Origin of the sequence: Enterobacter mori LMG 25706 (genome assembly GCF_000211415.1) — a bacterium.
GTDB lineage: Bacteria > Pseudomonadota > Gammaproteobacteria > Enterobacterales > Enterobacteriaceae > Enterobacter > Enterobacter mori.
Genome location: NZ_GL890777.1, coordinates 195,893 through 252,799 on the forward strand (window position 1 = coordinate 195,893; position 56,907 = coordinate 252,799).

Genomic DNA, 56,907 nt, shown 5'->3' on the forward strand with positions numbered 1-56,907 from the left:
TTTCTGCGCCAGCTCGCCGTCGAACTCGCGCACCGCGGTGATGACCGCTTCTTCCTGCTGCGTTTTCATCAGGTTGATGATCTCGGCCGCCGTTCTCACGCCGCCCATTTTGCTGCGCTTGAGGTTCTGGCCGTCGAGCAGGTTGTTCAACACTTCGGTCAGCTCCGCCAGCGCGGCTGGCTGGACACCGCCAAACGTGGCGATACGCAGCATAACATCGTGACGCAGACGCTCTTCGAACAGCGCCAGAATATCGGCTGCCTGGCCCCGTTTGAGGTGAACCAGAATGGTCGCGATAATCTGCGGGTGCTCGTCGCGAATAAGATCGGCGGCGCTCTGCGGCTCCATAAAGTTGAGCGTTTCGATACCGCTGGCGGCATCGCGGGTTTCCAGAATATCTTCCAGCAGGCTGGCGGCACGCTCTTCGCCCAGCGCCTTGACCAGCACGGAGCGCAGGTATTCGTTGGCGTTGACGTTGAGCGCGGCAAACTGTTCGGCTTCCTGCTCAAATTCCGCCAGCACTTCGGTCAGCTGCTTGTTGGAGATTTGCCGCACGTTGGCCATGGCCGCAGAGAGGATTTGCACCTCTCTTTGCGAGAGGTGTTTGAACACCTCTGCCGCACGGTCTTCGCCAATGGTCATCAGCAGGATGACGCTTTTATCGGTACCTGTAAGCGTATTACTCATGTTCGTTACCCATCCAGCTGCGGATGACCAGCGCGACGACGCGCGGATCGTTGTCTGACATTTCGCGAATGCGCTGGCTCATGACCTCAGCGCCCATGCGCTGGTTAGCGCGGCGCTGCTGCACCTGCTCGTCTTTGCTGAGGCGCACTTCAACTGCTTCTTCCACTTCCTGGCGATTATTCATCTGTTCCAGCGCGGCTTTCTCGGCTTCAGCACGGCGCTGGAGCTGAGGACGCACGCCCTTACGCCACAGCAGCCAGGCAACAATCAGCACCAGTAACCAGCGGCCTGCGGACATCAGCTGATCGATAAACGACTGCTGTTGCCAGAACGGCAGTTCGCCACCGCTTTCATCAACCGAGTTGAACGGTGAGTTCACCACGTTCAGCGTATCGCCACGTTTTTCGGAGTAGCCCATCGCTTCACGGGTCAGATCTTCAATCTGCTTCATCTGCTCGGCCGTCAGCGGCAGAGGCTTGCCGTCCGGTAGGGTTTTGTAGTTCACCACCACGGCAACAGACAGACGCTGAATATCCCCCACGTTCAGTTTGGTGTGGCGGATAGTACGGTCCACTTCGTAGTTCGTGGTTTCGTTACGGCTGCTGGTACGCGGTCCTGCGTTAGTTGCCGTTGAGGTTGTCTGCTGGGCATTCTGCTGGTTGGCCGGAGGCGTTGAAATCGGTGCCGCGTTAGCCGGAGCTGGCTGGTTAGACAGCGCGCCCGGCACGCCGCCAGGGTAGGGGCCGCCCACCTGCTCGTTCGAGTTAATCTGACGAGAACGCATCACCGCCTGAGACGGATCGCCGTTCGGGCTGTATTGCTCTTCCGTTTGTTCTTTATTCGCAAAATCGATCTGCGCGGTAACCTGAGCATGCACGTTGCTGTTACCGACGACCGGGCCCAGGATCGCTTCGATACGGCGCTGAAGACGACCTTCCACATCGGCCGCGTATTTCAGCTGCGCGTCGTTCAGATCGCGACCGGCGCTGTTGTTTTGCGTCAGCAGATGGCCGCCCTGATCCACCAGCGTCACGTTGCCCGGCGGTAAGCCTGCAACCGCGCTGGAGACCAGATGCGTGACCGCGCTGATTTGCCCTTCGTCCAGCGCGCGGCCAGGCTCAAGGTTGACGGTTACGGAGGCAGAAGGGGATTTCTGTTCACGAACAAATAAAGAGGGCTTAGGCATGGCAAGGTGCACACGCGCACTCTTCACCGGGCCTAAGGTTTCAATGGTACGGGCCAGTTCACCTTCCAGCGCGCGCTGGTAGTTCACCTGCTCGCTGAACTGGCTGATACCGAATTTTTCCTGATCCAGCAGTTCGAAACCGACCGCGCCGCCTTTCGGCAGACCCTGCTGCGCCAGGCGCAGGCGAAGCTCGTGCACCTTGTCCGCTGGCACTTCAAGCGCGCCGCCGTTATCGGCAAAGCGATAAGGGATGTTCATCTGGGTAAGCTGGGTGACGATGGCACCGCCATCCTGATCGGAGAGGTTACTGTAAAGCGTGCGGTAATCAGGGCTTTTCGCCCACAGGACCATCGCAACAAGGATCGCAATGGCGGCAGCGCCTGCCACGATCAACGGGATTTTAGGGTTCGCGCGAAGGCGGTTCATCCACTCGAGTGATTTATTCTGTGGCGCTGTCGATGCTGTTGCACTCATTGCGCACCTCTTAAATCCTGGTGGTTTACGTTATTCGTGTAGAGAAACAAAACTGACTCCCGGGTCGGCAAACACGACAAAAGTTCCATATTGATGGCCCTGCCATTATTTGATGATTCGTGATTTTCTATGCGTCAAATAACCTGGTTTTTTAACGCTATTTACCGCCATTATCTGATTGACAAGCTGTTAGTCTTGACCCCGTAAAAATCCATCCAGGGGAAAGTCATGGCTATACAGGGCATTGAAGGGGTAATCAGTCAGCTGCAGGCAACGGCAATGACGGCACGTAATCAGAACGTGATGGACGAACCTTCAACCATCAGCTTTGCGGGGCAACTGCACGCTGCGCTTGACCGTATCAGCGACAAGCAGAACGCCGCCCGGACGCAGGCGGAAAAATTTACGCTCGGTGAGCCGGGCGTGGCGCTTAATGATGTGATGGCCGATCTGCAAAAAGCGTCGGTGTCTCTGCAGATGGGCCTCCAGGTGCGAAATAAGCTGGTATCGGCCTATCAGGACGTCATGTCGATGCAGGTATAAAACCTGCCGATCTTACGCTGGCACCCATACCGCTTTAATGCCACAATATTTTTTTCTTCCCACGCAGGAAAGATGATGAAAAAAATAGCAATTGTGGGTGCGCTTCTGGCGTTAACCGGCTGTGTTCAGGTTGATAATTATCAGGAAGTCATCAAGCACCCTGTGCCGTCGCATCTGGCAGGGTACTGGCAGTCAAAAGGGCCGCAAAGCAAGATGGTGAGCCCGGAGGCGATTGCCACGCTGGTGGTGACGGAAGAGGGCGATACGCTGGATTGCCGTCAATGGCAGCGCGTGGTGGCGGTGCCGGGCAAGATTATGCTGCGTTCGGATGATTACTATAACGTGACCCGCAAGCTGGATATCTATCCGCTGGAGCGTGATGGCGCAACGCTTGAGTATGATGGTATGGAGCTGCAAAAAGTGGATCGTCCAACGGTTGAGTGTGCGAATTACCTGAGCAAAAATCCGCTGGAGAGTAAACTACCGTAACGGTAAAAACAAAACGGCAAACTTGTTGCCGTTTTTAGTGCTTGCGCCCTCTCCCCGTGGGAGAGGGTCGGGGTGAGGGCATCAGGCCGCACGCTTCCCGTTTCTACAGCACATCCTCTATGACCCACACGCTGACGCTTCCCCCGTTACAGAAGAACGTCCCTTCACCATCCGCAGCTGTGGTCACGGTTTCCTCGCGATTGCCCAGAAAATCACGCCAGGTTTTATTGCCGTAATTCTCGCCCAGACAAATCACTTTTTCCCCGTCATCACCATTGGAAAGGACCACCACGCAACCCGGCGCGTCGTCGGTCCCGCTGCGGCTGAACGCGATACAGTTAGGATGATCAAAAAACAGCGTCTGAATGCCGTGGGCAAAACGCTGGCGGGCGAGGATCAGCTCATGCAGTTGTTCAATCACGGGCATATCAATATGGTACGTGTTACCGTCTCCGCCCGTATCGTCGTAGCTGGCACCGAAGAGGTCCGGATAGAACACGCTCGGCACGCCGTTTTCGCGCAGCAGAATTAACGCATAGGCGAGCGGTTTAAACCAGGCTTCCACCGGGGCTTCCAGCGCCTGCAGGGGTTGGGTGTCGTGGTTGGCAACCAGCGTGACCGCATGGAACGGATCGGCTTCCACCAGCGTGCCGGTGAAGATCTGGCTCATGTCGTAGTCGCGCCCCTGACGCGACGCCTCGTGGAACTTCATCTGCAGCGGCGCATCGAACAGCATGGTTTTGCCCTCGACCTGATTAATGTAGTTCTGCAGTTTATCCACCTCGTGCGACCAGTATTCCGCGACAACAAACAGCGGCTGCGGCGCCACCTCCTGCACGTGCTCAATCCACTCCTTATAAAACCAGGCCGGAATATGTTTTACGGCATCCAGACGAAAACCGTCACACTGCGTTTGCTCCATTACCCAGCGCGCCCAGTATTTGATCTCCTCGGTCACGGCATGATTGCGAAAATCGATGTTCTCGCCCATCAGGTAGTCGAAATTGCCCATCTCGTCGTCGACCTGATCGTTCCAGCCTTCGCCGGTGTAGTCGTTGACGATTTTGAAGATATTGTCTTCATCGGGGTTTTCAATGTGGTCGATGCCGCTGAAGCATTTGTAATCCCAGATAAACTGCGAATATTTCCCCGCGCGGGCAGGGAAGGTGTAGCGCGTCCAGGCTTCACACTCGATGATTTCATCGTCGATTTGCGTACGGTCTTGTTCATTGACGCGCTGCACGCGGATCGGCTCTTTCTCGTCCGCCCCCATTTTGTGGTTGACCACCACATCCAGCAGCACGGCGATCTGGTTGCTTTTGAGCGCGTCGATGGCCTCCAGCAGCTGTGCTTTATCGCCGTATTTGGTGGCGACGCCGCCTTTTTGATCGAATTCGCCGAGGTCAAACAGATCGTAAGAGTCGTAGCCCACCGAGTATCCCCCCGATGCGCCTTTGTACGCCGGAGGTAGCCACACCATGTTAATGCCGATTTCGTTGAGGTTGGGGGCTAAAGCCGTAACTTCTCGCCACAATTCACCGCCAGCGGGGTAATACCAGTGAAAGCATTGCAGTAAGGTTGGATTGCGCATGCACCGTCTCCATGAGGTCGCGAAACTCAAGTATGGAGTACGTTTTGCAGAAATGCCTGGCGAACGAAGCGGGAAACGTTCGTTCGCCAGCTACATGGCTAATTGAGATCGCTACTACTTTGCGGGACCAGGACATGACCGCCCTGGTTGCTGTAGGTGGAAAGAACGGTTTTCTGAATGGAGGATTGCCCCACCATTTTCGCCAGTTCATTCATTCTGGACTGCAGCAATGTTTTCACCTGGCTTTCATTGTCGAGGATCACGCGCAGAGTCGGTCGAAGTTGCTCCTGCATTTGTGCAGAGGGTTCCGCTTCCTGCGTAAGACGAGCCAGCGAGTGCACCGCATTGACATAATCGGTTTCACAAGTAATGAGATCATCCCATAAACCCTGGCGAGCCAGTCGCAACATCAACTGGCTCTGCTCAAGGAGTTGCTGATAAAGGGTATAGAGTTGCGGTGCATTACTCATTAGACGGCGTCCTGCATCAGTTGTGGCGTACCCGCAACCTCCTTCCACCCGTCAGCGATATTGCGCAGCAATGTTTCCACCTCTTCGATGGCGCTGGCGTCGTTATTCACGTTGGCGTGCAGGAGGCGACGTACCATATAGGCATAAAGGGCAATCAGGTTTTGCGTAAGCTCATCACCGTTATTGTCCACCAGGCCAACCTTCAGCCCGTTTTCAATAATGTTGATGGCTTTCGAGAGTGCTAACCCCTTTGCCGGAATATTACCGTCTTGCAGGAACAGACGCGCGCGAACCAGCGCGCTGAGGGCTCCATCAAATAGCATGATAACCAGCTGCTGCTGGCTGGCGCTCATCACCGCGCTTTCAACCTCTATTTTTGCGTAGGCTTGCGTGCCTTTTGCGCCGTACATGTTATCCCCCTCGGGTTCGTTTAGCGTTTACTACTTGCTGCTGGACGTATTTTCAAACTGCTGCGTCAGGTAGCTGCTGGTGTTGTTCAGCGAAGTCATCAGTACGTCCAGCTGGGTAAACTGGGCTTTGTACTGTGCCACGCGCGCGTCAATACGCTCGCTCACGGCGTTGTACTGATCGGTAAGCTTGTTCAGCGTTTTGCTGACGCCATCTTTTGCCGCCTGGATAATCCCTTTGCTGGAGAGCCAGTCAGTCAGTTGGGTGGCCATCGTGGTGGTGATGCCGGTGGTTTTACCGTCACCCACAACCAGATCTTTAACGGCAGTCGGGTTGTCCGTCAGCGCTTTTTTCATCTTATCGCTATCCAGCTCCAGTTTTCCTGAGCTTGGGTCAGTGGTAATGCCCAGTGACGACAGCGTTTTATACGTGGTACCGCCCACGGTATTGCTCAGCATGGTTTTCAGCTGGGTCTGGATCGTACGCAGCGTGCTGTCACCCAGCAGGGCGCCGTTGCTGGAATCCTGTGCATCTGTGCCTGCATCCACCGCCGTATATTTGGTTAAGGTTGCAAAGCTGTCCTGCAGGGTGTTGTAAGCATCCACCCAGGCTTTCATTGCCGTTTCGGCTTTCGACGTATCTTTGGTGATCGTCAGCGTCTGGTTACCGGTGGTGACGTCATTCAGGTTCAGGGTGATATCTTCCAGCGCATCGCTGATGGTGTTGCTGCTGTTTTCGATATCAACGTTGTTGACCTTCAGCTTGGCGTTCTGCGCGGTAACGCTTTCCGTCATGCCGTTGCTGGCGTCGGTGCTGGTGCCGTTGTAACCCATAAAGGATTGCAGGGCGCTGTCGCCGCTCACGCTGATGCTGACCGCGTTATCTGCACCGGTTTCGGTAGAGGTAATAGACAGACGATACTGGCCATTCCCGACGTTAATAATACTGGCGGTCACGCCCGCATCCGCTTTGTTGATGGCATCACGAATGCCGGTCAGCGAGGAGTTTGCCGCGCTGATATCAACCGTCACCGGATCTTTACCGTTGCCCGCGGTAAAGGTAATTTTGCTGTCCGCGGTGGCAATGGCAGTTTTGGTATCCGCCTGGGTATTTTTAGTGGTCAGCGTCTGCGCCTGCGCCAGCTGAGAGACGCTAATGGTGTATTTACCCGCAATGGCGCTGCCCGTCGTGGTCGCGCTGAATGCCGTGGTACTGCTCGCCGTGCTGGTGGCCGTAAACAGGTCAGCTTTATTCAGCGCGGTGTTGGCGGTCTGAAACGCTTCCAGCGAACTCTTCAACGTGCCGTAAGCGCTAAGCTTGGCGGTATAGGATGTCTGCTGTTTGGAAATCGGCGTCAGCTGCGCTTTTTCGGCCGTGGTGAGACTATCCAGAATGTCTGCTAACTTAAGACCCGAACCAATCCCCAATGATGAAATACTTGCCATATTTATTCCTTAATCTATCGACACGTAGAACGAATAGTGGGGTTATCGGCCTTTATGCGTGAAAGTTTACGGTTAATTTCTTTTTTTTAATGGCGGGCATAACGGTAATAGAGAAGAGTATTTCCGTGGCTAAAAAAATTATCGAGATCCTGAAAAAAAATCTAAAGGTTGTTTTGGACCAGACGATAACACCTTTGACGGCGATGAAGCCGAAGGGTGGAAACCCAAATCTAACCAAACAGATTTGATGAACAACAGGAATCGAAATCATGGCACAAGTCATTAATACCAACAGCCTCTCGCTGATCACTCAGAACAACATCAACAAGAACCAGTCTGCTCTGTCTTCTTCTATTGAGCGTCTGTCTTCCGGTCTGCGTATCAACAGCGCTAAAGATGATGCTGCGGGCCAGGCTATCGCTAACCGCTTCACGTCTAACATCAAAGGTCTGACTCAGGCTGCACGTAACGCTAACGACGGTATCTCTCTGGCACAGACCACTGAAGGCGCGCTGTCTGAAATCAACAACAACCTGCAGCGTGTTCGTGAACTGACCGTTCAGGCAACGACCGGTACTAACTCTGATTCTGACCTGACGTCAATCCAGGACGAAATCAAATCCCGTCTGTCTGAAATCGACCGCGTATCCGGTCAGACTCAGTTCAACGGCGTGAACGTACTGGCTAAAAACGGTTCTATGGCGATTCAGGTTGGTGCAAACGACGGCCAGACCATCTCCATCGACCTGCAGCAGATCGACTCTTCTACTCTGGGTCTGAACGGCTTCTCCGTTTCTAACAACGCACTGAAACTGAGCGATTCTATCACTCAGGTTGGCGCGAGCGGTGCTCTGAAAGATGTTGACCTGAGCGCGGTTGCTACTACTCTGGGCGTGGACGCGAAGAGCCTGACTCTGCACAACGTGCAGACTCCAGCTGGTGCATCTACTGCGACCTACGTGGTTTCTTCTGGTTCTGACAACTACGCTGTGTCTGTTGACGATGCAACTGGCAGCGTGAAAGTGAACACCGCTGACATCACCTATACCGATGCTAACGGTGGTACCGGTACTCTGACTGGTGTTGCAGTTAAAGTTGGCGCAGACGCTGCTGGCGCTGCTGCAGGTTACGCTGAAGTTCAGGGTAAAAACTACTCCCTGACTGCTGCTGCTATCGCTGATGGCGGCGCGGGCGGTACCCTGAACAACGCACAGACTGTTACCCTGAACGCTGCGGGCGAGTTCAAAGGCGTGTCTACTGCAGATCCACTGGCTCTGCTGGACAAAGCTATCGCGTCTGTTGATAAATTCCGTTCTTCACTGGGTGCGGTGCAGAACCGTCTGAGTTCTGCTGTAACCAACCTGAACAACACCACCACCAACCTGTCTGAAGCGCAGTCCCGTATTCAGGACGCTGACTATGCGACCGAAGTGTCAAATATGTCTAAAGCGCAGATCATCCAGCAGGCCGGTAACTCCGTGCTGTCCAAAGCTAACCAGGTTCCTCAGCAGGTTCTGTCTCTGCTGCAGGGCTAATCGCCTGATAATGCGTAAACCCCGCTTCGGCGGGGTTTTTATTTAGCGCTATTTGCATAACCCCCCAAATAACCCCTCATTTCACCCACTATTCACCCAATTGAAACCCCTGCAGAATCGGATAATCATGCCGATAACTCAATTAACGCAGGGCTGTTTATCGTGAATTCACTCTATACCGCTGATGGTGTACTGGATAAACACTCGCTGTGGCAGCGTTATGTTCCGCTGGTGCGTCACGAAGCATTGCGCCTCCAGGTGCGTTTGCCGGCGAGCGTGGAACTGGACGATCTGCTACAGGCGGGCGGTATCGGGTTATTGAATGCAGTTGACCGATACGACGCTCTGCAAGGAACGGCATTTACGACTTACGCAGTTCAGCGTATTCGTGGGGCGATGCTGGACGAGCTGCGCAGCCGAGACTGGGCGCCGCGCAGTGTTCGCCGCAACGCGCGCGAAGTGGCGCATGCGATGGGGCAGCTGGAACAGGAACTGGGACGCAACGCGACGGAAACCGAAGTGGCTGAGCGTCTTGGGATCGCTGTTGAAGAGTCCCGTCAGATGTTGCTCGATACCAATAATAGCCAACTCTTCTCTTACGATGAGTGGCGCGAAGAGCATGGCGATAGCATCGAGCTGGTGACGGATGAGCATCAGCAAGAAAACCCGTTACACCATTTAATGGAAGGGAATTTACGCCAGCGCGTGATGGAAGCGATTGAAGCTTTACCAGAGCGCGAACAGCTGGTGTTGACCCTCTATTACCAGGAAGAGCTCAATCTCAAGGAGATTGGCGCGGTACTGGAGGTGGGGGAGTCTCGGGTTAGCCAGCTGCACAGCCAGGCCATCAAGCGCTTACGCACGAAACTGGGTAAGTTATAGGTGATTGATTCACCTCGGAAATGCCGCACAACGTATTGACAACCAGGAGTTATCATGACGGTGCAGCAATCTAAAAGACGGCCTTTAAGCCGCTACCTGAAAGACTTTAAACACAGCCAGACGCATTGCGCCCACTGTAATAAATTACTCGACCGTATCACGCTGGTTCGTCGTGGCGAAATCGTGAACAAAATCGCGATATCCCGCCTCGACACGTTAATGGATGAGGCCGCCTGGCTCGAAGAGCAAAAAGAGTGGGTGGCGCTTTGCCGTTTCTGTGGCGATCTCCACTGCAAAGAGCAAAGCGACTTCTTCGATATTATCGGCTTTAAGCAATTCCTGTTTGAGCAAACGGAGATGAGCCACGGCACCGTTCGCGAATATGTGGTTCGCCTGCGTCGCCTTGGGCAACATCTGACCGTCAACAATATTTCTCGCGACCTGCTGAAAACCGGTTATCTGGATGAAAATCTGGAGCCGTGGCTGCCTGCGACCAGCACCAACAACTACCGGATTGCGCTGCGCAAGTATGCTCAATACAAGGTACAGATGCCGGGTGTCGTAAAGCAGAAAGCCCACGCCGGAACAACTTCTGATATATATTAAAAAAGAATAAGATGTAGCGCAGTCGCCTTTGACGTTGCAGGTGATTTCTCTACACTACGTAAAAATTCCACTATATCGGGGTATTTATGAAATTTGCACTTCTGGGTCGTCAGGCGCTGATGGGTGTTATGGCCGTTGCGCTGGTTGCGGGCATGAGCGTGAAAACGTTCGCCGCGGAAAACCTGCTGAATAAAGTAAAAGAGCGTGGCACGCTGCTGGTGGGGCTGGAAGGAACCTATCCTCCGTTCAGCTACCAGGGCGACGACGGTAAACTGACCGGTTTCGAAGTGGAATTTGCGGAAGAACTGGCGAAACACCTTGGCGTGAAAGCGTCCCTGAAACCGACCAAATGGGACGGTATGCTGGCGTCGCTGGATTCAAAACGTATTGATGTGGTGATCAACCAGGTGACCATTTCTGACGAGCGTAAGAAGAAGTATGACTTCTCCACGCCGTACACCGTGTCCGGTATTCAGGCGCTGGTGAAGAAAGGTAACGAAGGCGGGATTAAAACGGCAGCGGACCTGAAAGGGAAGAAAGTCGGCGTCGGTCTGGGTACCAACTACGAAGAGTGGCTGCGCCAGAATGTGCAGGGTGTGGATATTCGCACCTATGATGATGACCCGACCAAATACCAGGATCTGCGCGTGGGCCGTATCGACGCCATTCTGGTTGACCGCCTGGCCGCGCTGGATCTGGTGAAGAAAACCAACAATACCCTGGCCGTTGCGGGTGATGCGTTCTCTCGTCAGGAAGCCGGTATCGCCATCCGTAAAGGTAACGAAGACCTGGTGAAAGCGATCGATTCCGCGATTGCTGACATGCAGAAAGACGGCAGCCTGAAAGCGCTTTCTGAGAAATGGTTCGGCGCTGACGTCACCAAATAAGTCTTTGACCCATAAAAAAAGGCGCTTTTAAAAGCGCCTTTTTTATTTCTTACGCGTCTGCGTGCATAATGAAAAATATCATATGAATTAGCGTTACCGGAGGAACCATGTCACTGCAGAATTTAACGCGCTTTCCCCGCCTGGAGTTTATCGGCGCACCCACGCCGCTGGAGTATTTACCCCGATTTTCTGATTATTTAGGGCGCGACATTTTTATCAAGCGCGATGACGTGACCCCGATGGCGATGGGCGGCAATAAGCTGCGCAAGCTGGAGTTTCTGGCGGCAGACGCGCTGCGCGAAGGGGCGGACACGCTGATCACCGCAGGGGCGATTCAGTCTAATCACGTGCGCCAGACGGCGGCGGTGGCGGCAAAACTTGGCCTGCACTGCGTTGCGCTGCTGGAAAACCCGATCGGAACGCACGCAGAAAACTATCTCACGAACGGTAACCGTCTCCTGCTGGATCTGTTTAACGTGCAGGTCGAGATGGTTGACGCCCTGACCGACCCGACCGCGCAGCTCGACGAACTGGCCACGCGTCTGGAAGCGCAGGGTTTTCGTCCGTATGTTATTCCTGTTGGCGGGTCGAACGCGCTGGGCGCATTGGGCTATGTAGAAAGCGCGCTGGAAATTGCTCAGCAATGCGAGGGGGCGGTGAATCTCTCTTCTGTCGTTGTCGCCTCCGGTAGCGCCGGAACCCATGCCGGGCTGGCGGTGGGGCTGGAGCAACTGCTGCCGGATGTCGAGCTGATTGGCGTGACGGTCTCCCGCAGCGTTGCGGATCAGAAGCCGAAAGTGGTTACTTTACAGCAGGCGGTGGCAGAACAACTGGAGCTGAAAGCCAGGGCTGACATTCTGCTCTGGGATGACTATTTTGCGCCGGGCTACGGCACGCCAAATGAAGAGGGGATGGAAGCGGTGAAATTGCTGGCACGCCTCGAAGGCATTCTGCTCGATCCGGTCTATACCGGTAAGGCGATGGCGGGGCTGATAGACGGCATTGCACAGAAGCGCTTTAAGGATGAAGGACCGATTTTGTTTGTTCATACTGGCGGGGCGCCTGCGCTGTTTGCCTATCATCCTCATGTCTAAAAATCAGGTCGAAAAATAATAATGCACGAAAGTATTCAACTGGTTATTGATTCACTGCCGTTCCTGCTTAAGGGGGCGGTGTTTACGCTTCAGCTCAGTATCGGGGGGATGTTCTTCGGTCTGGTGCTTGGGTTTGTGCTGGCGTTAATGCGCATGTCGCCCGTCTTGCCGGTACGCTGGCTGGCGCGTTTTTACATCTCTGTATTCCGCGGCACGCCCCTTATCGCCCAGCTCTTTATGATTTACTACGGTTTGCCGCAGTTCGGTATTGAGCTTGATCCCATCCCGGCGGCGATGATCGGTCTGTCGTTAAATACCGCTGCCTACACCTCCGAAACCCTGCGAGCGGCCATCTCCTCCATTGATAAGGGGCAGTGGGAAGCGGCAGCCAGTATCGGGATGACGCCGTGGCAAACCCTGCGTCGGGCGATATTGCCCCAGGCCGCGCGCGTAGCGTTACCGCCGTTGAGCAACAGCTTTATCAGCCTGGTAAAAGATACGTCGCTGGCGGCCACCATTCAGGTGCCGGAGCTGTTCCGTCAGGCGCAGCTGATCACCTCGCGGACGCTGGAAGTGTTCACGATGTATCTGGCGGCCTCGCTGATTTACTGGGTGATGGCGACGGTGCTTTCCGCCCTGCAGAACTATTTTGAAAACCAGCTTAACCGCCAGGAGCGTGATCCGAAATGAGTGCAATCGACGTTAAAAACCTGGTGAAAAAATTCCACGGACAAACGGTGCTCCACGGTATCGATCTGGAAGTGGAGCAGGGCGAAGTGGTGGCGATCATCGGACCGAGTGGCTCGGGGAAAACCACGCTGCTGCGCAGTATTAATCTCCTTGAACAGCCTGAAGGCGGAACGATCCGCGTAGGGGATATTACGATTGATACCGGGAAATCCATTAGCCAGCAGAAAGGCTTAATTCGCCGTCTACGTCAGCATGTCGGTTTTGTTTTCCAGAACTTCAACCTTTTCCCGCACCGTACGGTGCTGGAAAATATTATTGAAGGGCCGGTCATCGTGAAGGGGGAGCCAAAAGAAGAGGCCACCACCCGCGCACGGGAGCTGCTGGCGAAGGTTGGGCTGGCAGGTAAGGAAACCAGCTACCCGCGCCGTCTTTCGGGTGGACAGCAGCAGCGTGTGGCCATTGCGCGCGCGCTGGCGATGCGTCCGGATGTGATCCTGTTCGATGAGCCCACCTCCGCGCTCGATCCCGAGCTGGTAGGGGAGGTGCTTAACACCATTCGCCAACTGGCGCAGGAAAAACGGACAATGGTGATTGTGACTCACGAAATGAGCTTTGCGCGTGATGTTGCAGACCGGGCTATTTTTATGGATCAGGGCCGCATTGTTGAGCAAGGGCCAGCGAAAAGCTTGTTTGCGAACCCGCAACAGCCCCGCACCCGCCAGTTCCTCGAAAAATTCCTCATGCAGTAGCATTTTTGCCGTAATTTGCTCCAGATTTTTCTTCTGGGGCAAATTATTCGCCTCCAAACGCGTGTTCGTAGTTCTTTTATTCCACCTGTGTTCAGATTAACCGTATTAAATCTAAAGATTCAGGTGCGTTGGACGATATTTTGTATAAATAAATAAGATTTATGTGTTAGGTTATATTCACCATAATAATGATTATCTTTATCAGAGGCTTCATTCGGTAAGTATGAGGGATTCAGACTTTTTCAACTGGCGACGGGATTGCTTCCTCCGGTTTCAGGAAATGTCCTGTGCCGACGAGGTATATCAAGAACTTCAGCGACAAACGCAGGCACTCGAATTTGATTATTTCTCACTTTGCGTTCGTCATCCTGTCCCCTTTACGCGCCCCCGGATTTCGGTCCAAACCAGTTATCCGCAGGAATGGATGGCGCAATATAAGTCAGAGAATTTTTTCGCCATCGATCCGGTGCTGAAACCAGAGAATTTCATTCAGGGGCATTTACCCTGGACGGATGAATTATTCGCTGATGCTCAGGCACTGTGGGACGGCGCGCGGGATCACGGTTTGCGTACGGGAATTACACAGTGTTTGATGCTGCCTAATCACGCGCTCGGTTTCCTGTCTGTATCACGTACTAGCGCACAGGCGGATAAGTTAAGCGGCGAAGAAATAGAGTTGCGCCTGCAAATGCTGGTTCAAATGGCCTTAACGTCTCTGTTGCGTTTTGAACATGAGATGGTCATGCCGCCTGAAATGAAATTCAGCAAGCGTGAGCGGGAAATTCTGAAGTGGACTGCGGAAGGAAAGACGTCCGCAGAAATAGCGATTATTCTTTCGATATCTGAGAATACGGTTAATTTCCATCAAAAGAATATGCAGAAGAAATTTAACGCGCCAAACAAGACGCAGATTGCCTGTTATGCGGCGGCGACAGGACTGATCTGAAGAGACAACACGTTCTGCGTGACAGACGAGATAACGGCTGAATGCACCGCATCCAGCCGTTTTTTTTACTGACGGTAAGCTTGTTTAATCTGCTTAACGGTGTTGGCGAATACGGCTGATTCAGCCTGGTCTTCCATCTGCGCGATTTGTTTTTCCATCTTCAGGATCACACGGCCCGCATCAGCCTGACCCATTGCCTGTAACATGAGCGTCAGCAGCGCTTTCAGACAGTTTACTTCCTGTGCCAGTTCTTGGTTATTTTCCGCAGTGGCGAAATCAGGTGAGCTCATTTATTTTCCTCAATATAAAACAGCGCGCGAGCGCGACGATGAAAGTCAAGGCCGCGGAGTATACCACAAGCCGTGACAAAAAAAGCAGTGGTTGTTTTTCGTACTTTTCCGCATTTTGTTTATTTACGTAAACAATACCCACATGTAATGTCTCCTCTGCGATATTCACAATTTATTGTCATCGCCGGTTCGTTTGTCGTTAATTGTTGTTACAAAAAGTTTAGAACTGTTTTTAAGCCGATGTAGCGTGCCTGTTTTTTGTAACTTTTTGAATACAGATGCTTAAAAATAGACGCAAAAGCCCATGCCGCATGGGTTTTCTTTCCACTTGCTGTACAGGCTAATTTCCAAAAACGAGAGCGTAATCGTATAGCACGTTTTTTAACGTTTTAATCTTGCGAGGAAAACCGTTAATATAAACGCAATAAGTAGTCAGTAGCGTTATCCCTATTCTGGAGACATTTCCTTTGATCAACGTCCTTCTTGTTGATGACCACGAACTGGTGCGCGCAGGGATACGACGCATTCTTGAAGATATAAAGGGTATTAAAGTTGCCGGTGAGGCCTGCTGTGGTGAAGATGCCGTGAAATGGTGTCGCTCAAACTCGGCCGACGTGGTGTTGATGGATATGAACATGCCCGGCATTGGTGGGCTTGAAGCAACACGTAAAATCGCCCGTACCTTTGTTGATACCAAAGCCATCACGCTGACCGTACACACCGAAAACCCGCTGCCCGCGAAAGTTATGCAGGCGGGGGCCGCCGGGTATCTGAGTAAAGGCGCCGCACCACAGGAAGTTGTGAATGCGATTCGCTCCGTGTTTGCCGGGCAGCGCTACATTGCCTCAGACATTGCACAACAGATGGCATTGAGCCAGATTGAACCTGAAAAAACGGAATCGCCGTTTGCCAGTTTGTCTGAGCGAGAGTTGCAGATTATGCTGATGATCACCAAAGGTCAGAAAGTGAATGAGATCTCTGAACAACTGAATCTCAGCCCGAAAACGGTGAACAGCTACCGCTATCGGATGTTCAGTAAACTGAACATTCACGGTGATGTCGAGCTGACTCACCTGGCCATTCGTCATGGTCTGTGTAATGCGGAGTCGTTAATAAGTCAGTGAATGAAGCGTTCGATTCAAAAGCATTTCTAAAAACCGTCACCAGCCAGCCAGGCGTGTATCGCATGTATGACGCTGGCGGTACGGTTATCTATGTGGGTAAGGCGAAAGATCTCAAAAAACGCCTTTCCAGCTATTTCCGCAGCAATCTTGCCTCCCGCAAAACCGAAGCGCTGGTCGCACTCATTCAGAATATTGATGTCACCGTCACCCACACCGAGACGGAAGCGCTGCTGCTTGAACATAACTACATCAAACTGTATCAGCCCCGCTACAACGTGTTGCTGCGTGATGATAAATCCTATCCCTTTATTTTCCTGAGCGGGGATACCCATCCGCGTCTGGCGATGCACAGGGGCGCGAAGCATGCGAAGGGTGAATATTTCGGCCCGTTCCCGAACGGTTATGCCGTGCGAGAAACGCTGGCGCTGCTGCAAAAAATCTTCCCGATCCGCCAGTGTGAAAACAGCGTTTACCGTAACCGCTCGCGTCCGTGCCTGCAGTACCAGATTGGTCGCTGTCTGGGGCCGTGCGTAGCGGGTTTGGTCAGCGAAGAAGAGTATGCCCAGCAGGTGGACTATGTTCGCCTGTTCCTCGCGGGGAAAGACGATCAGGTTCTCACCCAGCTTATCGCGCGAATGGAGAAAGCCAGCGCGGCGCTGGAGTTTGAAGAGGCTGCGCGCATTCGTGACCAAATTCAGGCCGTACGCCGCGTTACCGAAAAGCAGTTTGTCTCCAATACCGGTGACGATCTGGACGTGATAGGCGTGGCATTTGACAACGGGCTGGCCTGCGTTCACGTTCTGTTCATTCGCCAGGGTAAAGTGCTCGGCAGCCGCAGCTACTTCCCGAAAGTACCGGGCGGCACGGAGCTGGGTGAAGTGGTCGAGACATTTGTTGGACAGTTCTATCTTCAGGGTAGCCAGATGCGCACGTTACCCTCCGAGATCCTGCTTGATTTCAATCTCGACGATAAAACCCTGCTGGCGGATTCCCTCTCTGAACTGGCCGGGCGTCGGGTGAATGTCCAGACGAAACCGCGCGGTGACCGCGCACGCTATTTGAAGCTGGCACGCACCAACGCGGCGACGGCGCTGACGACGAAACTGTCCCAGCAGTCGACGGTTAGCCAGCGTTTAACCGCGCTTGCTACGCTTCTGAAGCTGCCGGAAGTGAAACGTATGGAGTGTTTTGACATCAGCCATACGATGGGGGAGCAGACCGTAGCCTCCTGCGTAGTGTTTGATGCCAACGGTCCGCTGCGGGCGGAGTATCGCCGCTATAACATTACCGGGATCACGCCGGGGGATGATTACGCCGCGATGAACCAGGTGCTGCGTCGACGCTATGGTAAAGCCATCGAAGAGAGCAAGATCCCTGACGTGATCCTTATCGATGGCGGAAAAGGGCAGCTCGGGCAGGCGAAGGCGGTGTTTGAATCACTCGACGTCGAGTGGGATAAAAACCATCCGCTGCTGTTGGGCGTGGCGAAAGGGGCGGATCGTAAAGCGGGTCTGGAAACGCTTTTCTTTGAGCCGGAAGGTGAGGGCTTTAGCCTGCCGCCGGATTCGCCCGCGCTGCATGTGATCCAGCATATCCGCGATGAATCGCACGATCACGCGATCAGTGGCCACCGTAAAAAACGGGCGAAGGTCAAAAACACCAGCACGCTGGAGACCATCGAAGGCGTTGGACCAAAACGTCGTCAAATGCTGCTGAAGTATATGGGCGGATTGCAAGGATTACTCAATGCCAGCATGGAGGAAATTGCAAAAGTGCCGGGTATTTCGCAAGGGCTGGCAGAAAAGATCTACTACTCGTTGAAACATTGAGGGCTCTGTAGCAACATAGAGCTAAATTTTACTGACAACAGACAGTTACCGTCATTATGCGATTTAATATCCCTACGTTGCTCACTCTTTTTCGCGTCGTGCTTATCCCGTTCTTTGTACTGGCGTTTTACCTGCCGGTCGTCTGGGCGCCTTTTGCCTGCGCACTGATTTTCCTGGTCGCTGCGGTAACCGACTGGTTCGACGGTTATCTGGCGCGCCGCTGGAATCAAAGCACTCGCTTTGGCGCGTTCCTCGACCCAGTGGCCGATAAAGTCATGGTGGCGATCGCGATGGTGCTGGTGGCTGAACATTACCACACCTGGTGGGTCACGCTGCCCGCGGCAACGATGATTGGCCGCGAAATTATCATCTCTGCGCTGCGGGAGTGGATGGCGGAGTTGGGTAAACGCAGCAGCGTGGCGGTATCCTGGATTGGTAAGGTCAAAACAACGGCGCAGATGGCGGCGCTGGTCTGGATGCTGTGGCGTCCGAACGCCTGGGTTGAGTGGGCGGGGATTGGTCTGCTGTGGGTTGCCGCGGTACTGACGCTGTGGTCAATGCTGCAGTATTTGAACGCGGCGCGCGGAGATTTGCTTGAACAGTGATCGTTTCGACGTAATTTTCAGCAAACGATCCGGGGATGCAAAAAATAACGTTGACTCAAAACGACATATCAGTAGAATGCAACGCATCGAACGGCGGCACAGCTAGCCGGACGATAATGAAATCAAGTGGTTAGAAACAACTTGATGACATGCGGGAATAGCTCAGTTGGTAGAGCACGACCTTGCCAAGGTCGGGGTCGCGAGTTCGAGTCTCGTTTCCCGCTCCAGATTAAAGACATGCGCAACAGCGGGTGTCGGTTTGAAAAGGTTTTACGGCGCGTTAGCAAAGCGGTTATGTAGCGGATTGCAAATCCGTCTAGTCCGGTTCGACTCCGGAACGCGCCTCCACTTTCTTCCCTGGCCGGATGGTGGAATCGGTAGACACAAGGGATTTAAAATCCCTCGGCGTTCGCGCTGTGTGGGTTCAAGTCCCACTCCGGCTACCATGGGAAAAAGCAGAATAATCAAAGCAATAAGCAGTGTCGTGAAACCACCGAAAGGTGGTTTTTTTGTGCCTGCAATTTACGCTGAAACCCCACCCAGATACGCCTTCCTCACCTCCGGATCCCCCAGCAGCTCCTCGCCGCTGCCGCTCAGCCGGATCTGTCCGTTAACCATCACATACCCGCGATCAGACAGCTTCCACGCGTGGTGCGCATTCTGCTCAACCAGAAAAATGGTCATGCCGTTGCGTGCCAGCTCGCGCAGCGTCTGGAAAATCTGTTTCACCACGATAGGGGCCAATCCCAGGCTGGGTTCATCCAGCAGCAGCAGCTTAGGGCGGCTCATTAAGGCCCGCGCAATCGCCAGCATCTGCTGTTCTCCGCCGGACATGGTCATCGCACGCTGTTTACGCCGCTCCTTGAGGCGGGGGAAAAGGTCGAACATGCTTTGCATATCTTCAGATGCAAACTGGTTTCCAATCGGGATGGTGCCCATCAGCAGGTTCTCTTCCACCGTCATATCCGGGAAGATACGCCGTCCTTCGGGCGCCTGGGCGATACCGCCGGACGCGACGTAGTGGGTGGATTTATGGCTGATATCCTCTCCGCAAAACAGGATCTGTCCACTACGGACCCGGGGTTGACCAAAGATAGACATCAATAATGTCGACTTTCCTGCACCGTTAGCGCCAATCAACGCCACGGTTTCGCCTTTGTTAACCTCAAGGGAAACCTGTTTCAGCGCCTGGATCACGCCGTAGAAAACGTCCACCTCCCGAAATTCCAGCATCGTCTCGTTCACAGGTTAACCTCGCTTTCGTCGGTGCCCAGGTAGGCGGCGATCACTTTTTCATCGTGCTGGATCTGCTCGGGTTTCCCCCGCGCAATGACATCTCCGTGGTCAAGCACAATAATGTCGTCCGAAATCTCCATGACCATCCCCATATCATGCTCAATCAGTAATACCGTGATGTCGTGGTGGTCGCGCAGAAAACGGATAATGCTACTTAACTTGTGCGTTTCCACCGGGTTCAGGCCTGCGGCAGGTTCATCAAGGCAGATCATCTCCGGACCCGTACACATTGCCCGGGCGATTTCGAGGCGTCGCTGTTGACCGTAAGACATTTCCCCCGCGAGGCGATTGGCGCAGTCCACCAGGTCCACCACTTCCAGCCAGTAAAATGCACGATCGAGGGCATCACTTCCCCCCCGACGCCAGGCGGGGGTGTTGAGCACACCGGCAAGGAGATTGCGATTTACACGCATATGCTGTGCAACCAGCAGGTTTTCGACGACCGACATCTCGCGAAACAGGCGGATATTCTGGAATGTGCGCGCAAGGCCCGCACGGTTTACCAGGTGTGTTCCACCGAACATTTTGTAGAAAAGACGCGACCCTAACCGGGCTGGGTTAATCCAGTCACCGGGCTGGAATTTTTGACCGAGAACCTGAATCACATTGGTGGTTTTACTGCGGGTGTTGAATAAGATATTTCCGCCGGACGCCCTGTAGAAGCCCGTCAGGCAGTTAAACACGGTTGTTTTCCCCGCGCCGTTAGGCCCGATGAGGGCGGTAATCGACCCGCGTTGTACATCAAGGTTGACGTCATTTAACGCTTTAATCCCGCCAAAGTGCATCATCAGGTGCTCAACGTGTAATATGGTTCCGTTCATGGCGCGACCCCCTTACGCACGGCATAGCCGCTGCGGTTAATGCGGATCAAACCGCGCGGACGCCAGATCATCATGACCACCATCAACACGCCAAACAGCAGGACGCGATACTCCGCAAAACTGCGCAGCAGTTCCGGCGTGACGGTCAGGACAAAGGCGGCCAGCACAACGCCCAGCGTTGAACCCATCCCGCCCAGCACCACGATGGCCAGAATCAGTGCGGATTCAAAAAAGGTAAAGGAGGTGGGATTAACGAACCCCTGATAGGTGGCGAAGAAAACCCCCGCAATCCCGGCCGTTGATGCGCCCAGCGTAAACGCAGAAAGCTTCACCAGCACGTGGTTAAGACCCATTGAGCGGCAGGCAATTTCATCTTCTCGTAATGCCTCCCACGCCCGACCAATCGGCATTCGCGTCAGGCGGTGCTTGATGTAGAGCACTATCAGCACCACCAAAAACAGCACGGCGTAAATAAAGATAAACTTCATGTTTGGGTTATAGGTCAGTTGGAAAAACTCGTGGAAGGGGACGCCGCCTTCTTTGGCGCGTCGGCCAAACTCCAGACCAAAAAAGGTAGGGGCAGGGGCTGAAACGCCATTTGGGCCGCCAGTGAAGGTCAGCCAGTTATTGAGCACCAGGCGGATAATCTCGCCAAACCCGAGGGTCACGATTGCCAGATAATCCCCATGCATGCGAAGCACCGGGAAGCCAAGCAGCGCACCGGCGGCGGCGGCCATCAGCGCTGCCAGCGGCAGCATGCTCCAGAACCCTAACCCCAGATACTGATACCCCAGCGCGAGGCCATACGCGCCAATCGCGTAAAAGGCGACATACCCCAGATCCAACAGCCCCGCAAGGCCGACCACAATATTCAGCCCGAGGCCGAGCAGAACATAGATCAGCCCCAGAATGGCAACGGTTAGCACGTATTTGGTCGCCACAAACGGAAAGCAGATCGCAAGCGTAATAACCAGCGGAATAATCCAACGCATGCGGCTCTTGTATCCGGGAGGGCGGACATACACCCCTGCGCTGTCCGCTTCAAACCTCGCCTGGAAACGCGCACCGGGGGCGGTCTGCAGGAAGATGCTCAGCAAAAAACGGCCCAGCATGACGATGGCAATCATCCACGCCAGCCGTTGTCCGGCAAAGTTAAAGCTGTAACCGTCGAGAACTACGCCAGCGATAGGGCCAAAGATAATCAAGGCAACTAGCCCGGAAAATACGGAATCCAGAATGCAGCGTTTAAGGGAGAAACCGGCAGATGTCATCGTCTTCACCCTCACACCTTCGCCACGACAGGGCGGCCCAGCAGACCCTGAGGACGGAAAATCAGGATCAATACCAGCAGCCCAAACGAGAACACGTCTTTATAATCCGAGTTCACCATCCCGGAGAATTGCGCTTCCGCCACTCCCAGAATCAACCCGCCGAGCATGGCGCCCGGCAGAGAGCCGATGCCGCCCAGCACCGCCGCCGTAAAGGCTTTTATACCGATGACAAAGCCCACGTAGAAATCAAAGGTGCCATAGTTCATGGTAATCAATACCCCCGCCAGCCCGGCCATCGCCGCGCCGATCACAAAGACCAGCGAAATGATCCTGTCGGTATTGATCCCCAGAATGGAGGCCATTTTGCGATCCTGCTGCACCGCACGACACATCCGCCCCAGCCGGGTATGGCTGATTATCCACGTGAGCAGCAGCATGCCCGCGAACGAGGCGATCAGAATAAAGATTTTGGTGTAGGTGATTTGGACGAAACCTTCTCCCAGATGTACACGAAGTACGCCGTCCAGCATGGTTGGCACGCCTTGCTGGCGGGGGCCCCGGCTCAGCTGGGCGTAGTTTTGCAAAATCAGCGACATCCCGATGGCAGAGATCAGCGGTGCCAGTCGGGTGGAGTTTCGCAGGGGTTTATAGGCGATGCGTTCAATAGTCCAGCCATACACGCCCGTCACCACGATGGTGAACGCCAGTGTGCCCAGAATCAGCAGGGGAAACGACTCAAGACCGAAGAATGACAGCAGGGCCAGCCCGATGGCGCAGAGATAGGCCGAGATCATATACACTTCGCCATGGGCGAAGTTGATCATGCCAATGATGCCGTACACCATGGTGTAGCCGATGGCGATTAAGCCGTAGACGGAGCCCAGCGTTAATCCGTTGATTAACTGTTGCAGGAAGAATGTACTCATCATCGCGCGCTCTTTTTATAGGCCGCACGACGCGTGCAGCCCGATGTGTATTCCGCCTCGGCAGGCGAACCTGCCGACGTTGAGCGTGACTCCGTCCCGTTACTGCACTTCCTTATATTTTCCCTTGTCGTCCCACTGATAAACCACGTAGTCAGACACTTTCAGATCGCCTTTGCTGTCCCAGGCTTTTTTGCCCATCACCGTGTCGACGGCGTTCGCTTTCAGCCACTCGCTGGCTTTGGCGGAGTCTTTGCCTCCGGTGGACTTGAAAGCGGCGGCAATGGCCTGGATGGAGGCATAGGAGTAAAGGGTATAGCCTTCTGGTTCGAATTTACTGGCGCGGAATTTCTCAATCACCGCTTTACCGTCCGGGATCAGTCGCGGATCTTTACCAAAGGTCATGTAGATACCGTTGGTGTACTGCGGGCCACCCGCGGCGGTGACCATCTCTTCATTGACGATACAGTCCCCTGAGAAGAATTTCGCCTGTACGCCCTGTTCACGCATCTGGCGCACCAGCGGGCCCGCTTCAGGGTGGCAGCCCCCGAAGAACACCACGTCCGGTTTTTGCGCGCCAATTTTCGTTACCAGCGCGTTAAAGTCTTTTTCCCCACGTGATAAGCCTTCATACATCACATCCTTCACGCCGCGTTTGGCAAGCGCCGCTTTGGTGGCGTCTGCTAACCCCTGACCGTAGGTGTCTTTATCGTGAATGATCACTACGCGTTTGGCCTTCAGCTTATCGATGATGAAGTCGCTGGCGACTTGCCCCTGCTGATCGTCCCGGCCGCACATGCGGAACATATCGCTCATGCCGCGCTCGGTAATGAGGGGGTTAGTCGAACCGGGGGTGATGGCAATAATGCCCGCATCGCTATACACCTCGGAGGCGGGCATGGTGGAAGAGGAGCAGAAATGGCCGACAACCGCATTGACTTTGTCCTGGTCGACTAAACGGTTAGCGACGGCAACAGCCTGTTTAGGCTCGCAGGCATCATCTCCCTGAACCAGCTTAATTTTCTCACCGTTGATCCCTCCCGCGGCGTTAATGTCTTCTGCGGCCTGCGTTGCGCCATGCCAGTACTGATCGCCATAGGTGGCATTTGGGCCTGTAAACGGCCCGGCCACGCCAATCACAATATCGGCCTGGGCGGAAAATGCCGTCACCAGACAACCGGCTAACACAAGAGAAAGGGGACTTCTGATAAATTTCAGCGACATTATTGTGTTCCTTAGCAAAGAGGTTTTTGCACCACGGCGTCAACCCAAACGCCCTACGGCGCAGCCAATCTATATATAAGATCGAGAACAACATGCACTAAACGAACAAAATCCAGGCCACATCCTGCTTAATACGGCGAGGTTTCCATGCGCAGTTTGCGCGCAGAACATTAAGCAAAATCGTTGCCAGAATGGTTAACCCATTGACCGGGTTGCGACATAGTTGAGTATAGAGCGCCGATTTACGCTGCCTTGCGGGACGCATTGAAATTACAGCGGAGATCACATCTCGTTAACAACAAAGCCCATAAGTTGTGCAAGGGTCACGATTTGCACGTTTTTGCAGCAATAAAGACCTCAACTTCAGCCAGGAAAGGCGTACGATATGTGTTAGGATCTTTTCCTTTTTTTATCAGGAGTGTCAGCAATGACTGAAGGCCCATTAAATGAAAGCGAAATGGAGTGGCTGGAAGAGACGTTAATGTCTTACGGTCATGACGATGCGTCCGTGATTGACGTATCCGAACTGGACGGCATGCTTACCGCAGTGCTTTCCGGCCCAAGGGTGGTTGAACCCGATGCCTGGCTGGTAGCGGTCTGGGGCGGCGAGAAGTACATTCCGCGCTGGAAAAACGATCGTGAAATGAACCGTTTTATCGATCTCTGCTTTAAGCATATGAACGACATTGCTGAGCGCCTGAGCGAGTATCCTGATCAGTTCGAGCCCATGTTTGGTTTTAACGACGTTGATGGACAAAGCTACACCGTGGTTGAAGAGTGGTGCTATGGCTACATGCGCGGCGTGGCGCTGACCGACTGGTCGTCACTGCCTGACGAACTGAAAGCCGATCTGGATGTGATTGCTCTGCACGGGACGGAAGAGGGCAGCGAAAAGCTGGATGAACTGACCGAAGAGGAGTATACCGCCAGCATCGAGAGCATCCAGCCCGCGGCGCTGCGTTTATACAACTACTGGGTTGCTAACCCGCAACAGCAGGAAACCCAAAAACCGATTATTAACGGCACGAAGGTCGGGCGTAACGATCCTTGTCCGTGCGGCAGCGGGAAGAAGTTCAAGAGTTGTTGTTTGCATTAATAAAGAAAGGGGCTAATCGTAGCCCCTTTTTTATTACCCCACTTCCGGCAGCATTCCCGCTGCTATGAGGAATTGCACCAGAATAATCACCACGCCACAGGCAAACACGATGCACAGCAGCGGTTTACCTCCCGCCACGCGATAACCTTGCTGAGGATGCTGCTGACGGCTCTTCCATGCCAGCAGGGAAGGCAACAGCAGCGCGAGGACGGATAACGCCACACCCGCATAGCCCAGCGCCATTACAAAGCCACGCGGGTAAAACAGCGCAAAGGCCAGTGGCGGCAGGAAGGTAATTGCACCCGTTTGCAAGCGTCCGGCAACGGTATTGCGGCGCTGGAACAGATCGGCCAGATAATCAAACAGGCCGAGCGCCACGCCCAAAAACGACGTCGCCAGCGCCAGGTCAGCGAACAAATGTACCGCCAGCTCGACGTGTGGAGAGGTCACCACCTCACGCAGCGCCATCAGGAAACCATTCAGGCCGGAATGCGCAGCCATTAAACCGATAAAGGTTGAGGAGTCAATGCTGCCCAGCGTGACCAGCTGCCAGAAGATGTAGGCGACCAGCGGAATCGCGCTGCCGATGATAAAGATGCGGCGCAGCTTGCGGGTATCGCCATTCATATAGCTGACGATACTCGGCACGCTGCCGTGAACACCCAACGAGGTGAAAATCACCGGGATCGCGGAAAGCGCCAGCCCTTTTTCCAGCGGCAGCGTCAGCAGGTTAATCTTGTGAACGTGCGGCGCAAGCAGAACCAGCATCACAACCAGGAAAATAATCTTGGCGCTGAACAGAAAGCGGTTAAACAGATCGACAAGCGATGTGCCAATACATACCACGCCGCCGCCGATGCGCGCGAAGAAGACCGCGCCTGTGCCGGGCGTAATGTGTGTACCAAACCCATCATTGACGCTGGACGCGATCAGCTCTCCGGCTCCGCTAATGTAGGCAGCCGTCAGGGCGTACATCAGGAACATCATGCTAAAGCCTGTAACCCACTGGCCATAACGTCCCAGGTAGCGTGCAGCCAGCGAACCTAAACCCGTGTCGGCAGGGACGTGCTGATAAACCTCCAGCAACAGCAGAGCGGTGTAACACATCAACGCCCAGAGTGTGGCGAGAAGCAATAACGTTACGCCAAATCCGACGCCTGCGGCCGCCAACGGCATGGCCAGCATTCCTGCGCCAATCGTCGTTCCTGCGACGATGAAAATACTTCCCAGAGCTCTGTTTTTCACGCTTTCCTCTACAACGATTCTTAATCGCGACCTAATCTGCGGCGCAGAGTAAGGGAAAAGCGTGAACTCGTCAAATCACCGTTACAACCCGTGTAATTTTAAGTTTACGCTTTGGCGAGGGGCAAACATCTGTTGAACGGTGAGGCGAAGGGGAGAGGTAATAAGTAGAGGGGGCATTAAAACGGTGCTGAGGGTTCAGCACCGTGTGGGAATTAATTTTGCGTATCGAGTGTCGCCAGTTCTTTATCAATAAAGTAAAGACCTTCACCTGATTTACCGGCCAGAGACAATTTATCCAGCACGGATTTAAACAGTTTTTCTTCTTCGTGTTGCTCAGCAACGTACCATTGCAGGAAATTAAAGGTCGGATAATCCTGGCTGGTCATTGCAGCATGAACCAGTTCATTAATTTTCTGGGTGATCAGCTGTTCGTGCTCGTAAGTGGCGCGGAACAGTTCATCAAGAGAACCGTATTCAGCAACCGGAGAGGCGACCGTATCAATGCGCGGCAGGCTGCCCGTATCCGTCAGATAATCAAAGAGACGCTGCATGTGCGTCATCTCTTCCTGTGCGTGACGACGCAGAAACGCGGCGGCACCTTCAAAGCTGTGATAGCTGCACCAGGCGCTCATCTGCTGGTAAAGAAGGGATGAATAAAGCTCAAGGTTCATTTGAGCATTGAGCTTGTCGATCATTTCAGTTTTCAGCATGGTGGCGCTCCGATTTATTATTTCTGGTTCACAATGAGCGACACTATAATTTGTTATTTAATTATTTGCAAAACGTAAAATAAATATTTGTTTATTTAAAAATACGAATGGGAATAACACGCATTGGCACGTTTTATATTTATTAATGAGAATTGTTTGTGTTCTTAATTAAAAAGACTGCCAGCTCTGCTGGCAGACGACATTAATACCATGGATTCGTGACGTTAGGATTCACGGCGTAGCCCATGCATTTATACTGAATGGTCACGCTCTCGTTCAGGCACAGCGATCCGCTAATCAGGGTACAGGTTTTGACAGGCTGACCATAGGCGGAGGCGGTGGCATATCCCATGCCCTGACAGGCTTTCACTGCGGTGCCGTTATTCACATACGCATCGGAATGGGCGTTTTGCAGCATGGCCTGGCCGTAGTCGAGGCGGACAACTCCGTTGGGGGCGTCAAGGTGACTGACCTCCGCCTGACGGTTAACGTTGCATCCCGCGAGAAGCAGGATCGTTCCGGCGATGATTACTCTTTTCATGGTTCACTCTGCGTGAAGAGGGAAATACGCTATTTTAGCTTCAATTGTTCCAGTCAATGCCTCGAATAGCCCGAGGATCAACCCTTTCTCTTCGCAACGAACCGCATCAGGTCACGAAACTGTGAGCGCAATTGCGTTTTTTAAAACGCATTTTCACTTAATTTGAAAGAGTGTTTGTTTGATAGTAAGGTTAAGGGGATAAGGTATCCACAGCGGGCTTGTCCGCCACACATTCAGGAGAGACACGATGAAAATTGCGCTGATGATGGAAAACAGCCAGGCAGCTAAAAATCCCATCATCCTTAATGAGCTAAAAGCCGTTGCCGATGAAAAAGGCTTCCCGGTGTATAACGTCGGGATGAGCGACGAGAACGACCACCATCTTACCTATATCCATCTGGGCATTATGGCGAGCATTCTGCTGAATTCCAGAGCCGTGGATTTTGTCGTGACCGGCTGCGGTACCGGCCAGGGGGCGCTGATGTCGCTGAATATCCATCCGGGCGTGATTTGCGGCTATTGCATCGATCCTGCTGACGCCTTCCTGTTTGCGCAGATCAACAACGGTAACGCGCTGTCCCTGCCATTTGCCAAAGGCTTTGGCTGGGGCGCTGAATTGAACGTGCGCTTTATCTTTGAGAAAGCCTTCACGGGCCGTAACGGCGAGGGGTATCCGCCAGAGCGTAAAGAGCCTCAGGTGCGTAACGCGGGGATCCTGAATCAGGTGAAAGCGGCGGTGGTAAAAGAAAATTACCTTGATACCCTGCGCGCAATCGATCCTGAACTGGTGAAAACCGCCGTATCCGGTCACCGCTTCCAGCAGTGTTTCTTTGAAAACTGCCAGGATAAAGAGATCGAAGCCTTCGTTCGGGGGATTGTTGGCTAACAGCATGTGATGACATCCATAACTTTCCTGGCGTATCAAAATTTTTTATAAAAATTTACTGGAATTTATATGGGCGTAACCCGTGGATTTTGCGGCTTTTTTCGTAACATTGTTGTAGCACTGGTGGATTTGTTTGTGTGATGTTAGTCACAAAATGATTGATTTTTGTGATGGTGGTCATATTATAAGCGCATTGACAATAACACCTGCATAACACGTTACTGGAGCAACAAAATGAAACTGCGCAAAATCCTGAAAAGCATGTGGGCTAACTACTGCACGACTTTCAAAGACGTCCCACCGGGTGCGATGTTCTGATAAAAAAACCTGCTTCGGCAGGTTTTTTTATGCCTGCGGGCGACGAGAAAGAGATGAAAGGGCGCGCGGTTTGCTACTATGGCGGCCTTTAACTAAGGAGAAACCCCATGTCACAAAACCTGAGCGCCGATCAGGAACTGGTCTCTGACGTCGTTGCCTGTCAACTGGTTATTAAGCAAATCCTTGATGTGATTGACGTTATCGCGCCTGTCGAAGTGCGTGAAAAAATGTCGACCCAGCTGAAAAACATCGATTTTACCAGCCATCCGGCGGCAGCCGATCCGGTTACGCTTCGCGCTATTCAGAAAGCCATCGCACTGATCGAGCTACGATTCACCCCGCAGGGCGAGTCTCACTAAGCCGTGAAACGGGCGACCCTGTCAGTCGCCCGAGATACTGTCAGAAGAAGGTCTGGACCAGCAGGTAGCTCGCCGCACAGGCGCAGCTCACGCCGATCAGCCCCGGCAGGATGAAGCTGTGGTTGATGATAAATTTGCCGATGCGGGTGGTGCCTGAACGGTCAAAGCCGATGCAGGCCAGATCGCTGGGGTAGGTCGGTAAGACAAAGTAGCCGTAGGAGGCCGGGAAGAAGGCGATCAGCATTTTCGGATCGATGCCCAGCATTAAGCCCATCGGCGCAACCGCAGTTAACGCCGCCGCCTGGCTGTTCACCAGTTTAGAAACCAGAAACAGTACAATGGCATAGGTCCACGGGTGGCTTTTCACGACCCCTTCCAGCGCCATTTTCAGTTCATCCAGATGCGCCTGGAAAAAGGTATCGCTCATCCACGCCACGCCAAACACCGAGAAGATCGCAACCATTCCCGCTTTAAACACCGCACCGTTCGAGATGGCAGAGGCATTCACCTTGCAGGCCATTAGCATGACAGCACCGGCAATCAGCATCATCATCTGGATGACCAGGTTCATCGAAAGCGCCGCCATTTTGCCTTTTACCTCAAAAGCAGGGCGCAATTCAGGCAGGGCACCGAGCAGAACCACGATGGCAATCCCGGTGAAGAAGATCCAGGTGGACCAGTAGGCCTGTTTCGGGAAGCGCTGATTCATGAGCGTTTCCGTGCCGCCATAGATAAATTCCCGCTGTTTCGGATCTTTCAGCTTTTCCTGAAACTCTACGTCATCCGCTAAATCTTTGCCGCGACGTAAACTCCACAGTGCTGCAATCGCCACCCCAAACAGCGAGGCAGGTACGGATACGGCGAGGATCTCCAGGATCCCCCACGCGTGACCAATCCCGTGCTGTGCGCCGAGAATCGACACCAGCGACACAACCGCGACCGATACAGGCGAGGCGGTGATGGCCATTTGCGAAGCCACGGAGGCTACCGCCATGGGGCGTTCCGGGCGGATCCCTTTTTTCAGCGCAATATCGGCAATGATGGGGAACATGGTGTAAACCACGTGTCCCGTGCCGCACAGAAAGGTCAGCATCCAGGTGGTGAAGGGGGCGAGGAGCGTGATGTGCTGCGGATGTTTGCGCAACAGACGCTCGGCGAACTGCATCATCACGTTCAGACCACCGGCAGTCTGCAGGGTGGCCGCACAGCCAATCACCGCGAGAATGGTCAGCATCACGTCAACCGGCGGTTTGCCAGGTTGAAGCCCAAAAATGAAGCTCAGAATAAACAGGCCAATACCGCTGATTAGCCCCAGTCCCATCCCGCCAAAGCGGGTCCCGACCAGCAGACAGGCAATAACAACAATAAACTCAATGGTGATCATGATGCTCCCTCGTCAAACATTATGTAATTAAATAAATCATTACACGATGTAGGGTTATTCATTGGGAGCAAGATCTGATTTGTTAAATCTCAGACAAAGCAGGAGGTTGTGGGAGGAACCTGCCCCGGTCAGGAGCAGGTCAGTCGTGCTCAGTGGCGCTGAACGGTGACAATGTCGAGCAGATGACGGTCAGTTTGCTCCGGGCATAAACCGGCATGCTTCGCATTGCGGAGTTCGTCCGCAAGCGTTTTGAGCAGCGTACCGTCCTGCTGCTGCTCTTTGTCCATATCGCGCAGGAATTTCAGGGTAATGCTGTCGTGCTGCGCTTTGGCTTCATCAGCCAGTTTGCTGAGTGTGCTGCAGCGCTGTTCATACTCTTCAAGCGTTTTCTGGAACAATTCTTCCAGCGAAGAGTAGTTATCGTCGATCGTGTCCAGGGCTTTTACGATAGGGTTCGCCCCTACAGCTTTCAGAAAGTTAAAGACGCGCATCATATGCGTAACGTTACTTTGCGCCTGAGTACGAAAGAACGTGGCTGAACCATTAAGACTGTTCTCGGAGCACCACGCGCTCAAATGCAGGTGCAAATTGGAGGCGTAGAACTCCAGGTTCATTTGGGCATTCAGTTTTTGCATCATAGTTTGGGTAGTCATACTCATATCCTTATTGACTGTGGGACGTGATGTCCGCAGCTAAACCTGACCCGGCAGGTACATAAAATCACATGGCAGAAGGCAATTCTGCATTGACGGAAGTTGACCGAATATTCACATCCTGTGTTCGATATAAATAAGCATACCCTTGTCTCCGGATTAAGAAAACTCTTAATCCGTCCGTATTTACCATAGATTACAAATTTTAATATAGTACAGAATCTCAAACAGATAGATATAAATTAATACATCAATAAGCTATTGATTTTAATGGTTGTTAATATATTTATTGCTCTGGATTCACAGCGTTAAATAGTCTGGTAACAGAATATTCTGCGAATAGAACAAATATGCATGATTAATTCAAAATATATTCTATGGGCGTAAAGTTGCGCTAAATCAATTTTTGCGAAAATGACGGTAATGTGATCGCCGTGCAGGATTGTTCCTGATGACTCTGTGAAAATGAAACAGTGTTTTAATGTATTCCATTCACTGAGGTTAACATGGCCAATGTTGCGGTGCTGCTGGCACCTGGTTTTGAGGAAGCAGAAGCAATTATTACGATTGATATTCTGCGTCGGTTGAATATCGAGGTGGAAACCCTGGCTTGCGCAGAATCTCGGGCGGTAATGAGCTACCATAACATCCCGATGGTGGCAGACTGTACGTTATCCGAACGTCTGAACACGCTTTACGATGCGGTGGTGTTACCCGGAGGGCCGCAGGGAAGCGTCAATCTGGCCGCTAGCCGGGAGGTCATCCGTTTTGTGTCCACACATGATGAAAGTGGAAAATTGATTTGTCCCCTCTGTTCTGCCGCAGCGCGCGTGCTGGGCGGTAACGGGTTACTCAAAGGACGCCGTTACGTCTGCTCGGGAGATTTATGGAAAACCGTAATGGACGGTGAATACGTGGATGCATCGGTCGTCGAAGATAAAAACCTGATCAGCGGTAAAGGTCTGGGCCACGCGTTTGACTTTGCGCTGACCCTTTCTGCTCGCCTGTTGGGTGACGAAGCGCCTGTCCGCGATCACGCGGATCACATCTATTACGCCTGGTAATCTCCCTGCCGGACGTGATGGCGTCCGGCTGTCAGGGACTTCTTGGCTAATCTTATGGATTATTCTGCTTAACCCCATTTTAATTGTCTGACAATTCCTGCCGTTTTTATGTCATTTTCCGCTGAATTTATGTACGCAATTACTGTAATTCTGCGGTGTGATGCCGCTCTCTTATGGATGATTAATTTCCCGCTAAAACTATCACCAGCACTAACGCTTATGACGATGTAAGCGCTAATGTCTTGTTTTAAGTCCGATTAAATAAGAAGCACGCAAATATTCCCTACAGAAAAGATTGCTAAAGCTGGAGTTTACCATGCACAAATTTACTAAAGCGCTGGCGGCCATCGGCCTGGCTGCCGTTATGTCACAATCCGCTATCGCTGAAAATTTAAAACTCGGTTTTTTGGTTAAACAACCTGAAGAACCCTGGTTCCAGACCGAGTGGAAATTCGCCGATAAAGCCGGAAAAGATTTAGGTTTTGAAGTGATTAAAATCGCCGTGCCGGACGGTGAAAAAACCCTGAACGCCATCGACAGCCTGGCGGCCAGCGGTGCGAAAGGGTTTGTTATCTGTACCCCTGATCCGAAACTGGGTTCAGCGATTGCCGCCAAAGCACGTGGCTATGACATGAAGGTCATTGCGGTTGATGACCAGTTCGTGAACGCCAAGGGTAAGCCGATGGACAGCGTCCCGCTGGTGATGATGGCGGCGACCAAAATCGGCGAACGTCAGGGCCAGGAACTCTATAAAGAGATGCAAAAACGCGGCTGGGATGTAAAAGAAACCGGCGTGATGGCGATTACCGCTGACGAGCTGGACACGGCGCGTCGTCGTACTACCGGTTCCATGGACGCCCTGAAAGCGGCCGGTTTCCCGGAAAAGCAGATCTACAAAGTGCCAACCAAATCTAACGACATCCCGGGCGCGTTCGACGCGGCTAACTCTATGCTGGTCCAGCATCCGGAAGTCAAACACTGGCTGGTGGTCGGCATGAACGACAACACCGTGCTGGGCGGCGTGCGCGCAACCGAAGGCCAGGGCTTCAAGGCGCCTGACGTTATCGGCATCGGCATCAACGGCGTGGATGCGGTCAGCGAACTGTCCAAAGCGCAGGCGACCGGCTTCTATGGCTCGCTGCTGCCAAGCCCGGATGTTCACGGCTACAAATCCAGCGAAATGCTCTACAACTGGGTGCCCAAAGGGGCTGAACCGCCGAAATTCACCGAAGTGACCGACGTGGTGCTGATCACCCGCGACAACTTCAAAGAGGAGCTGGCGAAAAAAGGACTGGGCGGTAAGTAATACGCTGTGATTGTGCCCCTCATTCACCTGAGGGGCCAGACGTACACACTACAGGAATCACGGAGTCGTTATGCAACAGTCTGATCCCTATCTCTCTTTTCGCGGCATCGGGAAAACCTTCCCCGGTGTTAACGCGCTGACCGATATCAGCTTCGACTGCCATGCCGGTCAGGTCCACGCGCTGATGGGGGAGAACGGCGCGGGAAAATCCACGCTGTTGAAAATTCTCAGCGGTAACTACACCCCCACAACCGGCACGCTGGCGATACGCGGCGAAGAGGTGGCGTTTGCCGATACGACGGCGGCTCTCAATGCCGGGGTCGCCATCATCTATCAGGAACTGCACCTCATTCCTGAAATGACCGTGGCAGAGAACATCTATTTAGGTCAGCTTCCGCACAAAAGCGGCGTGGTAAATCGTTCGCTACTCAATTACGAAGCGGGGCTGCAGCTTAAACACCTTGGGCTGGATGTTGATCCGCAAACGCCCCTGAAATATCTCTCCATCGGCCAGTGGCAGATGGTTGAAATTGCCAAGGCGCTGGCGCGTAACGCCAAGATTATCGCCTTTGATGAACCGACCAGTTCGCTCTCCGCCCGTGAAATTGAAAATCTGTTCCGCGTGATCCGCGAGCTGCGCAAAGAAGGCCGCATCATTCTGTACGTTTCGCACCGTATGGAGGAGATCTTTGCCCTAAGCGATGCCATCACCGTGTTTAAGGACGGTCGCTACGTGCGGACGTTCACGGACATGGCACAGGTTAACCATGACCAGCTGGTTCAGGCGATGGTCGGACGCGAGTTGGGCGATATTTACCACTGGCAGCCTCGCGAGTACGGCCCGGAGCGCCTGCGTCTGGATAACGTTAAAGCACCCGGCGTGCGCACGCCGATTTCTCTTTCGGTGCGCAGCGGTGAAATCGTCGGGCTGTTTGGCCTTGTCGGGGCAGGGCGCAGCGAGCTGATGAAAGGGTTGTTTGGCGGCACGCGGATCACACAGGGGCAGGTCTCGATTGACGGTCAAAAAATCGATATCCAGAAGCCCGCTCACGCGATCAATGCGGGCATGATGCTCTGCCCGGAAGATCGCAAAGCGGAGGGGATCATTCCGGTCCACTCGGTGCGCGACAACATCAATATCTCTGCAAGACGCAAATACATCCGCGCGGGGTGCCTGATCAATGACGGCTGGGAAGCGAGCAACGCCGACCACCATATCCGCTCGCTGAACATCAAAACGCCGGGTGCGGAACAGCTGATCATGAATCTCTCCGGCGGTAATCAGCAAAAAGCCATTCTGGGCCGCTGGCTGTCAGAAGATATGAAGGTCATTTTGCTGGATGAGCCGACGCGCGGTATCGACGTAGGGGCAAAACACGAAATCTATAACGTGATTTATGAACTGGCAAAACGTGGCGTGGCGGTGCTGTTCGCCTCCAGCGATCTGCCTGAGGTACTTGGCGTTGCCGACCGTATCGTTGTGATGCGTGAAGGTGAAATTGCCGGTGAGTTGCTGCATGAACAGGCGAATGAACAACAGGCGTTGAGTCTCGCCATGCCTAAAGTTAGCCAGGCTGTCGCCTGAGTAAGGAGTCAATGATGTCCTCTGTAACTACATCCGGAGCGCCGAAGTCGGCTTTCAGTTTTGGCCGCATCTGGGACCAGTACGGTATGCTGGTGGTCTTTGCCGCGCTGTTCCTCGCCTGCGCGATTTTTGTGCCGAACTTTGCCACCTTCATTAATATGAAGGGGCTGGGGCTGGCAATCTCCATGTCCGGCATGGTGGCCTGCGGCATGCTGTTCTGCCTGGCGTCGGGCGATTTTGACCTGTCGGTGGCCTCGGTAATTGCCTGTGCAGGCGTGACCACGGCAGTCGTCATCAACATGACCGAGAGCCTGTGGATTGGCGTCTTTGCAGGGTTGATGCTCGGTGTGCTGAGCGGCCTGGTGAACGGGTTTGTGATTGCCCGCCTGAAGATTAACGCCCTGATCACGACGCTTGCGACCATGCAAATTGTGCGCGGTCTGGCCTACATCATCTCCGACGGGAAAGCCGTGGGGATCGAAGACGAGCGCTTCTTTACCCTGGGCTATGCCAACTGGCTGGGTTTGCCCGCGCCAATCTGGCTGACGGTTGCCTGCCTGATCCTGTTTGGCTTCCTGCTTAACCGCACCACGTTTGGCCGTAACACGCTGGCGATTGGCGGGAATGAAGAGGCGGCGCGCCTGGCGGGGGTTCCGGTGGTGCGCACCAAGATCATTATCTTTGTGCTCTCCGGGCTGGTCTCCGCAGCAGCAGGGATCATTCTGGCGTCGCGCATGACCAGCGGCCAGCCGATGACCTCCATTGGTTATGAGCTGATCGTCATCTCAGCCTGCGTTTTAGGGGGCGTTTCCCTGAAAGGCGGCATCGGAAAAATCTCATATGTGGTGGCCGGTATCCTGATTTTGGGGACGGTGGAGAACGCCATGAACCTGTTGAATATTTCGCCATTCTCGCAGTACGTGGTGCGTGGTCTGATCCTGCTCGCAGCCGTGATTTTCGACCGTTACAAGCAAAAAGCGAAGCGTACCGTTTAACGCCTTTCCGCGCTTTTTATTGCTCAACTAATAACCATAGTTGACCCCTTAACCGCCCCGCCAGTTTTACTGACGGGGCGGTTGTCAAATGGCGAGCACCGTCACACTGTCTATACTTACATGGCTGTTTACTCACTGTAAGGAGGAAAAGGGTGGCTGACTTGTTAACCGCACCGCCTGTACTGCCCGGAAAATTTGCTTTCTTTTTTGACCCCGACGGAACACTCGCCGGGATAAAGCCGCATCCTGATGAGGTCGTCGTACCGGATACGGTGTTAGAGAATTTGCAGCAGCTCTCGAGGATGAACGAGGGAGCACTGGCATTGATTTCAGGGCGCTCAATGGCCGAGCTGGACGTGCTCGCCAGTCCATATCACTTTCCGCTGGCCGGTGTACACGGAGCGGAGCGCCGCGATATCCATGATCAACAGCATATTCTCTCACTCCCCGATGCCTTAATTCAGTCGCTGCATGCTCATCTCTCTTCTGCTCTGGAGGCGCTGCCGGGTACCGAGCTGGAAGCCAAAGGTATGGCCTTTGCTCTGCACTATCGTCAGGCACCGCATCATGAAGCGGCAGTCTTTGCCATCGCCCGCGGCGTGGCCGATGCGCACCCGGAGCTCGCGTTACAGCCGGGGAAGTGCGTCATTGAGATTAAACCTGAAGGGATCAACAAAGGCGCTGCTATTGCGGCGTTTATGGCCGAGCCGCCTTTTCAGGGGCGTAAGCCGGTATTTTTGGGGGATGACCTGACCGATGAGGCCGGGTTTATGGTGGTAAATAAGGCCGGCGGGATGTCTGTCAAAGTCGGGCCTGGAGAAACATGTGCCGGATGGCGGCTGGAAAGCGTCGCCAGCGTCTGGCAGTGGATATCTGACGTCGCTAACCAGCAACAACAACAAATAGCGCAACACAACGGGAGAAATCTATATGGGTCGCTTAATCGTCGTCTCTAATCGCATTGCACCGCCGGATGATAAAAAAGCCAGCGCGGGTGGCCTGGCGGTGGGGGTATTAGGTGCCCTAAAAGCCGCCGGAGGACTCTGGTTTGGCTGGAGTGGGGAAATCAGTAACGAAGAGAAGCCGCTTAAGAAAGTCTCACGCGGCAACATTACGTGGGCCTCTTTCGCACTGAACGAACAGGACTATAACGAATATTATTCCGAGTTCTCTAATGCCGTACTGTGGCCTGCCTTCCACTACCGCCTGGATCTGGTCAAATTCCAGCGCGAGTCTTATGACGGCTATATGCGCGTCAATGCTCTGCTGGCCGATAAACTGCTGCCATTAATTAAAGAAGACGATATTTTATGGATCCACGATTATCATCTTCTGCCCTTTGCCAGAGAGTTGAGAAGACGCGGCGTCAATAACCGCATCGGCTTCTTCCTGCATATTCCCTTCCCGACGCCGGAAATCTTCACGGCGCTTCCGCAGCACGACGAGATCCTGGAAGCACTGTCCGATTACGATCTCCTGGGTTTCCAGACTGAAAATGACAGGCTGGCTTTCCTCGACAGCGTGTCGGGTAAAACGCGGCTGGTTACGCATGGCGGAAAATCGCACGCGGCCTGGGGGAAAACCTTCCATACGGAGGTTTATCCTATCGGCATCGAGCCGGAAGAGATTGCCGAACAAGCGTCTGGCCCGTTGCCGCCAAAACTGGCACAGCTGAAAAATGAGCTTAAAAACGTTAAGAATATCTTTTCAGTAGAGCGCCTCGATTACTCCAAAGGCTTACCGGAGCGCTTCCTGGCGTATGAGACGTTACTGGAGAAATATCCGCAGCATCACGGTAAAATTCGCTATACGCAGATAGCGCCGACGTCGCGCGGCGAGGTGCAGGCTTATCAGGATATTCGTCACCAGCTGGAGACCGAAGCAGGGCGCATCAACGGCCGCTACGGACAGCTGGGCTGGACACCCCTTTTCTATTTGAATCAACACTTTGAGCGCAAGATCCTGATGAAGGTCTTTCGCTATGCGGACGTCGGGCTGGTGACGCCCCTGCGTGACGGGATGAATCTGGTGGCAAAGGAGTATGTCGCAGCACAAGATCCTGCGGACCCTGGGGTACTGGTGCTGTCTCAATTTGCCGGTGCGGCGAATGAGCTTACTTCAGCACTTATCGTTAACCCTTACGATCGCGATGACGTCGCGAACGCCCTCCACCGCGCCTTAACCATGCCGCTGGCGGAGCGTATATCTCGTCATGCGGAGATGATGGAGACCATCCGTAAAAATGACATTAACCACTGGCAGGCTCGTTTTATAGACGATCTGCGTGAAATTGAACCGCAGAGCCATGAGGGACAGCTGCAAAAAAAGATCGCGACATTCCCTAAACTGGCGTGATATTCCTCGGGGGGCTTTATGAGCCCCCGAGAGGGACTAACAACACATCCACCTGGCTTGAGGCGACAATCGATTTCGCCGAACATGCCGCGCGCGAAAAAAAGCTTTGGTTATGATTACCGCAGATCACCAAATCAATATTCTGTTTTTGGCACAAGCTAAGAATATGTTCATTTAATTCCCCGGTGGCAATAATGGTCTGGTGAACCGGATATTGCGCCTTTTCGACCAGTTCTCGCAGAAACTGCTGTGTTTCTTCCTGCAAAACCTCACGAATATCCTCCAGCATGGGGGCTGCCAGTTGATTGTACATTTCGGGTTCGGCTGTCAGTGTGATCAGGCTGATGCGAGCATTGGTGGGTCTGGCGATAGAAACGGCACGGGCGACGAGTTGATGACTTTCCGGCGAAACCGCAACAGAAACAAGAAGATGGGTGTAACTCATCACGCACTCCTTTGATGTCTGAACAACAAGGTTTCTTCAGCTTTACCGCGATTTCAAGACTTCCGCAAGGGGGGAATAGGGCATTAGTGTGAAGCTTATCATAATTATTCATTAATTATTCTTATAAGAAGAATAATTGCAAAGTGTGTCTAAATGAAAAAAATTAACAACTTAACGTAAATCACACTTTTTTTAGTCAGTCGCGTTAAATCGTTTTAACCTGTTATAAACACAATTTGAATGATCACGCAGTGAAATAAATTTTATGCACTTTTTTCATAACTATATGTTTTTACTAAGTAATGGAAGTGTGACTGCCAGATGTACGCGATGTGAATGATTGGCGTAGTCAATATAAGCAGAAAAAGCAATTGCTATGCCGTATATGTTCATACGCATGCATGAGTATTCGCTCTTCAAGAATATAAAACAGTCTCGTTTGGTTAAGTTTTGACCAAATTACAAGTCATACTGATGGATTTATGGAGAATATTCACTTAAATTGTGTGACGTAGATCACATTTTTTTTAAATTTGAGGATGGCTGCATTGTATGTGTCAAAACTGACGAGTAGAGTTTGCGTCGAATTAGGAAAAATCTTAGTTATTTGTAAGAAATGATAAAACGATATGAGGCGCAGCTGCGTTTCAGCTGTTGTACGTTTTGCTGAATACAAACCTAAATTCAACTATGCATTTAGCCTTTTCTTTTTTATACCGGGTGATTTCCCGGCGACATCACGGGGTGCGGTCTTTCCGCATAAAAATAATAGTTGGTTATTCGGGATGGGAACAATGCATACATCCGAGTTGCTAAAACATATCTATGACATCAATTTGTCATATTTACTGCTCGCGCAGCGTTTGATTAGTCAGGACAAAGCGTCCGCGATGTTTCGTCTGGGTATTAACGAAGAGATGGCAACCATGTTGGGGGGATTAACACTCCCGCAAATGGTCAAGCTGGCAGAAACGAATCAACTCGTTTGCCAGTTCCGCTTTGATAATCCGCAGACTATCACGCGTCTGACCCAGGAATCCCGCGTTGACGATCTTCAACAGGTCCATACCGGTATTCTTCTCTCCACACGATTGCTCAGCGAAATCAGCCAGCCTGATGACGTTGCCCGTAAGAAAAGGGCATAAAAATGAGCGAGAAAAGCATTGTTCAGGAAGCGCGTGATATACAGCTGGCAATGGAGCTGATTACGCTGGGTGCTCGTTTACAAATGCTGGAAAGCGAGACTCAGCTGAGCCGTGGTCGTCTCATCAAACTGTATAAAGAATTACGTGGTAGTCCACCGCCTAAAGGAATGCTGCCGTTCTCAACGGACTGGTTTATGACCTGGGAACAGAATATCCATGCATCGATGTTCTGTAACGCTTGGCAGTACCTTCTGAAAACCGGTTTGTGTAGCGGCGTCGATGCCGTGATCAAAGCGTATAAACTTTACCTTGAACAATGCCCTCAGCAGGAAGATGGACCCCTGCTGGCACTGACCCGCGCATGGACGCTGGTGCGTTTTGTTGAAAGCGGAATGCTTGAACTGTCTCGCTGCAACTGCTGCGATGGCAATTTTATTACCCATGCTCATCAGCCTGCTGGCAGCTTCGCCTGTAGTTTATGCCAGCCTCCATCCCGCGCCGTAAAAAGACGTAAACTTTCCCGGGATGCTGCCGATATTATTCCACAACTGCTGGATGAACAGATCGAACAAGCTGTTTAACCCGAACGTGTGGGCAAGATTCCAGCAGCGGTAAGCAATTACCGCTGCTTTTTTTTACCCCCCATTCCGGTAACGCTGTCGAAATGAACGTCCTGCCTTAGTCACTAGCGGAAGGATGATGTCGTGCTTATCTTATTAGGTTACCTGGTAGTTCTCGGTACAGTTTTCGGCGGTTATATGATGACCGGCGGGCACCTTGGAGCACTCTATCAACCGGCTGAACTTATTATCATCGGCGGTGCAGGGGTAGGGGCTTTTATCGTTGGTAACAACGGTAAATCGATCAAGGGCACGCTGAAAGCGATTCCGTTGCTGTTCCGTCGCTCGAAATACACCAAAAGCATGTATATGGATCTGCTGGCGCTGCTCTATCGCCTGATGGCGAAGTCACGTCAGCAGGGCATGTTCTCGCTGGAGCGTGACATCGAAAACCCGAAAGAGAGCGAAATCTTCGCCAGCTATCCGCGTATCCTTGCTGACGCGATGATGCTGGATTTTATCGTCGATTACCTGCGCCTGATCATCAGCGGCAACATGAACACCTTCGAAATTGAAGCGCTGATGGACGAAGAGATCGAAACCCACGAAAGCGAATCTGAAGTGCCAGCCAACAGCCTGGCGCTGGTGGGCGACTCGCTTCCGGCGTTTGGTATCGTTGCGGCGGTGATGGGGGTGGTTCACGCGCTGGCCTCGGCGGATCGTCCGGCGGCAGAGTTAGGTGCGCTGATTGCCCACGCGATGGTCGGGACTTTCCTCGGTATCTTGCTGGCGTACGGTTTTATCTCCCCGCTGGCGAGCGTTCTGCGTCAAAAGAGCGCGGAAACCACCAAAATGATGCAGTGCGTGAAGATCACGCTGCTCTCCAACCTCAACGGTTACGCACCCCCGATCGCCGTCGAATTTGGCCGTAAAACGCTGTACTCCAGCGAGCGTCCGTCGTTTATCGAGCTTGAAGAACACGTGCGTGCGGTGAAAAACCCAAACCAACAGACGACAACTGAGGACGCATGAAAAACCAGTCCCATCCGATCGTCATCGTAAAAAAGCGCAAGCATAAGGGGCACGGACACGGTTCCCACGGCTCGTGGAAAATTGCTTACGCCGACTTTATGACTGCCATGATGGCGTTCTTTCTGGTGATGTGGCTGATCTCCATCTCCAGCCCGAAAGAGCTGATCCAGATTGCGGAATATTTCAGAACGCCGCTGGCAACGGCGGTGACCGGTGGGCCGCGCATTTCGAACAGCGAGAGCCCCATTCCTGGCGGTGGCGACGATTACACCCAGCAGAAGGGTGAAGTGAAAAAAGAGCCAAACATCGACGATCTGAAAAGACGAATGGAACAGGCGCGCCTGAAGAAACTGCGTGGCGATCTTGATCAGCTGATTGAGGCGGACCCGAAACTGCGCGCTCTGCGCCCGCACCTGAAGATCGATCTGGTGCAGGAAGGTCTGCGTATCCAGATTATCGACAGCCAGAACCGCCCAATGTTTAAAACCGGCAGTGCGGACGTTGAGCCGTACATGCGCGATATTTTACGCGCCATTGCCCCGGTCCTGAACGGCATTCCTAACCGAATCAGCCTGTCAGGCCACACGGATGATTTCCCGTACGCCAGCGGTGAGAAGGGATACAGCAACTGGGAGCTTTCTGCCGATCGTGCCAACGCCTCGCGTCGCGAGCTGGTGGCGGGTGGGCTTGATGATGGCAAGGTTCTGCGCGTGGTCGGCATGGCAGCAACCATGCGCGTCACCGACCGCGGGCCGGACGACGCCATCAACCGTCGTATCAGTCTTTTAGTGCTGAACCAGCAGGCGGAGCAGGCCATCCTGCATGAAAACGCCGAAAGTCAGAATGAGTCACTGGACGATTTAAAACAGCCTGGGGCCGTTCCTTCGGCTGCCGTTCCAACATCGCCACCAGCCAATCCGAGGTGATAGCGTGAGCATGGATATTAGCGATTTTTACCAGACATTTTTTGATGAAGCCGATGAACTGTTGGCCGATATGGAGCAACACCTGCTGGACCTGGTGCCTGAAGCACCGGATTCAGAGCAGCTCAATGCCATTTTCCGTGCAGCGCATTCTATTAAAGGTGGTGCAGGGACCTTTGGATTTACCATTTTGCAGGAAACGACCCATTTAATGGAAAACCTGCTGGATGAAGCACGACGCGGTGAGATGCAGCTCAATACCGACATTATCAACCTGTTTTTGGAAACCAAAGATATTATGCAGGAACAGCTCGACGCCTATAAAAGTTCGGCAGAGCCTGATGCCGCCAGCTTTGAATACATCTGCAACGCGCTGCGCCAGCTGGCGCTGGAAGCAAAAGGTGACGTGGTCGCTGCCGTACCGGCGGCGAAGCTGAGCGTTGTTGATGCCATGGCCGCACAGGACGCGGCGCCCGTTGCCGACCGCCCGGCGAAACTGCGCGTGGTGTTATCCCGTCTTAAAGAGAGCGAAGTCAACCTTCTCGAAGAAGAACTGGGCAACCTGGCGACATTGAGCAACGTGGTGAAAGGCAAAGACAGCCTTGCCGCGACGCTGGATGACGGTATCAGTCAGGACGATATTGTGGCGGTGCTGTGCTTTGTTATCGAAGCCGACCAAATTGCCTTTGAAACTGAAACCGCAGCAGTCGATGCCCCTGTCGCAGTGGAAGAGGTCGCACAAGCGGCTGCGCCTGCCGTCGTACCGGCCACGCCTGCATTAAAAGCCGTGCCGAAAGATACGGCTGCACCTGCCCGCGGTGAAAAACCGGCCGCGCGCTCCAGCGAATCCACCAGCATCCGCGTGGCGGTTGAGAAGGTTGATCAGCTGATTAACCTCGTCGGTGAGCTGGTGATCACCCAGTCGATGCTGGCACAACGTTCTAACGAACTGGACCCGGTAACCCACGGCGATCTCATCACCAGCATGGGTCAGTTACAACGTAACGCCCGCGATCTGCAGGAATCGGTGATGTCCATCCGTATGATGCCGATGGAATATGTTTTCAGCCGCTTCCCGCGCCTGGTGCGCGACCTGGCCAGCAAGCTCAATAAGCAGATCGAACTGACGCTGATGGGCAGCTCCACCGAGCTGGACAAAAGCCTGATTGAACGCATCATTGACCCGTTAACGCACCTGGTGCGTAACAGCCTGGACCACGGCATTGAGTTGCCGGAAAACCGCGTGGCGGCGGGGAAATCCCCTGTCGGAAACCTGATTCTTTCCGCGGAACATCAGGGCGGGAACATCTGCATCGAAGTGACCGATGACGGCGCGGGCCTGAACCGCGAGCGTATTCTCGCGAAGGCGATTTCGCAGGGCATGGCGGTTAACGAAAACATGACCGACGAAGAAGTGGGCATGCTGATCTTCGCGCCGGGCTTCTCAACCGCCGAGCAGGTGACCGACGTGTCCGGGCGCGGCGTGGGCATGGACGTGGTGAAACGTAACATCCAGGAGATGGGCGGCCACGTTGAGATCCAGTCTAAACAGGGTTCCGGCACCACCATTCGCATCCTGCTGCCGTTGACGCTGGCGATCCTTGACGGCATGTCAGTCAAAGTGGCGGACGAAGTCTTCATTCTGCCGCTGAACGCAGTGATGGAATCCCTGCAGCCACGTGAGGAAGATCTGCATCCGCTGGCGGGTGGTGAGCGCGTGCTGGAAGTGCGCGGCGAGTATCTCCCGCTGGTTGAACTGTGGAAAGTGTTCGAAGTGGACGGCGCGAAAACCGAAGCCACGCAGGGCATCGTGGTCATCCTGCAAAGTGCCGGTCGCCGCTACGCGCTGCTGGTCGATCAGTTGATTGGTCAGCACCAGGTGGTGGTGAAGAACCTCGAAAGCAACTACCGCAAAGTGCCGGGGATTTCTGCTGCGACCATTCTGGGCGATGGCAGCGTGGCGCTGATCGTCGATGTGTCGGCGCTTCAGGGATTAAATCGTGAACAACGTGTGGCGTACACAGCCGCCTGATTAAGTAGAAGGTAAAAACATGACCGGTATGAGTAATGTAACGAAGCTGGCGGGCGAGCCATCAGGGCAGGAATTCCTGGTATTCACTTTGGGTGATGAGGAGTACGGCATCGATATCCTGAAAGTGCAGGAAATTCGTGGTTACGATCAGGTTACCCGCATCGCTAACACGCCTGCGTTTATCAAAGGCGTGACCAACCTGCGCGGCGTGATCGTGCCTATCGTCGATCTGCGTGTGAAGTTCAGCCAGGGCGACGTGGAGTATAACGACAACACCGTGGTGATCGTCCTCAACCTGGGACAGCGCGTGGTGGGTATCGTGGTGGATGGCGTATCGGACGTACTCTCCCTGACCTCTGACCAAATCCGTCCTGCGCCGGAATTTGCGGTCACGCTGTCGACCGAATACCTCACTGGCCTGGGCGCGCTCGGCGAGCGTATGCTGATTCTGGTGAACATTGAGAAGCTGCTGAACAGCGACGAGATGGCGCTGCTGGATATCGCCGCGAGTCATGTAGCGTAAGTAAATGCAAAACGGCAACCCAGGTTGCCGTTTTTTGTGTTTGCTCCCTCTCCCTGTGGGAGAGGGCTGGGGTGAGGGCATCAGGCCTCACCCTTTTTTACATCCTTACGCTTCCTGCTCCACCAGATCTGCTTCCGCTTCCCGCGCACCTTCATTCTGCGACAGCATCGCCGTCGCAATACCATTCCCCAGCACGTTAATCGCCGAACGGCCCATATCCAGGAAGTGGTCGATGCCCATCAGCAGCAGAATCCCGGCCACCGGAATATTAAAGCTTGGGATCGTTGCCGCCAGCACCACCAGCGACGAGCGCGGTACGCCCGCAATGCCTTTTGACGCCAGCATCAGAGTCAGCATCAGAACCGTCACTTCCGAGAAGCTCAGGTGAATGTTGTATGCCTGGGCGATAAACATCGAGGCGAAAGAGCAGTACACCATCGAGCCCACCAGGTTAAAGGAGTAACCAATCGGCAGGACGAAAGAGGCAACACTGCGCGAGCAGCCAAAACGCTCTAGCTGTTCCAGCGTTTTAGGGTAGGCGGCTTCAGAGCTGCTGGTGGTAAAGGCCACCAGGACCGGATCTTTCAGCATGCTGACCAGGCGAAACACCTCTTTTTTCAGTACCATGTAACCCACGGCCAGCAGCACCATGCAGGTCAGCAGGATCGCCACATAGTAGCCACCGATAAAGGAGGCGTAGTTCAGCAGAATGCCCAGACCCTGCGTGGCGATGACGGAGGAGATCGCCGCGAAAATGGCCAGCGGCGCAACGTACATCACGTAACCCGTGACCTTCAGCATGATATGGGAAACCACATCCAGCGCGGCCACCAGCGGCGCGTTGAATTTCTGCCCCAGCGATGCGCCAGCAATGCCGAAGAACATTGAGAACACCACAATCTGCAGGATCTCATTGTTCGACATCGCCCCTGCGATACTGGTCGGAATGGTGTGCGACAGGAAGGCTTTCAGCGTCATGCCGCTGACGGCCAGGCCGGTATCCACAGCTTCTGTCGGCACCGTCAGGTTCAGACCGCTTCCCGGATGCTCGAGGGTGACGATAAACAGCCCCACCAGAATAGAGAGCACGGATGAGCTGATAAACCACACCATCGCTTTGCCGCCTACGCGGCCAATGGTGGAGGTTTCGCCCAGCTTCATAATGCCAACGGTCAGCGTGCTGAAGACCAGGGGCGCAATCACCATTTTGATCAGACGGAGGAAAATATCGGTCAGAAGAGTAATATTATCCGCCCAGGCTTTGATGGCATCCGCAGATGCATATTCATGAATTGCTGCCCCTGAAAGAATACCCGCCAGCATGAATATCACGATGAAGAGTGTGAGTTTGTTTGCACTTGCCACGAAAAAAGACCCTCTATGCGCTTCAGATGTAGCCCGCGTCGATACATATAAATTTTTTATTACGAAACGGGAAATTATTCGGCCCATAAATTGACGCAAAGCGTAGGGGGATACAACTCCTTTTTAAGTTTTATTAAATTTGTTGTGAATGCGCTGACGATATATTGTGATTAAGATCACACTTTAATGGATATATTCTCTTCTGATAAAACAAAATCGCCGCCTGAAAGAATTTAACTCTCTGTTATTTATAAAAAAACGGAGTCAATAAGACATATGGCTTATGTGTAATGGCGAAGGTGGTCGAAGCGATATCCGTAAACTAAATTCTCAATAACCCCTCTCAGAGGAACCTTAAGCGGGGCTAACATCTTGAACAGCAAAAATAAAATGTGGCAAGGGAACGGCGACGTCTTCTGGAGAGTGGTAAATGAAAAGAAAACGCCTTTTGATCTGCGCAGGCTCGTTACTGGCTGCGACAATGGCCCCTCAGGCTTTGGCCGTGACCAGCAGCGGCACCATCGGCGCGACGCTGACGCTGACAAACGGGTGTCTGATAAACGGATCGCCCGCGCAAAGTGGCATTAACTTCGGTACGCTCGATTTCGGGACCCATCCTGCCACGTTTTCTACCCTGACCACGCAGCTCTCCGGTGCCAGCGGCGGAAACACCTTCACCATTCAGTGCACGACCGCCAGCTATACGGTGGCGATCGTCGGCAACACCAACTCCACCGCCCCCGGCACCGTTGTCGGCACGCCAGGCACCCCTGCGCGCTATCTGGTTAACACCTCCAATACGGCACAGGGCGTGGCTTACAGCCTGTACAGCGACAGCGGGTTTAATACCGTGATTGCCAATAACGCCGCGTTGCCGATCGCCTCTACGGCCGGAGGGGTAGACAGTTACACCCTCTACGGGCGTATTACCGGCGGCGGCAACAGCGTGACGGTCGTACCGGGGACCTACACCGACACGATTAACGTCAGCGTCACCTACTAGTCCTCTACCGCCATGAAGGCAACATTGACAAGTCTGCGCAAACGCGCAGAGGGACGCGTGCACCCTTTTTTCACGCTGATGGTTGTATTGCTCATGATGCCGACGGCGGATGCGGTGACGTCTCAGTCCTTTAAGGTCAGCGCCACGATTGTACCCGGATGCGCGGTGGCTACCGGTAGCGGCGGGCTTTTCGGCACGCTGGACTTTGGTAGTCATAACGGCGTCGAGAGCGCGCCGGTCAGCACCAGCTTTGTGCCAAACGGGGCGTTGTCCATCGCCTGTACGCCGGGCGTGGCGCTGAGCATGAGCATTAACGGCGGTCAAAATTATTCATCCGTTCGTCGGATGAAGCGGTCAGGTGGAACAGAACTGGTGCCGTACCGGCTCTACAGCAGCAGCTCGCTGGCCGCCAACAGCGAAATTGGCGTCAACCAGGCGATACCGGTGACCTATGCCAACAGCAATAACATCGCGCTGCCGCTTTTCGGCGTGGCGCTACTGACCGGGTTTAGCCCGGCAGGAACCTATACCGATCAGCTCACCGTGACCTTGTCATGGTAATAAAGGGAGAGTATTGATGAAGCCATTTTTCAGACCTGTTTGTCTGGCGGGTGCGTTGAGCATGACGGTGGCGACCGGGCAGGTGCAGGCGGCCGCCCCTATCCTGCTGTGGCCGATCGATCCGTGGCTGGCTGCGGACGCTAACGCCACGGAGCTGTGGATCCAGAACCAGGGAAACAGTGCCACGACGATGCAGGTCCGCATCGTGCGCTGGAAACAGGAGGATGGACACGAGCGCTATACTGCGCAGCAGGATGTGGTCGCCAGCCCGCCCATCGTCACGATTGGTACCGGCAGCAAGCAGCTCATTCGCCTTATCAAACAGGCTTCAGTTCCCGCAGGTATCGAACAGGCTTATCGCATCATCGTGGATGAAATTCCCCAGCCAGATGCCAAAGCCGAACCCGCCATCGGCCTCAAATTGCAGATGCGCTACTCCATCCCTCTGTTTGTGTATGGCCAGGGGGTTCCGACTATAAAAGAGGGCGCGCACCACGCGCTGGCTGAGACCCAAAATCTGAGCTGGCGGGTGACGCAGGCGGGTGGACAGCCTGTGCTGGAGGTTCGAAACCGGGGTGATGTTCATGTCAGGCTGAGCCAGGTGGCGCTGGAGCAGGGAGGGCAGAAACGCACGGTAGCGGAGGGATTACTGGGTTACGTCCTTCCGGGCAGCACCCGCAGCTGGCCAGTACCCGCTGGCGTTCGTCAGCCAGAGCGGATGAGCGCGCAGATTAATGCCAGGGAAGCACAATGGCAGTCGACGCCCGTAAACTGAAGCCAGCGATGATGATACTGCTTTGCGTCAGTTCCGCGACCCTGGCCGAGCCCGGCGACGACAGTTTGCCGCCACCTCCTCAGGCACAGGCGATAAATGATGAAGCGGTCTTCCAGCTCGCCCTCGTGCTCAACCACTACGATACTGGTCTGGTCGTGCCGGTGACGCAGCGTAAAGGCGCTTTCTTTATTTCCAGCGCCGACCTGCTGCGCGCGGGGCTGCCCCCGGCGCATGTTCCTGCCGGAGAGGTGAATCTCTCCTCGCTTGATCAGGTTCGGGTGGCGTACGACAGCGCCGCGCAGCGCCTGCTGCTGACCGTTCCCCGCGACTGGGTGACGGCCCGCGTGACCCCTTTCAACGCGCAAACGGCGCAGGCCAAACCGCACTACGGGCGCGGGGCGCTGCTGAATTACGATCTCTACACCAACCACACGGAACATATCGGCGGCCAGGCGTCGCTCTGGCATGAGTTTCGCTACTTCAACGAGAACGGCTCCTTTTCCTCCACCGGCTACGCCCGGGAAAACTTCACCGGTAACGACGGCCAGCAGGAAGGGTATGTTCGCTATGACACGACCCTGCTGTTCACGAATGAAGATGACGCGATGAGCTGGAGCGTCGGGGATGTGATCAGCGATGCCCTGAGCTGGAGCTCCAGCGTGCGGATGGGTGGGGTAAGCGTCGGGCGGGATTTCTCCCTGCGTCCCGATCTGGTGACATGGCCGCTGCCCGAGTTCGCGGGGGAAGCCGCAGTACCCACCTCGGTCGATCTCTTTATCAACGGCTATCGTTCCGGTTCAACCCAGCTCCAGCCTGGCCCCTTCACCCTGACTAATCTGCCCCATATCAACGGTGCCGGGGATGCGGTGCTGGTCACGACGGATGCGCTGGGGCGACAGGTGAGCACCACGCTCCCGTTCTACGTCACCAGCGACTTGCTTAAACAAGGGCTGAGCGACGGTGCCGTGACCCTGGGCAGCCTGCGGCGTAATTACGGTATCAAGAATTTTGACTACGGTTCGGCAGCAGGCAGCGGCTCGTATCGCTACGGGATGACGGACTGGCTGACGCTGGCGGGGCACGCGGAAGGGGCGCAGGAGCTGGCGCTGGGCGGGGCGGGGACGGTGATAAAACTCGGCCAGTTTGGCGTGGTGAATACCTCTTACTCGCAAAGTCGCATGCGCGGTGACGAGGGCGGGCAAATCAACTGGGGTTACCAGTACAGCACCAGCGAGTTTAGCCTCGCCACCCAGCACACGCGTCGCGACCGCGGCTTTGGCAACCTCGCCCTTTACGACCAGCCGACGGTCTATGACGAAAACGATAAACCCATCGCCAGCTTCAGCCGCAATACGGACCAGTATTCTCTCACCTTCAATCTGGGACAGTACGGCAACATCGGCGCGGCCTGGATCGGCGTGGAGAGTTTTGACGGTCAAAAAACCGAGCTGCTTAATCTCTCCTGGAGCCGCAACCTGTGGGGCGCGAGCAGTATTTACCTCGCCGGCAGCCGGGATCAGCAGCGCGGAGACTGGACCGTTGCGCTGTCGCTTCAGGTGCCGCTCGGGGAGCGCGACAGCGCTGCCGTCACCGTTGAGAACACCCCGGACGCAGGCAGTACTCAGCGCATTAACTACAACCACGCTATGCCTTCTGACGGTGGGTTCAGCTGGAATATGGCCTGGGCCAACCAGTCAAGAGCCAGTGATTATCAACAGGGAACGCTGGGCTGGCGCAATAACAACATCGAGCTGCAGGGCGGCGGCTATGGCGAAAGGGACACCATGACCTGGTGGGGCGAGGCGATGGGATCCGTTGTGCTTATGGACGGCGAGCTGTTTGCAGCGAACAAAATCAACGATGCGTTTGTGGTGATCAGTACCGACGGCCACCCGGACGTGCCCGTCAGCTATGAAAACCAGCCCGTCGGTAAAACAAATAATAACGGTTACCTGCTGGTGAGCGGGGTGTCGGCGTATTACCCGGCAAGCTACCGGATTGATACCCTGAATCTGCCCGCGGATACCCGCCTGAAAGAGACGGAGCGCCGGATCGCCATTCGCCGTCACAGCGGCTATCTGGTCGATTTCCCGATGGAGCAGGAGCGGGTGGCCAGCGTTATTCTGCATGATGCGCACGGACAGGCGTTGCCCGTGGGAAGCCAGGTCCGACGCGTCTCGCGCAGCAACGCGGTGGTGGGGTATGACGGCATCGCCTGGCTGGAAAATCTCAGCGATGTGAATCCGCTCGAGGTGATCGCACCAGACGGAAAACGCTGCAAGGCCACGCTGACTGTGGGAGCTAATCCGGAGCACAAGCTGCAAACCTACGGTCCACTGGTGTGCCGGGAGGGGCCATGACGCGCCTGCTGCTGTGGATGCTGCTGCTGTTTTCCGGCGGCGGCTGGGCGGCGTGCACCGTCAGTACGGTCAATGCATCGTTTGGCAGCGTCACCTCGTTCGCGCTCAGCGGAAACGGGGAGGTGGAAACCACCGGCACGCTGGTGGTGGCGTGTGATGCCGTACTCAACGTTCTGACCAGCGACTCGGTGACGCTGAACTTCACCTCGGCCTCGGTTTCGGGTAACAGCCGCGCCACCATGAAGCGCACGGATAATGCGGCTATTACGGACGTGATCCCAACCCGGCTGTGCGGATTATCCGGGTGCGCGAGCAGCAGCGAGGTACAGATAAGCAAAGCGTATACCTGGAGCGGCAACACATTGCTGGGATTGCTCGGGTCAAAGCAGTACAACATTCCGCTCTATTTCCGCACCGTCGCCGGACAAAACGTTACCGCAGGCCCTTATCAGGTGCTGTTGACCTTCAGCATCAACTACAACGTCTGTGCCTTAGGTATTGGAAGCCTTTGTACGTCCCCCCAGACGGGAACCGCAACGACCACCATTCTGCTTAACATGACCGTCACCAACGACTGCAGCGCCATGACCACGCCGGACGTGAACTTCAACCGCGCACCGCTGGTACAAAGTTTCCCTACCGTCTCGCAGGCCATTGCCGTCACCTGCACCAAAGGCAGCACCTACACTATCGGCATTAATAATGGTGCCAACGCCCTCAATAATGTCCGTCGGATGGTCAGCGGCAGCAACACCATGAGCTATGACATTTATAAAGAAGCCACGACCAACCGCTGGGGCAGCAGCGGCAGCGAGCGCTGGACCAGCGCGACATCGTCGCAGGTCAGCACCGACGGTTTACTGCGTACCTATAACTACACCGCAAAAGTCCTGACCAGCCAGGCCACGCCTCCCGCCGGAACCTACACCGATACGCTGATTGTCGACGTGGCGTTTTAACCCCGCGCTTTTCCCTTTCGCAAATGTAAAGTTCCTGTGGCCTGTGCCGATAACACCGTTAATAAATCTATGAGAAGGTGTTGTATGTTGAACCGTATCCGCGTTGTCACAATGCTCATGATGGTGCTGGTCATTTTCGCACTTCTTCAGCTTATTTCCGGTAGCCTCTTTTTTTCGTCGTTAAAACAGAACCAGGACAGCTTCGTGGCCTCGAACGATCTGCGGCTGCAGCAGAGTGAACTGACCACGACGTGGGATCTGATGCTGCAAACGCGTATCAACCTGAGCCGTTCGTCCGCGCGCATGATGATGGATCCCAACAATCAGCAGAGCAGCGCGAAAACGGACCTGTTGAAAAACGCGCGTGCGACGCTTGCCGACGCGGCAAAACATTACGACGCCTTCAAAAAGATTGCCCCGCAGCCTGCGATGGAGCAGGCGAGCGCCAATATTGATGAGAAATACAACGCCTACTTTGCCGGGCTGACGGAGCTTATCCAGTTCCTGGAGAGCGGCAACATGGATGCCTATTTCGCTCAGCCGACGCAGGGGATGCAAAACGCACTCGGTGCGGCGCTGGGTGAATATGCCAAAGCCAGCAGCGACTTGTACCACTCCGCATTTACTGAAAGCCAGAACGACTACCGTTTCGCTAAATGGCAGATGGCCGTGCTGGCGCTGGCGCTGGTCATCGTGCTGGTGGCCGTCTGGTACGGCATTCGTCACATCCTTCTCAACCCGCTGGGCCGCGTGATTGCGCATATCCGCGACATCGCCTCAGGCGATCTGACCAAAACGCTGACCGTGTCCGGGCGCAACGAGATCACCGAACTGGCAAACAGCGTTGACCATATGCAGCGCTCGCTGGTGGAGACCGTCACCAACGTGCGTAACGGATCCGAGGCAATCTATACCGGCACCAGCGAAATTGCGATGGGGAATAACGACCTCTCTTCCCGTACGGAACAGCAGGCGTCTGCTCTGGAAGAGACCGCAGCCAGCATGGAAGAACTGACGGCCACCGTGAAGCAGAACGCCGATAACGCCCGTCAGGCGTCTCAGCTGGCAGAAAGCGCCTCTGAGACGGCGCAGCGCGGCGGTCGCGTGGTGGATGGCGTGGTGAAAACCATGCACGAAATCGCCGACAGCTCGAAGAAAATCGCCGACATCATCAGCGTCATCGACGGCATTGCCTTCCAGACCAACATTCTGGCGCTGAACGCCGCCGTTGAGGCAGCGCGTGCCGGTGAGCAGGGCCGCGGTTTTGCAGTGGTGGCTGGGGAAGTGCGTAACCTCGCCAGCCGCAGCGCCAATGCGGCGAAAGAGATCAAAGCCCTGATTGAAGATTCCGTCTCCCGCGTGGATACCGGCTCCGTGCTGGTAGAAAGTGCAGGGGAGACCATGAATGACATCGTGAATGCCGTTACCCGCGTAACGGACATCATGGGTGAAATCGCCTCTGCGTCTGATGAACAGAGTCGTGGTATCGACCAGGTCGCCCTGGCGGTATCGGAAATGGATCGCGTGACACAACAAAACGCCGCGCTGGTGCAGGAGTCCGCTGCGGCGGCCGCTGCGCTGGAAGACCAGGCGAGCCGTCTGAAGATGGCCGTCTCGGCGTTTCGTCTCGCTTCACTCGCAGCAAAAACGGTCGATTCACATACGATGTATCGTGCACCCGCCGCAGCAACGGCAGCAACACCTACGCGTACCACGACGACCGGACAAGAAGAAAACTGGGAAACATTTTGACTGACAATTAAACCGCGGCTGCTTGCCGCTTGATGGGAGCGTGGATGTTAAATCGTATTCGTATCTCGACCACACTGTTTTTGATTCTGATCCTTTGCGGTGTGTTGCAGGTTGGCAGTAACGGGTTGTCTTTTTGGGCGTTTCGCGATGGTTATCAGAATTTGCAGGAAGTCGAGACGAGTAATCAGCAGCGCTCCTCGCTGGCACAAACCCGTGCCGTGCTGTTGCAGGCAAGTACTGCGCTGAACAAGGCGGGAACCTTGACCGCGTTGAGCTATCCGCCGGATGACATCAAGGCGCTGATGGCGACCGCGCGCGACAGCCTGAAGCAGGCTGACGCACAGTTTAAAGCCTTCACGGCGCAGGCCACCGACAGCGAGAAAGAGAAAGCGCTGAAAGCGGCCATGAAAAAGAATTTTGAACAGTGGTACAGCGATCTGGACCACCAGGCGACCTGGCTTGAAAACAACCAGCTTTCGGATTTCATGACCGCGCCGGTACAGGCGTCTCAGGCGGCGTTTGACGGCAGCTTTAACGCGTGGCAGCAGGATATTAACCAGTCTGTTCAGCGTGCCGGTGAAGCGAGCCGTACCAGCTATCACATGTCGGGCGTCATCTTTGCCGTGGTCGTGATTCTGGCGGGGTTGCTGACCGGCGGCGCGTTGTTCTGGGCACGCAAGATGATTGTGCAACCGCTGGCGATTATCAGCAGCCACTTCGACAGCATTGCAAAAGGCAACCTTGCGCGTCCGGTGGCGGTGTACGGGAAGAACGAAATTTCGGCCATCTTTGCCAGCCTGAAGGCGATGCAGGGATCGCTGCGGGAAACGGTGAGCGACGTGCGGCAGGGCAGTTATGCCATGCACACCGGGATCTCAGAGATTGCAGCTGGCAATAACGATCTCTCATCCCGCACCGAACAGCAGGCGGCCTCGCTGGCGCAGACGGCGGCCAGTATGGAACAGCTGACCGCGACGGTAAGCCAGAACGCCGACAACGCGCGTCAGGCGTCGGATCTGTCAAAACAGGCGGCGATGACGGCGAAGCGAGGGGGCGACCAGGCCTCTCACGTGGCCAGCACCATGCAGGATATCGCCGCCAGTTCGCAGAAAATTGGCGACATCATCAGCGTGATTGACGGTATCGCATTCCAGACCAATATTCTGGCGCTCAACGCCGCCGTTGAAGCGGCGCGTGCGGGCGAGCAGGGGCGCGGGTTTGCGGTCGTTGCGGGCGAAGTGCGCAACCTGGCGAGCCGCAGCGCCAACGCGGCGAAAGAGATTAAAGGGCTGATAGAAGAGTCGGTCTCCCGTGTGCAGCAGGGTTCTGCCCTGGTCGATACGGCGGCGAAAACCATGACCGAGATTGTCACTTCCGTCACCCGGGTTAACGACATCATGGGTGAAATCGCCTCGGCGTCGGATGAGCAGCGCCGTGGGATCGAGCAGGTGGCCCAGGCCGTCAGCCAGATGGATCAGGTCACGCAGCAGAACGCGTCGTTAGTGGAAGAGGCGGCAGCCGCGACCGATCAGCTGGCAAACCAGGCTGACCATCTCACCGGGCTGGTCGCGGTGTTTAATGTCAAAGAGCACGTTGAAGCAGTAACAGAAGTCGGGCGGTCGCAGGCCGTGCCAGTTGTATCCTGAATGTGATTAAGAAGGCGCTATGACATCACCCACGCCCTCAGGGCAAACGTCATTATTGTTACAGATGACACAGCGCCTCGCGCTGTCCGACGCGCATTTTCGTCGGATATGTCAGTTAATCTACCAGCGTGCGGGGATCGTGCTTGCGGATCATAAGCGAGACATGGTCTACAACCGGCTGGTGCGGCGCTTGCGCACGCTTGGACTGGATGATTTTGGTCGCTATTTGAGCATGCTTGAAGCGAACCAGAACAGCGCCGAATGGCAGGCTTTTATTAACTCATTAACCACCAACCTGCCGGCGTTTTTCCGTGAAGCTCACCACTTCCCGGTGCTGGCGGACCACGCGCGTCGACGTAGCGGCGAGTATCGCGTCTGGAGTGCGGCTGCCTCGACGGGTGAAGAGCCGTACTCGTTGGCGATCACACTTGCAGACACGTTGGGCATGGCGCCCGGACGCTGGAAAGTCTACGCCAGCGATATCGACACCGAGGTGCTGGAGAAGGCGCGTAACGGTGTTTATCGCCAGGACGAACTGAAAACGCTGTCGCCTCAGCAGCTGCAGCGTTACTTCATGCGCGGCACTGGCCCGCATGAAGGCCTGGTACGCGTACGCCAGGAGCTGGCGAACTGCGTCGAATTCGCGCCCGTTAACCTGCTGGATAAGCAGTACAACGTGCCGGGTCCATTCGACGCCATTTTTTGCCGTAACGTTATGATCTATTTTGATAAAACGACGCAGCAGGACATTTTGCGTCGCTTTGTTCCGTTGCTCAAGCCTGACGGTTTACTGTTTGCCGGGCACTCGGAAAACTTCAGCAACCTCGCGCGTGAGTTTAGCCTGCGTGGGCAAACGGTATATGCGCTGAGTAAGGAAAAAGCATGAGTAAAATCAGGGTATTGTCTGTCGATGATTCGGCGCTGATGCGCCAGATCATGACTGAAATCATCAATAGCCACAGCGATATGGAGATGGTGGCGACCGCCCCCGATCCTCTGGTAGCGCGGGATTTAATTAAAAAATATAACCCCGACGTACTGACGCTGGATGTCGAAATGCCGCGCATGGATGGCATCGATTTCCTTGAAAAATTAATGCGCCTGCGCCCGATGCCGGTGGTGATGGTCTCCTCCCTGACCGGGAAAGGCTCGGAAATCACCCTGCGCGCGCTCGAGCTGGGGGCGGTGGACTTTGTCACCAAGCCTCAGCTCGGCATCCGCGAAGGGATGCTGGCCTACAGCGAGATGATTGCCGAGAAGATTC

The 56,907-nt window shown here is 54.3% G+C and carries 58 protein-coding genes and 3 tRNA genes (1 of these 61 running past the window's edge); 41 read left to right on the top strand and 20 right to left on the bottom strand.

The features are described 5' to 3' along the window. On the bottom strand, positions 1–687 hold a 687-nt coding region (fliG, locus tag ENTMO_RS24200; RefSeq protein WP_010432382.1), incomplete at its 3' end, for a flagellar motor switch protein FliG. Further along, on the bottom strand, positions 680–2,347 hold the full coding sequence (fliF, locus tag ENTMO_RS0114665; RefSeq protein WP_010432383.1) for a flagellar basal-body MS-ring/collar protein FliF: 1,668 nt from the start codon (positions 2,345–2,347) through the stop codon (positions 680–682). The genes fliF and fliG, both read right to left, overlap by 8 nt. A 228-nt stretch (positions 2,348–2,575) precedes the next feature. Here fliF and fliE point away from each other — a divergent pair, with 228 nt between their 5' ends. Next, positions 2,576–2,890 carry a flagellar hook-basal body complex protein FliE gene (gene fliE, locus ENTMO_RS0114670; protein WP_010432385.1) on the top strand — a complete coding sequence of 105 codons (315 nt, stop codon included), beginning with the start codon at positions 2,576–2,578 and terminating at the stop codon, positions 2,888–2,890. Between the two features lie 75 nt (positions 2,891–2,965). Next, positions 2,966–3,379, top strand: coding sequence for a lipoprotein YedD (yedD, locus tag ENTMO_RS0114675; protein ID WP_010432387.1), 414 nt, complete (start codon positions 2,966–2,968; stop codon positions 3,377–3,379). A gap of 103 nt (positions 3,380–3,482) precedes the next feature. Here yedD and amyA read toward each other — a convergent pair whose 3' ends face one another. The 4 genes from amyA to fliD all read right to left on the bottom strand — a co-directional run bounded on the left by amyA (position 3,483) and on the right by fliD (position 7,293). Next, positions 3,483–4,970, bottom strand: coding sequence for an alpha-amylase (gene amyA / locus ENTMO_RS0114680; RefSeq protein ID WP_010432389.1), 1,488 nt, complete (start codon positions 4,968–4,970; stop codon positions 3,483–3,485). A 98-nt stretch (positions 4,971–5,068) separates the two neighbouring features. Continuing rightward, complete coding sequence (fliT, locus tag ENTMO_RS0114685) at positions 5,069–5,440, bottom strand: flagella biosynthesis regulatory protein FliT (protein ID WP_010432391.1); 372 nt, start codon at positions 5,438–5,440, stop codon at positions 5,069–5,071. Continuing rightward, positions 5,440–5,850 carry a flagellar export chaperone FliS gene (fliS, locus tag ENTMO_RS0114690; protein WP_010432394.1) on the bottom strand — a complete coding sequence of 137 codons (411 nt, stop codon included), beginning with the start codon at positions 5,848–5,850 and terminating at the stop codon, positions 5,440–5,442. Before fliS ends, fliT begins: the two co-directional genes overlap by 1 nt. 30 nt (positions 5,851–5,880) lie before the next feature. Further along, complete coding sequence (gene fliD, locus ENTMO_RS0114695; protein ID WP_010432396.1) at positions 5,881–7,293, bottom strand: flagellar filament capping protein FliD; 1,413 nt, start codon at positions 7,291–7,293, stop codon at positions 5,881–5,883. 269 nt (positions 7,294–7,562) lie between these two features. Between fliD and ENTMO_RS0114705 the strand changes: the two genes are divergently transcribed. The 8 genes from ENTMO_RS0114705 (at position 7,563) to sdiA (ending at position 14,682) form a co-directional block, all read left to right on the top strand. Then, a complete protein-coding gene (locus ENTMO_RS0114705; RefSeq protein WP_010432402.1) occupies positions 7,563–8,828 on the top strand; it encodes a FliC/FljB family flagellin in 1,266 nt (421 codons plus the stop codon). Between the two features lie 162 nt (positions 8,829–8,990). Beyond that, positions 8,991–9,710 (top strand): RNA polymerase sigma factor FliA, encoded by a 720-nt coding sequence (locus tag ENTMO_RS0114710; protein ID WP_010432403.1) that lies wholly within the window; start codon positions 8,991–8,993, stop codon positions 9,708–9,710. A 54-nt stretch (positions 9,711–9,764) separates the two neighbouring features. Further along, complete coding sequence (gene fliZ, locus ENTMO_RS0114715; protein WP_010432406.1) at positions 9,765–10,316, top strand: flagella biosynthesis regulatory protein FliZ; 552 nt, start codon at positions 9,765–9,767, stop codon at positions 10,314–10,316. Between the two features lie 86 nt (positions 10,317–10,402). Continuing rightward, positions 10,403–11,203, top strand: a complete 801-nt coding sequence (gene tcyJ / locus ENTMO_RS0114720; protein ID WP_010432408.1) for a cystine ABC transporter substrate-binding protein — start codon at positions 10,403–10,405, stop codon at positions 11,201–11,203. Between the two features lie 107 nt (positions 11,204–11,310). Continuing rightward, the gene (dcyD, locus tag ENTMO_RS0114725; RefSeq protein ID WP_010432411.1) at positions 11,311–12,297 is read left to right on the top strand and encodes a D-cysteine desulfhydrase; all 987 of its coding nucleotides are present in this window, start codon (positions 11,311–11,313) and stop codon (positions 12,295–12,297) included. A 21-nt stretch (positions 12,298–12,318) separates the two neighbouring features. Continuing rightward, the gene (gene tcyL / locus ENTMO_RS0114730; RefSeq protein WP_010432414.1) at positions 12,319–12,987 is read left to right on the top strand and encodes a cystine ABC transporter permease; all 669 of its coding nucleotides are present in this window, start codon (positions 12,319–12,321) and stop codon (positions 12,985–12,987) included. After that, on the top strand, positions 12,984–13,736 hold the full coding sequence (gene tcyN / locus ENTMO_RS0114735; RefSeq protein WP_010432417.1) for an L-cystine ABC transporter ATP-binding protein TcyN: 753 nt from the start codon (positions 12,984–12,986) through the stop codon (positions 13,734–13,736). Before tcyL ends, tcyN begins: the two co-directional genes overlap by 4 nt. Positions 13,737–13,959: 223 nt before the next feature. After that, a complete protein-coding gene (gene sdiA, locus ENTMO_RS0114740) occupies positions 13,960–14,682 on the top strand; it encodes a transcriptional regulator SdiA (protein ID WP_010432419.1) in 723 nt (240 codons plus the stop codon). A 65-nt stretch (positions 14,683–14,747) separates the two neighbouring features. On the opposite strand, the gene ENTMO_RS0114745 is transcribed toward sdiA, so the two are convergent. Together ENTMO_RS0114745 and ENTMO_RS27030 are read right to left on the bottom strand one after the other, a co-directional pair. After that, positions 14,748–14,972 (bottom strand): DUF2594 family protein, encoded by a 225-nt coding sequence (locus tag ENTMO_RS0114745; protein ID WP_010432421.1) that lies wholly within the window; start codon positions 14,970–14,972, stop codon positions 14,748–14,750. After that, positions 14,959–15,141 (bottom strand): hypothetical protein, encoded by a 183-nt coding sequence (locus ENTMO_RS27030; RefSeq protein ID WP_458860952.1) that lies wholly within the window; start codon positions 15,139–15,141, stop codon positions 14,959–14,961. Before ENTMO_RS27030 ends, ENTMO_RS0114745 begins: the two co-directional genes overlap by 14 nt. 298 nt (positions 15,142–15,439) lie before the next feature. Here ENTMO_RS27030 and uvrY point away from each other — a divergent pair, with 298 nt between their 5' ends. The 6 genes from uvrY (at position 15,440) to ENTMO_RS0114780 (ending at position 18,976) form a co-directional block, all read left to right on the top strand. Beyond that, complete coding sequence (gene uvrY, locus ENTMO_RS0114755; protein WP_010432425.1) at positions 15,440–16,096, top strand: UvrY/SirA/GacA family response regulator transcription factor; 657 nt, start codon at positions 15,440–15,442, stop codon at positions 16,094–16,096. Further along, positions 16,093–17,925, top strand: coding sequence for an excinuclease ABC subunit UvrC (uvrC, locus tag ENTMO_RS0114760; RefSeq protein ID WP_010432427.1), 1,833 nt, complete (start codon positions 16,093–16,095; stop codon positions 17,923–17,925). Before uvrY ends, uvrC begins: the two co-directional genes overlap by 4 nt. Positions 17,926–17,981: 56 nt before the next feature. After that, positions 17,982–18,530, top strand: coding sequence for a CDP-diacylglycerol--glycerol-3-phosphate 3-phosphatidyltransferase (pgsA, locus tag ENTMO_RS0114765; protein WP_006176115.1), 549 nt, complete (start codon positions 17,982–17,984; stop codon positions 18,528–18,530). A gap of 151 nt (positions 18,531–18,681) precedes the next feature. Next, positions 18,682–18,757 (top strand) — tRNA-Gly (locus tag ENTMO_RS0114770). 47 nt (positions 18,758–18,804) lie between these two features. Beyond that, positions 18,805–18,878: transfer RNA gene (locus ENTMO_RS0114775), tRNA-Cys, on the top strand. Positions 18,879–18,889: 11 nt separating this feature from the next. Next, positions 18,890–18,976: transfer RNA gene (locus ENTMO_RS0114780), tRNA-Leu, on the top strand. 76 nt (positions 18,977–19,052) lie between these two features. On the opposite strand, the gene ENTMO_RS0114785 is transcribed toward ENTMO_RS0114780, so the two are convergent. From ENTMO_RS0114785 to ENTMO_RS0114805, 5 genes are all read right to left on the bottom strand, one after another. Next, complete coding sequence (locus ENTMO_RS0114785; RefSeq protein WP_411326759.1) at positions 19,053–19,763, bottom strand: ABC transporter ATP-binding protein; 711 nt, start codon at positions 19,761–19,763, stop codon at positions 19,053–19,055. An 8-nt stretch (positions 19,764–19,771) separates the two neighbouring features. After that, complete coding sequence (locus tag ENTMO_RS0114790; protein WP_010432437.1) at positions 19,772–20,647, bottom strand: ABC transporter ATP-binding protein; 876 nt, start codon at positions 20,645–20,647, stop codon at positions 19,772–19,774. Beyond that, a complete protein-coding gene (gene livM / locus ENTMO_RS0114795; RefSeq protein ID WP_010432440.1) occupies positions 20,644–21,918 on the bottom strand; it encodes a high-affinity branched-chain amino acid ABC transporter permease LivM in 1,275 nt (424 codons plus the stop codon). The genes ENTMO_RS0114790 and livM overlap by 4 nt, the downstream gene beginning before the upstream one ends. An 11-nt stretch (positions 21,919–21,929) precedes the next feature. Further along, a complete protein-coding gene (locus tag ENTMO_RS0114800; RefSeq protein WP_010432443.1) occupies positions 21,930–22,844 on the bottom strand; it encodes an ABC transporter permease subunit in 915 nt (304 codons plus the stop codon). 99 nt (positions 22,845–22,943) lie between these two features. Then, entirely contained in the window at positions 22,944–24,065 is a 1,122-nt protein-coding gene (locus ENTMO_RS0114805) for a branched-chain amino acid ABC transporter substrate-binding protein (RefSeq protein ID WP_010432445.1), read from the bottom strand. Between the two features lie 427 nt (positions 24,066–24,492). Between ENTMO_RS0114805 and ENTMO_RS0114810 the strand changes: the two genes are divergently transcribed. Then, complete coding sequence (locus ENTMO_RS0114810) at positions 24,493–25,161, top strand: YecA/YgfB family protein (RefSeq protein ID WP_010432448.1); 669 nt, start codon at positions 24,493–24,495, stop codon at positions 25,159–25,161. 33 nt (positions 25,162–25,194) lie between these two features. Here ENTMO_RS0114810 and tyrP read toward each other — a convergent pair whose 3' ends face one another. The 3 genes from tyrP to yecR form a co-directional block, all read right to left on the bottom strand. Beyond that, positions 25,195–26,406, bottom strand: a complete 1,212-nt coding sequence (gene tyrP, locus ENTMO_RS0114815; protein ID WP_010432450.1) for a tyrosine transporter TyrP — start codon at positions 26,404–26,406, stop codon at positions 25,195–25,197. A gap of 212 nt (positions 26,407–26,618) precedes the next feature. Further along, positions 26,619–27,116 (bottom strand): non-heme ferritin, encoded by a 498-nt coding sequence (ftnA, locus tag ENTMO_RS0114820; RefSeq protein WP_010432452.1) that lies wholly within the window; start codon positions 27,114–27,116, stop codon positions 26,619–26,621. A 202-nt stretch (positions 27,117–27,318) separates the two neighbouring features. Continuing rightward, positions 27,319–27,657, bottom strand: a complete 339-nt coding sequence (gene yecR / locus ENTMO_RS0114825) for a YecR family lipoprotein (RefSeq protein WP_010432455.1) — start codon at positions 27,655–27,657, stop codon at positions 27,319–27,321. A 247-nt stretch (positions 27,658–27,904) separates the two neighbouring features. On the opposite strand from yecR, the gene ENTMO_RS0114830 reads away from it, so the two are divergent. From ENTMO_RS0114830 to ENTMO_RS0114840, 3 genes are all read left to right on the top strand, one after another. Beyond that, positions 27,905–28,543 carry an RpiB/LacA/LacB family sugar-phosphate isomerase gene (locus ENTMO_RS0114830; protein WP_010432458.1) on the top strand — a complete coding sequence of 213 codons (639 nt, stop codon included), beginning with the start codon at positions 27,905–27,907 and terminating at the stop codon, positions 28,541–28,543. Positions 28,544–28,777: 234 nt separating this feature from the next. Beyond that, entirely contained in the window at positions 28,778–28,861 is an 84-nt protein-coding gene (gene azuC / locus ENTMO_RS25950) for a stress response protein AzuC (RefSeq protein WP_003859682.1), read from the top strand. 107 nt (positions 28,862–28,968) lie between these two features. After that, positions 28,969–29,220: a DUF2766 family protein gene (locus ENTMO_RS0114840; protein ID WP_006176098.1), complete on the top strand. Its 252-nt coding sequence runs from the start codon at positions 28,969–28,971 to the stop codon at positions 29,218–29,220. 40 nt (positions 29,221–29,260) lie between these two features. On the opposite strand, the gene ENTMO_RS0114845 is transcribed toward ENTMO_RS0114840, so the two are convergent. Both ENTMO_RS0114845 and ENTMO_RS0114850 read right to left on the bottom strand, forming a co-directional pair. Next, on the bottom strand, positions 29,261–30,604 hold the full coding sequence (locus ENTMO_RS0114845; protein WP_010432467.1) for an anaerobic C4-dicarboxylate transporter: 1,344 nt from the start codon (positions 30,602–30,604) through the stop codon (positions 29,261–29,263). 149 nt (positions 30,605–30,753) lie between these two features. Further along, positions 30,754–31,257, bottom strand: coding sequence for a non-heme ferritin-like protein (locus ENTMO_RS0114850; RefSeq protein ID WP_010432470.1), 504 nt, complete (start codon positions 31,255–31,257; stop codon positions 30,754–30,756). Positions 31,258–31,763: 506 nt separating this feature from the next. Between ENTMO_RS0114850 and ENTMO_RS0114855 the strand changes: the two genes are divergently transcribed. The 6 genes from ENTMO_RS0114855 (at position 31,764) to otsA (ending at position 38,562) form a co-directional block, all read left to right on the top strand. Next, entirely contained in the window at positions 31,764–32,321 is a 558-nt protein-coding gene (locus ENTMO_RS0114855; RefSeq protein ID WP_010432473.1) for a DJ-1 family glyoxalase III, read from the top strand. A 316-nt stretch (positions 32,322–32,637) separates the two neighbouring features. Then, the gene (gene araF, locus ENTMO_RS0114860; protein WP_010432476.1) at positions 32,638–33,627 is read left to right on the top strand and encodes an arabinose ABC transporter substrate-binding protein AraF; all 990 of its coding nucleotides are present in this window, start codon (positions 32,638–32,640) and stop codon (positions 33,625–33,627) included. Between the two features lie 70 nt (positions 33,628–33,697). Next, a complete protein-coding gene (gene araG / locus ENTMO_RS0114865) occupies positions 33,698–35,212 on the top strand; it encodes an L-arabinose ABC transporter ATP-binding protein AraG (RefSeq protein WP_010432479.1) in 1,515 nt (504 codons plus the stop codon). Between the two features lie 14 nt (positions 35,213–35,226). Beyond that, complete coding sequence (gene araH / locus ENTMO_RS0114870) at positions 35,227–36,207, top strand: arabinose ABC transporter permease AraH (protein ID WP_010432481.1); 981 nt, start codon at positions 35,227–35,229, stop codon at positions 36,205–36,207. Between the two features lie 152 nt (positions 36,208–36,359). Then, positions 36,360–37,163 (top strand): trehalose-phosphatase, encoded by an 804-nt coding sequence (otsB, locus tag ENTMO_RS0114875; protein WP_010432482.1) that lies wholly within the window; start codon positions 36,360–36,362, stop codon positions 37,161–37,163. Further along, positions 37,138–38,562, top strand: a complete 1,425-nt coding sequence (gene otsA / locus ENTMO_RS0114880; RefSeq protein WP_010432483.1) for an alpha,alpha-trehalose-phosphate synthase — start codon at positions 37,138–37,140, stop codon at positions 38,560–38,562. The genes otsB and otsA overlap by 26 nt, the downstream gene beginning before the upstream one ends. Positions 38,563–38,578: 16 nt before the next feature. On the opposite strand, the gene uspC is transcribed toward otsA, so the two are convergent. Further along, the gene (uspC, locus tag ENTMO_RS0114885) at positions 38,579–39,007 is read right to left on the bottom strand and encodes a universal stress protein UspC (RefSeq protein ID WP_010432484.1); all 429 of its coding nucleotides are present in this window, start codon (positions 39,005–39,007) and stop codon (positions 38,579–38,581) included. Positions 39,008–39,801: 794 nt separating this feature from the next. On the opposite strand from uspC, the gene flhD reads away from it, so the two are divergent. From flhD to cheW, 6 genes are all read left to right on the top strand, one after another. Then, entirely contained in the window at positions 39,802–40,152 is a 351-nt protein-coding gene (gene flhD, locus ENTMO_RS0114890; RefSeq protein WP_010432485.1) for a flagellar transcriptional regulator FlhD, read from the top strand. Then, on the top strand, positions 40,149–40,733 hold the full coding sequence (flhC, locus tag ENTMO_RS0114895; protein ID WP_172411157.1) for a flagellar transcriptional regulator FlhC: 585 nt from the start codon (positions 40,149–40,151) through the stop codon (positions 40,731–40,733). The genes flhD and flhC overlap by 4 nt, the downstream gene beginning before the upstream one ends. A 123-nt stretch (positions 40,734–40,856) precedes the next feature. After that, positions 40,857–41,744, top strand: coding sequence for a flagellar motor stator protein MotA (motA, locus tag ENTMO_RS0114900; RefSeq protein WP_008500417.1), 888 nt, complete (start codon positions 40,857–40,859; stop codon positions 41,742–41,744). Then, the gene (motB, locus tag ENTMO_RS0114905; RefSeq protein ID WP_010432487.1) at positions 41,741–42,670 is read left to right on the top strand and encodes a flagellar motor protein MotB; all 930 of its coding nucleotides are present in this window, start codon (positions 41,741–41,743) and stop codon (positions 42,668–42,670) included. Before motA ends, motB begins: the two co-directional genes overlap by 4 nt. A 4-nt stretch (positions 42,671–42,674) precedes the next feature. After that, entirely contained in the window at positions 42,675–44,699 is a 2,025-nt protein-coding gene (gene cheA, locus ENTMO_RS0114910; RefSeq protein ID WP_010432489.1) for a chemotaxis protein CheA, read from the top strand. 19 nt (positions 44,700–44,718) lie between these two features. Next, positions 44,719–45,222 (top strand): chemotaxis protein CheW, encoded by a 504-nt coding sequence (gene cheW / locus ENTMO_RS0114915; RefSeq protein WP_010432502.1) that lies wholly within the window; start codon positions 44,719–44,721, stop codon positions 45,220–45,222. Positions 45,223–45,327: 105 nt separating this feature from the next. Here cheW and ENTMO_RS0114920 read toward each other — a convergent pair whose 3' ends face one another. Beyond that, positions 45,328–46,587, bottom strand: coding sequence for a dicarboxylate/amino acid:cation symporter (locus tag ENTMO_RS0114920; RefSeq protein ID WP_010432503.1), 1,260 nt, complete (start codon positions 46,585–46,587; stop codon positions 45,328–45,330). Positions 46,588–47,017: 430 nt separating this feature from the next. Here ENTMO_RS0114920 and ENTMO_RS0114925 point away from each other — a divergent pair, with 430 nt between their 5' ends. The 9 genes from ENTMO_RS0114925 to ENTMO_RS0114965 form a co-directional block, all read left to right on the top strand. Beyond that, on the top strand, positions 47,018–47,590 hold the full coding sequence (locus tag ENTMO_RS0114925) for a Csu type fimbrial protein (RefSeq protein WP_010432504.1): 573 nt from the start codon (positions 47,018–47,020) through the stop codon (positions 47,588–47,590). A gap of 78 nt (positions 47,591–47,668) precedes the next feature. Next, positions 47,669–48,151, top strand: a complete 483-nt coding sequence (locus ENTMO_RS0114930) for a Csu type fimbrial protein (protein WP_444508710.1) — start codon at positions 47,669–47,671, stop codon at positions 48,149–48,151. 16 nt (positions 48,152–48,167) lie between these two features. Continuing rightward, on the top strand, positions 48,168–48,926 hold the full coding sequence (locus ENTMO_RS0114935; RefSeq protein ID WP_010432508.1) for a fimbrial biogenesis chaperone: 759 nt from the start codon (positions 48,168–48,170) through the stop codon (positions 48,924–48,926). Continuing rightward, complete coding sequence (locus ENTMO_RS0114940) at positions 48,902–51,286, top strand: fimbria/pilus outer membrane usher protein (protein WP_010432509.1); 2,385 nt, start codon at positions 48,902–48,904, stop codon at positions 51,284–51,286. The genes ENTMO_RS0114935 and ENTMO_RS0114940 overlap by 25 nt, the downstream gene beginning before the upstream one ends. Beyond that, positions 51,283–52,245 (top strand): Csu type fimbrial protein, encoded by a 963-nt coding sequence (locus ENTMO_RS0114945; RefSeq protein ID WP_010432515.1) that lies wholly within the window; start codon positions 51,283–51,285, stop codon positions 52,243–52,245. Before ENTMO_RS0114940 ends, ENTMO_RS0114945 begins: the two co-directional genes overlap by 4 nt. 84 nt (positions 52,246–52,329) lie before the next feature. Next, positions 52,330–53,997 (top strand): methyl-accepting chemotaxis protein II, encoded by a 1,668-nt coding sequence (tar, locus tag ENTMO_RS0114950; protein ID WP_010432518.1) that lies wholly within the window; start codon positions 52,330–52,332, stop codon positions 53,995–53,997. 44 nt (positions 53,998–54,041) lie between these two features. Next, positions 54,042–55,643 carry a methyl-accepting chemotaxis protein IV gene (tap, locus tag ENTMO_RS0114955; protein ID WP_010432521.1) on the top strand — a complete coding sequence of 534 codons (1,602 nt, stop codon included), beginning with the start codon at positions 54,042–54,044 and terminating at the stop codon, positions 55,641–55,643. A 19-nt stretch (positions 55,644–55,662) separates the two neighbouring features. After that, entirely contained in the window at positions 55,663–56,529 is an 867-nt protein-coding gene (gene cheR / locus ENTMO_RS0114960) for a protein-glutamate O-methyltransferase CheR (protein WP_010432524.1), read from the top strand. After that, a protein-coding gene (locus ENTMO_RS0114965; RefSeq protein WP_010432526.1) for a protein-glutamate methylesterase/protein-glutamine glutaminase crosses the window boundary here: on the top strand, positions 56,526–56,907 show its 5' end (the start). It continues 668 nt past the right edge of the window; the window shows 382 of its 1,050 coding nt (coding positions 1–382); its start codon is at positions 56,526–56,528; its stop codon lies off the right edge, out of view. The genes cheR and ENTMO_RS0114965 overlap by 4 nt, the downstream gene beginning before the upstream one ends.

Bases quoted from the DNA above. Each gene is read 5' to 3' on its own strand.
- fliF (WP_010432383.1), bottom strand. From the start codon at position 2,347: ATGAGTGCAACAGCATCGACAGCGCCACAGAATAAATCACTCGAGTGG.
- fliE (WP_010432385.1), top strand. From the start codon at position 2,576: ATGGCTATACAGGGCATTGAAGGGGTAATCAGTCAGCTGCAGGCAACG.
- yedD (WP_010432387.1), top strand. From the start codon at position 2,966: ATGAAAAAAATAGCAATTGTGGGTGCGCTTCTGGCGTTAACCGGCTGT.
- amyA (WP_010432389.1), bottom strand. From the start codon at position 4,970: ATGCGCAATCCAACCTTACTGCAATGCTTTCACTGGTATTACCCCGCT.
- fliT (WP_010432391.1), bottom strand. From the start codon at position 5,440: ATGAGTAATGCACCGCAACTCTATACCCTTTATCAGCAACTCCTTGAG.
- fliS (WP_010432394.1), bottom strand. From the start codon at position 5,850: ATGTACGGCGCAAAAGGCACGCAAGCCTACGCAAAAATAGAGGTTGAA.
- fliD (WP_010432396.1), bottom strand. From the start codon at position 7,293: ATGGCAAGTATTTCATCATTGGGGATTGGTTCGGGTCTTAAGTTAGCA.
- ENTMO_RS0114705 (WP_010432402.1), top strand. From the start codon at position 7,563: ATGGCACAAGTCATTAATACCAACAGCCTCTCGCTGATCACTCAGAAC.
- fliZ (WP_010432406.1), top strand. From the start codon at position 9,765: ATGACGGTGCAGCAATCTAAAAGACGGCCTTTAAGCCGCTACCTGAAA.
- tcyJ (WP_010432408.1), top strand. From the start codon at position 10,403: ATGAAATTTGCACTTCTGGGTCGTCAGGCGCTGATGGGTGTTATGGCC.
- dcyD (WP_010432411.1), top strand. From the start codon at position 11,311: ATGTCACTGCAGAATTTAACGCGCTTTCCCCGCCTGGAGTTTATCGGC.
- tcyL (WP_010432414.1), top strand. From the start codon at position 12,319: ATGCACGAAAGTATTCAACTGGTTATTGATTCACTGCCGTTCCTGCTT.
- tcyN (WP_010432417.1), top strand. From the start codon at position 12,984: ATGAGTGCAATCGACGTTAAAAACCTGGTGAAAAAATTCCACGGACAA.
- sdiA (WP_010432419.1), top strand. From the start codon at position 13,960: ATGAGGGATTCAGACTTTTTCAACTGGCGACGGGATTGCTTCCTCCGG.
- ENTMO_RS0114745 (WP_010432421.1), bottom strand. From the start codon at position 14,972: ATGAGCTCACCTGATTTCGCCACTGCGGAAAATAACCAAGAACTGGCA.
- pgsA (WP_006176115.1), top strand. From the start codon at position 17,982: ATGCGATTTAATATCCCTACGTTGCTCACTCTTTTTCGCGTCGTGCTT.
- ENTMO_RS0114785 (WP_411326759.1), bottom strand. From the start codon at position 19,763: ATGCTGGAATTTCGGGAGGTGGACGTTTTCTACGGCGTGATCCAGGCG.
- ENTMO_RS0114790 (WP_010432437.1), bottom strand. From the start codon at position 20,647: ATGAACGGAACCATATTACACGTTGAGCACCTGATGATGCACTTTGGC.
- livM (WP_010432440.1), bottom strand. From the start codon at position 21,918: ATGACATCTGCCGGTTTCTCCCTTAAACGCTGCATTCTGGATTCCGTA.
- ENTMO_RS0114800 (WP_010432443.1), bottom strand. From the start codon at position 22,844: ATGAGTACATTCTTCCTGCAACAGTTAATCAACGGATTAACGCTGGGC.
- ENTMO_RS0114805 (WP_010432445.1), bottom strand. From the start codon at position 24,065: ATGTCGCTGAAATTTATCAGAAGTCCCCTTTCTCTTGTGTTAGCCGGT.
- ENTMO_RS0114810 (WP_010432448.1), top strand. From the start codon at position 24,493: ATGACTGAAGGCCCATTAAATGAAAGCGAAATGGAGTGGCTGGAAGAG.
- ftnA (WP_010432452.1), bottom strand. From the start codon at position 27,116: ATGCTGAAAACTGAAATGATCGACAAGCTCAATGCTCAAATGAACCTT.
- yecR (WP_010432455.1), bottom strand. From the start codon at position 27,657: ATGAAAAGAGTAATCATCGCCGGAACGATCCTGCTTCTCGCGGGATGC.
- ENTMO_RS0114830 (WP_010432458.1), top strand. From the start codon at position 27,905: ATGAAAATTGCGCTGATGATGGAAAACAGCCAGGCAGCTAAAAATCCC.
- azuC (WP_003859682.1), top strand. From the start codon at position 28,778: ATGAAACTGCGCAAAATCCTGAAAAGCATGTGGGCTAACTACTGCACG.
- ENTMO_RS0114840 (WP_006176098.1), top strand. From the start codon at position 28,969: ATGTCACAAAACCTGAGCGCCGATCAGGAACTGGTCTCTGACGTCGTT.
- ENTMO_RS0114845 (WP_010432467.1), bottom strand. From the start codon at position 30,604: ATGATCACCATTGAGTTTATTGTTGTTATTGCCTGTCTGCTGGTCGGG.
- ENTMO_RS0114850 (WP_010432470.1), bottom strand. From the start codon at position 31,257: ATGACTACCCAAACTATGATGCAAAAACTGAATGCCCAAATGAACCTG.
- ENTMO_RS0114855 (WP_010432473.1), top strand. From the start codon at position 31,764: ATGGCCAATGTTGCGGTGCTGCTGGCACCTGGTTTTGAGGAAGCAGAA.
- araF (WP_010432476.1), top strand. From the start codon at position 32,638: ATGCACAAATTTACTAAAGCGCTGGCGGCCATCGGCCTGGCTGCCGTT.
- araG (WP_010432479.1), top strand. From the start codon at position 33,698: ATGCAACAGTCTGATCCCTATCTCTCTTTTCGCGGCATCGGGAAAACC.
- araH (WP_010432481.1), top strand. From the start codon at position 35,227: ATGTCCTCTGTAACTACATCCGGAGCGCCGAAGTCGGCTTTCAGTTTT.
- otsA (WP_010432483.1), top strand. From the start codon at position 37,138: ATGGGTCGCTTAATCGTCGTCTCTAATCGCATTGCACCGCCGGATGAT.
- uspC (WP_010432484.1), bottom strand. From the start codon at position 39,007: ATGAGTTACACCCATCTTCTTGTTTCTGTTGCGGTTTCGCCGGAAAGT.
- flhD (WP_010432485.1), top strand. From the start codon at position 39,802: ATGCATACATCCGAGTTGCTAAAACATATCTATGACATCAATTTGTCA.
- motB (WP_010432487.1), top strand. From the start codon at position 41,741: ATGAAAAACCAGTCCCATCCGATCGTCATCGTAAAAAAGCGCAAGCAT.
- cheW (WP_010432502.1), top strand. From the start codon at position 44,719: ATGACCGGTATGAGTAATGTAACGAAGCTGGCGGGCGAGCCATCAGGG.
- ENTMO_RS0114925 (WP_010432504.1), top strand. From the start codon at position 47,018: ATGAAAAGAAAACGCCTTTTGATCTGCGCAGGCTCGTTACTGGCTGCG.
- ENTMO_RS0114930 (WP_444508710.1), top strand. From the start codon at position 47,669: ATGGTTGTATTGCTCATGATGCCGACGGCGGATGCGGTGACGTCTCAG.
- ENTMO_RS0114935 (WP_010432508.1), top strand. From the start codon at position 48,168: ATGAAGCCATTTTTCAGACCTGTTTGTCTGGCGGGTGCGTTGAGCATG.
- ENTMO_RS0114940 (WP_010432509.1), top strand. From the start codon at position 48,902: ATGGCAGTCGACGCCCGTAAACTGAAGCCAGCGATGATGATACTGCTT.
- ENTMO_RS0114945 (WP_010432515.1), top strand. From the start codon at position 51,283: ATGACGCGCCTGCTGCTGTGGATGCTGCTGCTGTTTTCCGGCGGCGGC.
- tar (WP_010432518.1), top strand. From the start codon at position 52,330: ATGTTGAACCGTATCCGCGTTGTCACAATGCTCATGATGGTGCTGGTC.
- tap (WP_010432521.1), top strand. From the start codon at position 54,042: ATGTTAAATCGTATTCGTATCTCGACCACACTGTTTTTGATTCTGATC.
- cheR (WP_010432524.1), top strand. From the start codon at position 55,663: ATGACATCACCCACGCCCTCAGGGCAAACGTCATTATTGTTACAGATG.